At 63.4% G+C, this 57671-nt stretch carries 46 protein-coding genes (2 of these 46 running past the window's edge); 26 read left to right on the forward strand and 20 right to left on the reverse strand.

What is annotated here, in order from left to right; genetic code table 11:
* Window positions 1–823, reverse strand: partial view of an oxidoreductase gene (locus ABIC75_RS01085; protein ID WP_354012014.1) — the 5' portion only. The gene continues 164 nt to the left of window position 1, outside the view; the window shows 823 of its 987 coding nt (coding positions 1–823); its start codon is at window positions 821–823; the stop codon falls past the left edge of the window.
* A 76-nt stretch (window positions 824–899) separates the two neighbouring features.
* On the opposite strand from ABIC75_RS01085, the gene ABIC75_RS01090 reads away from it, so the two are divergent.
* Window positions 900–1883 (forward strand): AraC family transcriptional regulator, encoded by a 984-nt coding sequence (locus tag ABIC75_RS01090; RefSeq protein WP_354012015.1) that lies wholly within the window; start codon window positions 900–902, stop codon window positions 1881–1883.
* A gap of 24 nt (window positions 1884–1907) precedes the next feature.
* Here the strand turns inward: ABIC75_RS01090 and ABIC75_RS01095 are convergent, their stop codons facing one another.
* Window positions 1908–2654, reverse strand: a complete 747-nt coding sequence (locus ABIC75_RS01095; protein ID WP_354012016.1) for a 2OG-Fe dioxygenase family protein — start codon at window positions 2652–2654, stop codon at window positions 1908–1910.
* Between the two features lie 49 nt (window positions 2655–2703).
* On the reverse strand, window positions 2704–3609 hold the full coding sequence (gnd, locus tag ABIC75_RS01100; protein ID WP_354012017.1) for a phosphogluconate dehydrogenase (NAD(+)-dependent, decarboxylating): 906 nt from the start codon (window positions 3607–3609) through the stop codon (window positions 2704–2706).
* A gap of 188 nt (window positions 3610–3797) precedes the next feature.
* Here gnd and ABIC75_RS01105 point away from each other — a divergent pair, with 188 nt between their 5' ends.
* Window positions 3798–5414, forward strand: a complete 1617-nt coding sequence (locus tag ABIC75_RS01105; RefSeq protein WP_354012018.1) for an MFS transporter — start codon at window positions 3798–3800, stop codon at window positions 5412–5414.
* Window positions 5415–5436: 22 nt separating this feature from the next.
* Here the strand turns inward: ABIC75_RS01105 and ABIC75_RS01110 are convergent, their stop codons facing one another.
* The 3 genes from ABIC75_RS01110 to ABIC75_RS01120 form a co-directional block, all read right to left on the reverse strand.
* Window positions 5437–5922, reverse strand: coding sequence for a hypothetical protein (locus tag ABIC75_RS01110; protein ID WP_354012019.1), 486 nt, complete (start codon window positions 5920–5922; stop codon window positions 5437–5439).
* Window positions 5923–6032: 110 nt separating this feature from the next.
* The gene (locus ABIC75_RS01115; protein WP_354012020.1) at window positions 6033–6962 is read right to left on the reverse strand and encodes a SphA family protein; all 930 of its coding nucleotides are present in this window, start codon (window positions 6960–6962) and stop codon (window positions 6033–6035) included.
* A 104-nt stretch (window positions 6963–7066) separates the two neighbouring features.
* Window positions 7067–7909 carry a hypothetical protein gene (locus tag ABIC75_RS01120; protein ID WP_354012021.1) on the reverse strand — a complete coding sequence of 281 codons (843 nt, stop codon included), beginning with the start codon at window positions 7907–7909 and terminating at the stop codon, window positions 7067–7069.
* 389 nt (window positions 7910–8298) lie between these two features.
* Between ABIC75_RS01120 and ABIC75_RS01125 the strand changes: the two genes are divergently transcribed.
* On the forward strand, window positions 8299–8835 hold the full coding sequence (locus tag ABIC75_RS01125; protein WP_354012022.1) for a M15 family metallopeptidase: 537 nt from the start codon (window positions 8299–8301) through the stop codon (window positions 8833–8835).
* Here the strand turns inward: ABIC75_RS01125 and ABIC75_RS01130 are convergent.
* Both ABIC75_RS01130 and ABIC75_RS01135 read right to left on the reverse strand, forming a co-directional pair.
* The gene (locus tag ABIC75_RS01130; protein WP_354012023.1) at window positions 8832–10238 is read right to left on the reverse strand and encodes a heavy metal sensor histidine kinase; all 1407 of its coding nucleotides are present in this window, start codon (window positions 10236–10238) and stop codon (window positions 8832–8834) included. The two genes, ABIC75_RS01125 and ABIC75_RS01130, sit on opposite strands and share 4 nt — an antisense overlap.
* A complete protein-coding gene (locus ABIC75_RS01135; protein ID WP_354012024.1) occupies window positions 10238–10918 on the reverse strand; it encodes a heavy metal response regulator transcription factor in 681 nt (226 codons plus the stop codon). Before ABIC75_RS01135 ends, ABIC75_RS01130 begins: the two co-directional genes overlap by 1 nt.
* A gap of 146 nt (window positions 10919–11064) precedes the next feature.
* Between ABIC75_RS01135 and ABIC75_RS01140 the strand changes: the two genes are divergently transcribed.
* From ABIC75_RS01140 to ABIC75_RS01150, 3 genes are read left to right on the forward strand one after another with little or no spacing between them, the layout of a single operon-like run.
* On the forward strand, window positions 11065–14259 hold the full coding sequence (locus ABIC75_RS01140) for an efflux RND transporter permease subunit (protein ID WP_354012025.1): 3195 nt from the start codon (window positions 11065–11067) through the stop codon (window positions 14257–14259).
* Window positions 14260–14272: 13 nt separating this feature from the next.
* On the forward strand, window positions 14273–15436 hold the full coding sequence (locus ABIC75_RS01145; protein ID WP_354012026.1) for an efflux RND transporter periplasmic adaptor subunit: 1164 nt from the start codon (window positions 14273–14275) through the stop codon (window positions 15434–15436).
* 17 nt (window positions 15437–15453) lie between these two features.
* Window positions 15454–16953: an efflux transporter outer membrane subunit gene (locus ABIC75_RS01150; RefSeq protein ID WP_354012027.1), complete on the forward strand. Its 1500-nt coding sequence runs from the start codon at window positions 15454–15456 to the stop codon at window positions 16951–16953.
* Window positions 16954–17055: 102 nt separating this feature from the next.
* On the opposite strand, the gene ABIC75_RS01155 is transcribed toward ABIC75_RS01150, so the two are convergent.
* From ABIC75_RS01155 to ABIC75_RS01195, 9 genes are all read right to left on the reverse strand, one after another.
* Window positions 17056–17763 carry an acid phosphatase gene (locus ABIC75_RS01155; protein WP_354012028.1) on the reverse strand — a complete coding sequence of 236 codons (708 nt, stop codon included), beginning with the start codon at window positions 17761–17763 and terminating at the stop codon, window positions 17056–17058.
* Window positions 17763–19973 carry a TonB-dependent receptor gene (locus ABIC75_RS01160; protein ID WP_354012029.1) on the reverse strand — a complete coding sequence of 737 codons (2211 nt, stop codon included), beginning with the start codon at window positions 19971–19973 and terminating at the stop codon, window positions 17763–17765. Before ABIC75_RS01160 ends, ABIC75_RS01155 begins: the two co-directional genes overlap by 1 nt.
* 645 nt (window positions 19974–20618) lie before the next feature.
* A complete protein-coding gene (locus tag ABIC75_RS01165) occupies window positions 20619–21239 on the reverse strand; it encodes a phosphatase PAP2 family protein (RefSeq protein ID WP_354012030.1) in 621 nt (206 codons plus the stop codon).
* An 11-nt stretch (window positions 21240–21250) separates the two neighbouring features.
* Window positions 21251–22702 carry an ArnT family glycosyltransferase gene (locus tag ABIC75_RS01170; protein WP_354012031.1) on the reverse strand — a complete coding sequence of 484 codons (1452 nt, stop codon included), beginning with the start codon at window positions 22700–22702 and terminating at the stop codon, window positions 21251–21253.
* A gap of 614 nt (window positions 22703–23316) precedes the next feature.
* The gene (locus ABIC75_RS01175; RefSeq protein WP_354012032.1) at window positions 23317–24981 is read right to left on the reverse strand and encodes an ArnT family glycosyltransferase; all 1665 of its coding nucleotides are present in this window, start codon (window positions 24979–24981) and stop codon (window positions 23317–23319) included.
* A gap of 39 nt (window positions 24982–25020) precedes the next feature.
* Window positions 25021–26847, reverse strand: coding sequence for an ArnT family glycosyltransferase (locus tag ABIC75_RS01180; protein ID WP_354012033.1), 1827 nt, complete (start codon window positions 26845–26847; stop codon window positions 25021–25023).
* Complete coding sequence (locus tag ABIC75_RS01185; protein WP_354012034.1) at window positions 26844–27947, reverse strand: glycosyltransferase family 9 protein; 1104 nt, start codon at window positions 27945–27947, stop codon at window positions 26844–26846. Before ABIC75_RS01185 ends, ABIC75_RS01180 begins: the two co-directional genes overlap by 4 nt.
* Window positions 27948–28240: 293 nt before the next feature.
* The gene (locus tag ABIC75_RS01190; protein WP_354012035.1) at window positions 28241–28738 is read right to left on the reverse strand and encodes a hypothetical protein; all 498 of its coding nucleotides are present in this window, start codon (window positions 28736–28738) and stop codon (window positions 28241–28243) included.
* An 11-nt stretch (window positions 28739–28749) separates the two neighbouring features.
* Window positions 28750–29835 carry a porin gene (locus ABIC75_RS01195; RefSeq protein ID WP_354012036.1) on the reverse strand — a complete coding sequence of 362 codons (1086 nt, stop codon included), beginning with the start codon at window positions 29833–29835 and terminating at the stop codon, window positions 28750–28752.
* Between the two features lie 222 nt (window positions 29836–30057).
* Here ABIC75_RS01195 and ABIC75_RS01200 point away from each other — a divergent pair, with 222 nt between their 5' ends.
* The 4 genes from ABIC75_RS01200 (at window position 30058) to ABIC75_RS01215 (ending at window position 34975) form a co-directional block, all read left to right on the forward strand.
* Window positions 30058–31824 (forward strand): ATP-binding protein, encoded by a 1767-nt coding sequence (locus ABIC75_RS01200; protein WP_354012037.1) that lies wholly within the window; start codon window positions 30058–30060, stop codon window positions 31822–31824.
* Window positions 31821–33182 carry a sigma-54-dependent transcriptional regulator gene (locus ABIC75_RS01205; protein WP_354012038.1) on the forward strand — a complete coding sequence of 454 codons (1362 nt, stop codon included), beginning with the start codon at window positions 31821–31823 and terminating at the stop codon, window positions 33180–33182. Before ABIC75_RS01200 ends, ABIC75_RS01205 begins: the two co-directional genes overlap by 4 nt.
* 112 nt (window positions 33183–33294) lie before the next feature.
* The gene (locus ABIC75_RS01210; RefSeq protein ID WP_354012039.1) at window positions 33295–34227 is read left to right on the forward strand and encodes a cytochrome b/b6 domain-containing protein; all 933 of its coding nucleotides are present in this window, start codon (window positions 33295–33297) and stop codon (window positions 34225–34227) included.
* A complete protein-coding gene (locus ABIC75_RS01215; protein WP_354012040.1) occupies window positions 34220–34975 on the forward strand; it encodes a molybdopterin-binding protein in 756 nt (251 codons plus the stop codon). Before ABIC75_RS01210 ends, ABIC75_RS01215 begins: the two co-directional genes overlap by 8 nt.
* 74 nt (window positions 34976–35049) lie before the next feature.
* On the opposite strand, the gene ABIC75_RS01220 is transcribed toward ABIC75_RS01215, so the two are convergent.
* Window positions 35050–35565 carry a cytochrome P460 family protein gene (locus ABIC75_RS01220; RefSeq protein WP_354012041.1) on the reverse strand — a complete coding sequence of 172 codons (516 nt, stop codon included), beginning with the start codon at window positions 35563–35565 and terminating at the stop codon, window positions 35050–35052.
* A gap of 485 nt (window positions 35566–36050) precedes the next feature.
* Here ABIC75_RS01220 and ABIC75_RS01225 point away from each other — a divergent pair, with 485 nt between their 5' ends.
* The 3 genes from ABIC75_RS01225 to ABIC75_RS01235 are packed head-to-tail and all read left to right on the forward strand — an operon-like array spanning window position 36051 to window position 38876.
* Window positions 36051–36659, forward strand: coding sequence for a ZIP family metal transporter (locus tag ABIC75_RS01225; protein WP_354012042.1), 609 nt, complete (start codon window positions 36051–36053; stop codon window positions 36657–36659).
* A gap of 41 nt (window positions 36660–36700) precedes the next feature.
* Window positions 36701–37594 (forward strand): CDP-diacylglycerol diphosphatase, encoded by an 894-nt coding sequence (locus tag ABIC75_RS01230; protein ID WP_354012043.1) that lies wholly within the window; start codon window positions 36701–36703, stop codon window positions 37592–37594.
* Window positions 37548–38876: a phospholipase D-like domain-containing protein gene (locus tag ABIC75_RS01235; protein ID WP_354012044.1), complete on the forward strand. Its 1329-nt coding sequence runs from the start codon at window positions 37548–37550 to the stop codon at window positions 38874–38876. The genes ABIC75_RS01230 and ABIC75_RS01235 overlap by 47 nt, the downstream gene beginning before the upstream one ends.
* A 20-nt stretch (window positions 38877–38896) precedes the next feature.
* Here ABIC75_RS01235 and ABIC75_RS01240 read toward each other — a convergent pair whose 3' ends face one another.
* Window positions 38897–39673: a TetR/AcrR family transcriptional regulator gene (locus ABIC75_RS01240; protein ID WP_354012045.1), complete on the reverse strand. Its 777-nt coding sequence runs from the start codon at window positions 39671–39673 to the stop codon at window positions 38897–38899.
* 261 nt (window positions 39674–39934) lie between these two features.
* On the opposite strand from ABIC75_RS01240, the gene ABIC75_RS01245 reads away from it, so the two are divergent.
* From ABIC75_RS01245 to ABIC75_RS01295, 11 genes are all read left to right on the forward strand, one after another.
* Entirely contained in the window at window positions 39935–42091 is a 2157-nt protein-coding gene (locus ABIC75_RS01245; RefSeq protein ID WP_354012046.1) for a TonB-dependent receptor, read from the forward strand.
* A 22-nt stretch (window positions 42092–42113) separates the two neighbouring features.
* The gene (locus tag ABIC75_RS01250) at window positions 42114–44360 is read left to right on the forward strand and encodes a GH92 family glycosyl hydrolase (RefSeq protein WP_354012047.1); all 2247 of its coding nucleotides are present in this window, start codon (window positions 42114–42116) and stop codon (window positions 44358–44360) included.
* A gap of 59 nt (window positions 44361–44419) precedes the next feature.
* Window positions 44420–45553: a phosphatidylinositol-specific phospholipase C1-like protein gene (locus tag ABIC75_RS01255; RefSeq protein ID WP_354012048.1), complete on the forward strand. Its 1134-nt coding sequence runs from the start codon at window positions 44420–44422 to the stop codon at window positions 45551–45553.
* A 274-nt stretch (window positions 45554–45827) separates the two neighbouring features.
* Entirely contained in the window at window positions 45828–47474 is a 1647-nt protein-coding gene (gene mdcA / locus ABIC75_RS01260; RefSeq protein ID WP_354012049.1) for a malonate decarboxylase subunit alpha, read from the forward strand.
* An 11-nt stretch (window positions 47475–47485) separates the two neighbouring features.
* Window positions 47486–47803, forward strand: coding sequence for a malonate decarboxylase acyl carrier protein (gene mdcC, locus ABIC75_RS01265; protein ID WP_354012050.1), 318 nt, complete (start codon window positions 47486–47488; stop codon window positions 47801–47803).
* Window positions 47800–48747: a biotin-independent malonate decarboxylase subunit beta gene (locus ABIC75_RS01270; RefSeq protein WP_354012051.1), complete on the forward strand. Its 948-nt coding sequence runs from the start codon at window positions 47800–47802 to the stop codon at window positions 48745–48747. The genes mdcC and ABIC75_RS01270 overlap by 4 nt, the downstream gene beginning before the upstream one ends.
* Window positions 48734–49459, forward strand: a complete 726-nt coding sequence (mdcE, locus tag ABIC75_RS01275) for a biotin-independent malonate decarboxylase subunit gamma (protein ID WP_354012052.1) — start codon at window positions 48734–48736, stop codon at window positions 49457–49459. The genes ABIC75_RS01270 and mdcE overlap by 14 nt, the downstream gene beginning before the upstream one ends.
* A complete protein-coding gene (gene mdcG / locus ABIC75_RS01280) occupies window positions 49434–50108 on the forward strand; it encodes a malonate decarboxylase holo-[acyl-carrier-protein] synthase (protein ID WP_354012053.1) in 675 nt (224 codons plus the stop codon). The genes mdcE and mdcG overlap by 26 nt, the downstream gene beginning before the upstream one ends.
* The gene (mdcB, locus tag ABIC75_RS01285) at window positions 50105–51010 is read left to right on the forward strand and encodes a triphosphoribosyl-dephospho-CoA synthase MdcB (protein WP_354012054.1); all 906 of its coding nucleotides are present in this window, start codon (window positions 50105–50107) and stop codon (window positions 51008–51010) included. The genes mdcG and mdcB overlap by 4 nt, the downstream gene beginning before the upstream one ends.
* 3 nt (window positions 51011–51013) lie before the next feature.
* Window positions 51014–51952 carry a malonate decarboxylase subunit epsilon gene (locus tag ABIC75_RS01290; RefSeq protein ID WP_354012055.1) on the forward strand — a complete coding sequence of 313 codons (939 nt, stop codon included), beginning with the start codon at window positions 51014–51016 and terminating at the stop codon, window positions 51950–51952.
* A gap of 311 nt (window positions 51953–52263) precedes the next feature.
* Complete coding sequence (locus ABIC75_RS01295) at window positions 52264–52998, forward strand: response regulator transcription factor (protein WP_354012056.1); 735 nt, start codon at window positions 52264–52266, stop codon at window positions 52996–52998.
* Here the strand turns inward: ABIC75_RS01295 and ABIC75_RS01300 are convergent.
* Window positions 52977–54806: a hybrid sensor histidine kinase/response regulator gene (locus ABIC75_RS01300; RefSeq protein ID WP_354012057.1), complete on the reverse strand. Its 1830-nt coding sequence runs from the start codon at window positions 54804–54806 to the stop codon at window positions 52977–52979. The genes ABIC75_RS01295 and ABIC75_RS01300 overlap by 22 nt on opposite strands.
* Before the next feature lie 279 nt (window positions 54807–55085).
* On the opposite strand from ABIC75_RS01300, the gene ABIC75_RS01305 reads away from it, so the two are divergent.
* Entirely contained in the window at window positions 55086–57041 is a 1956-nt protein-coding gene (locus ABIC75_RS01305) for a S8 family serine peptidase (protein WP_354012058.1), read from the forward strand.
* Between the two features lie 108 nt (window positions 57042–57149).
* A protein-coding gene (locus tag ABIC75_RS01310) for an ESPR-type extended signal peptide-containing protein (RefSeq protein WP_354012059.1) crosses the window boundary here: on the forward strand, window positions 57150–57671 show its beginning. The gene runs 4326 nt beyond the window's last position; 522 of the gene's 4848 nt are visible here — the first part of the coding sequence; its start codon is at window positions 57150–57152; its stop codon lies off the right edge, out of view.

The raw sequence follows: 57671 nt of genomic DNA on the forward strand, positions 1-57671 counted from the left end.
CGCCGCCGAAGCCATTGAGCTGTGCGCTGGTGGCGGCCCAGACGCTGGTCGCCGCTCCTTGTTGCGGACTCTTCATGCCGCGGGCCAGATCGATCACGGGCTGGCCGTGTTCGTCCACTGCGCCGATCTTCTGCAGTTCTTCCACGCTCATGTGGCGCGCGAGGTCGGTGACGATGCGACCCGGATGCACCGAAAAGGCATGCACGCCGTGCGCCTTGCCGCGCGCTTCCAGCCCCACGGCGAACAGCGCATTGGCCGTCTTGGACTGGCCGTAGGCAATCCAGCGGTCGTACTCGCGCCGTTCGAAATTCGGGTCGTCGAAGTCGACCGATGCGTAGCGATGCCCCAATGACGAAAGCGAAACCACGCGCGCGCCTTGTGCACGGACAAGCGCAGGCCACAGGCGCGCCGCGAGCTGGAAGTGACCGAGATGGTTGGTGGCAAATTGCAGCTCGTAGCCGCGTGCATCGCGCGTCAGCGGACAAGCCATCACGCCTGCGCTGTTGATGAGGATATGCAAGGGCTCGCCGGACGCCACGAACGCTGCCGTGAAGGCATCGATGGAGGAGGGCGACGCCAGGTCCATGGCCGCCAGTTCCACATCCATGCCGTCGAGCGCGGCCTTAGCTTTTTGGGTATCGCGTGCGGGCACGATGACGCGTGCGCCCGCGGCGCGCAGCGCACGTGACGTCTCGGTGCCGATGCCCGAGTAGCCGCCGGTGACGATGGCCGTCTTGCCGGAGAGATCGATGCCGGCGAGCACCTCGCGTGCCGTGCTTGCTGCGCCAAAACCGGAACCAAGGGGAGTCTGCAGGGAAGGCATGGAGAGATTCCTGGGGAAGTTGCGACCAGCCTAAGCTTGCGGCGGCGTACGATGAATACTTGAAAATTCACCATTCATGCTCAATCGTTCAAGCATGGTCAACGACCCTCTCTCCGACATTCTCAAGCTGGCCGACGTGCAGTCGCTGATGTCCGGCGGCTTCGCGGCGTCCGGCGATTGGGCCATCCGCTTTCCGGCGCCCGACAAGATCAAGTTCTTTGCCGCGGTGCGCGGTGAATGTTGGCTTCAGCTGGACGATGAAGCGACACCGATCCGCATGGCGTCGGGCGATGTGGTCCTGCTGTCGGCCCAGCGCAGTTTCGTTTTGGCCAGCAATATCGAATCAACTCCCGTGGAAGCGCATGCGTTGTTCGCGGGGCGTATCGATCCCATCGTCAGCGTGGGCGGTGCGACGCGCGCCGATGCCGAGGTGCTGCAGATCGGCGGCCACGTGCGCCTGCATCCCGATTACGGTGCGTTGCTGGCCGATGTGCTGCCGCCTTTCATCCACGTACAGGGCAGCGCGCCCGAGGCGCACGCCTTGCGCTGGATCCTCGATCAACTGGTGCGCGAGCGCGACGACCTGCCGGGATCGGGGCTGGCGACCATGCAGCTTGGCTATCTGCTTTTCATCCAGGTCTTGCGCGCGCATCTGGCGGCGGGTGGGTCGTGGCGGGCGGGCTGGCTGCGCGCGGCGACCGATGCGCGGTTGGCGCCGGCATTGCGATTGATCCACGGCGAGCCCGGCCGCGCGTGGCGGCTGGATCAGTTGGCGAAGGCGTGCGCCATGTCGCGCACGAGTTTCGCGCTGCACTTCAAGGCCGTGGCTGGTGAAGCGCCGCTCTCCTATCTGGCCCGTTGGCGCATGCGTTTGGCCGAGCACGCCTTGCGCCATGGCGATGCGCCGCTGGCAACGCTAGCCGAGACCTTGGGTTACGCGTCGGAGAGCGCATTCAGTCATGCGTTCAAGCGCATCGTGGGGCTTTCGCCCAGGCATTACAGCGCCACGGCGCGCGCCGCCAACGATGCGGGCGACGCAGCGTCGGAGGATGTGCTGTAGCGCGGGTTTCAGTGCGATCTGCGCTCAGCCGGCCGCGGCGGGCGATGCCCGGAACGTCACCACGAGCACATCGCGGAACGCGTGTTCGTCGGCCACCAGCGGCAGCACCGGAGTGACGCCGTGGAAGACGCTGGGGTCGTGGATCAGTGCGGCATCCAGCGGATGCGTGAGCGTGAAGTCGCCCAGCAGTCGTCCATCCGGCGCATGGATGGTGGTGGTGCCGCTGGCGATGTTGTGGCGGTTCACCAGCAGCACGAGGACATAATCCACGCCGTCGCGATGACTGCCTTCCGGTGTCGGCTCGCCCGCGGTGCCAGCCGTTGCCTCGATGCGAAACTGATGGACTTCGATGTGCCAGCGTTCGACCGATGGTGCCAGCGAGCCGAAGAAGGCGTGGCAGAAATCGAGAATGGTGCGTAGCGAGTTGCCGTGCACAACAGTGTCGACGATGGGTTCGAACCAGCGCTCGATGCCACCCTGCAGCGCGTTGTACTGCAGCGCCTGAAAATGCGGCTGATGGGGCTCCGGCGTCACGTCGCCATGGGCGAGCGCGGAGAACGTCGCATGGCGTCGGCGGCGAAAGCGGCCCTTGGCGGCCAGGTATGGATCGGGCTCCAGCTGATTCCAGCTGTCGGCGAAATCGTTCCAGTCCGACAGCCCGCCCGACGAGGTCAGCAGCGGGCGCATGGTGTCGGCGGGCGCAAAGGCGAATCCATCGCGTCGCACTTCGTTCAGAAGCGGCGACGCAGGCAGGTCAGCGAGATTGGGCATGCGCCCATGATAGCGATCTTGGCCGATCGCCGCTCCGGGCGCGCTGTCCTCATGCCTTCTTGATGGGGTGGCCGCCAAATTCGTTGCGCATGGCCGACAGCAGTTTGTCGGTGAAGGAGTCCTTGTCGCGCGAGCGCAGACGTTCGATCAGTGACTGCGTGATGATCGGCGCCGGCACATTCAATTCGATGGCTTCGTCGACTGTCCATCGACCCTCGCCGGAATCGGCGACATACGGCGCGATGCCCGACATGTCCGGATTCTTCTTCAGTGCGTCGGCGGTGAGATCGAGCAGCCACGAGCGAACCACGCTGCCGTAGCGCCAGATCTCGGCCACCTGCTGCAGGTCCATGTCGAACTCGGCCTTGTGGCGCAGGATGGAAAAGCCTTCCGCATACGCCTGCATCATGCCGTACTCGATGCCGTTGTGAACCATCTTGGCGAAATGGCCTGCGCCTGCCGGCCCCACGCGAGCCCAGCCACGATCCTTGGCAGGTGCCAGCGATTCGAAGATCGGACGCATGCGTTCGACCGCGGCTTCGTCGCCACCGATCATCAGGCTGTAGCCTTCGTCCAGGCCCCAGATGCCGCCGCTGGTGCCGCAGTCGACGTACGCGATATCACGCTCCGCGAAGCGCTTCGCGCGACGCATGCTGTCCTTGTAGAACGAGTTGCCGCCGTCGATGATCGTATCTCCTGCGGCGAGCAGCGGCAGCAGCGCATCCAGGTTGGCGTCGGTGGCTTCGCCGGCCGGCACCATCAGCCACAGCGTTCGCGGCGAGGGCAGGGCGGCAACGAGTGCGGTGAGCGAATCCGCCGTTTGCGCGCCCTTGCCTTCGAGATCCTTCCGCGCGGCCGCTTGCGGATCGAATCCTACGATCTGGTGTCCGCCCTTCATCAGACGCTGAGCCATGTTGGCTCCCATCCGGCCCAGGCCGATCATGCCGAGTTTCATGGTGCTTCCTTCCAGCGAGTATGGTTAATACACAGGGGCGCAAGCGTGCACGGTGAGCGCACGGCAGGCAAGTTCTCGTGAGAGTGGGAGCAAACATGCGTGCTGCATCGATTCGGGCGGGCAACGATTTCTGTATCTCGTGCAAAGCGTTGTAAGCTCTTGCGGAATCCGCTTCCGCAAACGGTGCCATGAGCCAGATCGGAAAGCCTCCCTGCGACAGCGGCGTGATCTTGAGTGCAGCGTCGTCGCAACCGTGTGCGGCGGCATCACAGCGCTGGATCCTGCTCGCCTCCATTCTTGGCACCAGCATGGCCTTCATGGATGGCACGGTGGTCAACGTGGCGTTGCCGTCGATCCAGCGGGAGCTCGGCGCCACCACGGCCGATGCGCAGTGGGTGATGGAATCCTATGCGCTGTTTCTCGCGTCCTTGCTACTGGTGGGCGGCGTGCTGGGAGATCGCTACGGGCGTCGCCGTATTTTCATGATCGGCACGGCGCTGTTCACCGCGGCGTCCATCGCCTGCGCGTATGCCGGCGCAGTGATGCCGTTGATTGTCGCGCGTGCGTTGCAGGGCATCGGCGCAGCATTGCTGGTGCCCGGCAGCCTGGCCTTGATCAGCGCCAACTTCGCGACGTCGCAACGCGGCGCGGCCATTGGCACGTGGTCGGCCTGCAGCGGAATCACCGCGGCCATCGGGCCGGTGATCGGCGGCTTCCTGGTCGATCACTATTCGTGGATATGGGCCTTCCTGGTCAACGCGCCGGTGGGCATCGCGCTGCTGTGGATCTGCGCCAGGAAAGTGCCGGAAAGCCGCGGGCAGGTGGGCAACAAGATCGACGTGCTTGGCGCCACCCTGGTCACGCTGGGCCTGGCGGGCGTGGTGTTCGCGCTTATCGAAGCGCCGTCACAAGGTTGGTCTTCGAGCCTGGTATGGATGGCGGCTGCCATTGGTGTACTCGCGCTGCTGTTGTTTGTTCGCGTGGAGGCACGCAGCGCGGGGCCGATGTTGCCGCTGGCCTTGTTTCGCGAACGCAATTTCGCGGGCGCCAATGTGCTTACCTTGCTGCTCTACGCGGCGTTGGGTGGCAGCCTGTTTTTTCTGCCGCTGAACCTGATCCAGGTGCAAGGGTATGGTGCCACCGAGGCGGGTGCGGCCTTGCTGCCGTTCATCGCGATCATGTTTGCGCTCTCGCGCTGGGCGGGGAGTCTGGTTGATACGTTTGGTTCGCGCCTGCCGCTGATCGTGGGTCCATTGATCGCCGCCGCGGGTTTCGCGCTGTTCGCGTGGCCATCCATCGGGGGCAGCTATTGGGTGGTGTTCTTCCCGGCCATCTGCATCCTCGGCCTGGGCATGAGCATCACTGTTGCGCCGTTGACCACCACTGTGATGAATGCCGTGGGCGAGGAACGGGCAGGGACGGCATCCGGCGTGAACAACGCCGTATCGCGTACCGGCCCCTTGCTGGCCATTGCGCTGTTCGGCATGGTGCTGACCTTGAGTTTCAATGAGACGCTGGGCCAGCGCCTGGGCGATTTGCACGCACCTTCGGTGTTGGTGGAGTCGGTTCTTGCGCAGCGCGAAAAGCTGGCCGGCATCGTCGTGCCGTCCGGTTATCCAGCCGAGTTGACGGCGGCGGTGAAACACGCCATCGGATTGTCTTTCGTCACCGGCTTTCGCTGGGTGATGGGGCTGTCAGCCGTGCTGGCTTTGCTGAGCGGCGTGAGTGCGGTTTTCTTCATACAGCACAAGCCGGCAACCAAGGCGACGGGGGCTGTCGGTGACAAGCGGCACGGCGCGGCCTGAACGTTTGCATGGCGTCGCATGACTAAGCGATGAGGGGAGCGGGAGACGTGCCGCCTTCCTCGGAACGGTGCACCTCGCCCAGTTGCCGCAGCGCGATGCCGAGGCCGATGCGATAGCCGCTGCCGATGTTGCCGTTGATGATCACGGTGGCAAGAGGGGCCTTGTGGGTGCCGACCTCGTGCTCCAGTTCGGCGTCACACGCCTCGTGAACCTCGATGTACGGTGCAGCCAGGCTGTCGAGCGCATCGATCAGGCCCGCCTCGGGGTGTTCACGCACTTGCGATGCGAGTTCGCCGGGGTCGAGCAGGACGAACTCCGTGTCGTCATTCCTGGCGGCGCATACATGGCCAACGAAGGTCCGCAAGTTGCTGCACTCGCGGAGTTCCAGTGTGCGCCCCGCGGCATCGGCTTGTTGCTGAAGTTGTCGGTGCACGTCCTGGGTGAAGGAGCCGCTGGCTGCATGCGGTCCATGAACGATCCATATGCTCACGCTTTCGTTGCCCTTCATCGCTCATCGAGCGGTAGCGACATGCTGCGTCGATGGGGCGTAAAGGTGCTACAACGGACGGGCATTGCGGCGTAAATTTTCTGACAAAGACGAGACCGTGCGCGCTTGCGCTACAGGCGGAACGTGGCCGATGCGATCACCACATCGCCGTGGAAGTGGTCATGGGCATCGAATTCCCTGTAGTAGCGAAGGCCAACGGCCAGGGCATGGCTTCCCATTCGCGTGCCGTAGTTCACGGCCGGCCCCGCGCCCAGCACGCGCCCTTCGAGGCTGCCGAGATTCGCGCCGCGGCCCGTGTCGGCAGTGACTTGTCGATAAGCGTAGCCCGCCAGGCCCACCACCCAATGAGGCGACAATCGCTTGCCGGCGGCAAGTTCGATGTGAGCTTCGTTGCCGCTGCGGTAGTGGGTGATGTCGTTCGGCCCGTTGATGCCGTAACCCACGGCGGCCGAGAGTTCCAGACGCGATGTTGGCGATAGATACGTCATCGCCCAGAGCACGTCGCCTGCCCAGCGGTTGTGACCGATGGATGCGTTGAAGCCCTTGCTGTAATCCCCGGTGGGACACCACACAGTCAACGAAATGGCATGCGAGAAGGAGTCGTTGACCTTCCAGCCCAGGCGTCCATTGACAGCCATGTCACCCAGGTTCGTATTGCTGACTGAGCCGCTCGCCTGGCGTGTTCCGGTGATTTCGCCAGTGAGGCGAAGATACGCGTAGGGTGCCGTCACGGAGATGGCGGCCTGGGCGCCGAGAATCGGCGTGGCCGGCGCATAGAGCAGGTTGACGCCCATGCTGTCGACGCGCTTTTTCAGCGATACCAGTGTCACGCCACCCACGGAGGTGCTGCCCACGGCGCCGCTGTACTGAGCGACCGCGCTCGATACATACCAGCCGGGTGCGGGCGCCAATCCAGCCCCCAGTGCCTGGCTTCCCAAAAGATAGAGGCCGCCGGCGCCTTCCGTTGCATATGCCGAAGTACTGAAGCAGGCCAGCGCTGACATCACCAGTCCCACCGACGCGCACGCCCTCACACGCATACGTTCCCCTGGCTGGTTACGGGCTGGCTATGGCGCGCGGGGTGCGAACCGCTGCCACGCCAATGGGACCTGCTTCAACGTACTTGGCGCGAAGCCACGGCTGATCAGAAGCGAGCCCTGACCAGCAACTGGAATCCCTTGAACCTGAAATTCACATTGCCGTTGAAGTTTGACTTGTTCACGTCCGCATCGATCTTGTTGAACGCGTATTGGGTGGTGATGCCGAAGTGCTCCCACGGATAGAACTCGGCGCCAACGCGTGCGTTGTAAAGCCGTGCATCGATCTGGTTGATGTTGGCCTTGAACGCGCCGGCATCGGCCACGATGCGAACCCAGCTCGCCGCCTGGTAGCGATACGAGACGCCAATGGACGGATCGGGCAGGTTGCTCGATACCCGTGCCGTGCGGCTGCCGCTCGCGGTGGCCGAACCGCTGCCGTTGGCCGCAAAGGCGTTACCCGAGAGCTTGAGGCTGAAGCGGTAGAACTGCAGGCCGCCCGAAACACCGAAGGCGCCGCGCTCGCCGATCCAGGCCCAATACCGATAACCCACCGAGCCCGCGTCCAGCGTGAAGCGGGAATGGAGTTGCGCGCCCACGTCAAGCTGATTGCCGTTGAACTGGAGCGTGCGATTGAGATAGCGAGTGCTGTCGGTGGAGTCGTGGTAATAGGTGAACTCGAACTCATGCCTGTCCCACGGTCGCCATGTCACCGAGAGATACGGCAGCGTCCGCGTGCCGCCCTGGCCAAGGTCGCGCGAGAAATCCAGTCGCGTTCCCGAATTCTTCACGTGGCCGTCGGCGCGCATCGATGCCGAATTGTTGTTGGCGAAACCACCGATGCTCACCGACAGATAGTCGAGCATCGGATGATCGTCCGCACGGACGGTCTGGAACGTCAGGGCCAAGGGCAGGGCAAGTGCCAGATACATACGACTGTTGCGGCGCATACATCCTCCACCAAGGAAGCACTGCTCGACTCCCCGTTGGCGACCGCTCAGCCGTTCCGGGCTGCCGTCCCGGCAACGCCGATGTGCTCGAGCGTTTCTGTTCCCATCGCCACTCGCCGACCACCAGCATACGCACATCAATGTTGAGATCGAGTCATCGCCGTATCAGCGTGCGCCCGGCATGCCGCGGCGGCTACGGTGATTCTACGTAGAGGCCATTCGGTAAATATTCGGAGCCGCCGGATGGGTCGTTTCGGGCGCAAGCCGAAGGGCGTCGGGACGGACAAAACCGACGCAGTACGCCATAGGCCAAGTGGCTTGTTGAGACCAAGGTATGAGTGCGTATGTTCAACTGCGGCGGCCCATTCCGCGAGGCAAGGAGAGCGATCATGGCAGCAGATTTGAGCGTGCTGGTGCAGCCGTTCCGGACGAAGGTCGGCAGTCTTGTCGATGCCTGCGCACGACGCGGTTGCGAGCTGCGGCCATACATGGCGCGACGCGATCCTTTCGAGCAGGCCAGGCTATGGCGACAGTCGCGGTCGATCGAAGAGATAACCAAGAAGATCGATACGCTCAAGGCGGCCGGCGCCCCGTTCCTGGCCAAGTGCATCGACCAGGTTGGCCCGCAATCGGGAAGCCTGGTGACCAATGCGCCGCCGGGGTTCTCCTGGCACCAATGGGACGAGGCCGTCGATTGTTTCTGGGTGGTGCGCGGCGCTGCCGAGTGGTCGACGCGCAGGCTCATCAATGGCCTCAACGGATACCAGGTGCTTGCCGACGAGGCGGAGAAGCTGGGGCTTACCGCGGGCGGTCATTGGAAGTCACTGAAGGACTGGCCTCACGTCCAGCTTCGTCCCGCGGCAGCACCTTCCGACGCGATGTCCGTGAAGGACATCAACACGGCCATGCAGCAGCGCTTCGGCTAGTGGAGTTCCGCTTGGCGGACCGGAAACCAGAGCGTGAAACGGGTCATGCCCTGCAGTTGGCTTTCCGCGCTGACGCGGCCGCCGTGAAGCTCCATGACGCTCTTGACGATGGACAGGCCAAGGCCAGTGGAATTCGCCGAGTCATTGCGGGAGCGATCCACCCGGTAGAAGCGGTCGAAGAGCTTTTCCAGATGCTCGGCCGGAATGCCATCGCCGGGATTCTCCACGGCAATCATCACGGCGGCGTCGGTTTGCTCGGCGCGTAGCGTGATGGTGTCGCCGGTCGGGGTGTAGCGCAGGGCATTGGACAGAAGATTTCCCACCGCGCGTCGGAAGAGGTCGCGATCGGCGTGAACGGTCGCGCGTCCTTGCACCTGGATGTTGACCCCGGCTTCCGAAGCCAGCCCTTCGAAGTATTCGGCGAGGCGCTCCAGCTCCGTGCCGACATCGAGGGATGTTCGCTGAAGCGCAAACTGAGGGTTGTCCGCGCGGGCCAGGAACAGCACGCTTTCGATGGTTCGGCTGACGCGGTCGCACTCCTCGATGTTGGAGCCGAGCAGCGCCTGGTATTCGGCTGACGTGCGCGGATGTGCCAGCGCCACCTCGTTGGTGCCGCGCAGGTTGCCGATGGGCGTGCGCAGATCGTGGGCGAGATCCACCGTGAACTGCCACACGCGCGCGAAGCCGCCTTCGAGGCGGTCGAGCATGTCGTTCAGTGCGCCGGATAGCGCATGCAACTCTGCGGGCGCGTTGCCAACGGTCAGGCGCTTGTGCAGGCTCTGTGCATGGATGGTGGCCGCATCGGTGGCCATGGAGCGCAACGGCCGCAACGCCCGGCGCACCAGCAGGTGGCTGAGCACGATCGCGGCGATCAGGCCGGCCAACAGGCGCAGCGCCATGTCGCGCCGATAGCGCCGCAGCAGTGCTTCGCGATCGGCGAGCGAGCGTGCCACGGTGATGGTCACGTGGGTGCCATCGCGCAGTTGCCCCATCACCGACAGACCTCGAATGGGCAGGCCGCGATCGTCATGCCAGCTGCTCAGCATGGTGGCGAGGACGCGTTGACCCGTGGGCACCGCGGCCTGGACTTCCAGCGGAAAGCCGCTGGGATTGTGATCGGCAATGATCTGCCCCGACGCATCGACGATGCGCAGCGCATTGCTGGGATCGCCCAGCACGCTGACCACCATGCGATCCTGATGCGCCTTCAGGTCGGCGATGGAATCCAGCTCGGCGACAAACCGTCGAAGGTGTCGTGCGGAAAGCACGAGGTTGGTTTCGTCCTGCGCATAGATGCGCTGCTCGGCCGCGCGGTACAAAAGCCATCCCACCAGGATGAAGCACACCGCCGTGATCACCACGAAGGTGGCCGTCAGGCGTGTGCTGAGCGAAAGGCTGCGCATCAGCCGGCCTCGCGTTCTTCGTCGAGCACGTAACCCATGCCGCGAACGGTGTGGATGAGCTTGACGTCGTGGCCGTCGTCGATCTTCACGCGCAGGCGACGGATAGCGACCTCGACCACGTTCGTATCGCTGTCGAAATTCATGTCCCACACGTAGGACGCGATCTGCGTGCGGCTCAGCACCTCGCCGCGCCGTCTCGCCAGAAGTTGCAGCAGCGCGAATTCCTTGGGTGTCAGGTCGATGCGCTGTCCGCTGCGGCGCACCCGGCGGCGCACGGCATCGATCTCCAGGTCGCCGATGTGGACATGCTCGATATCACGCGGCGGGCCGCGGCGGAGCAGGGTGCGGATGCGGGCCAGCAGTTCCACGAAGGCGAACGGCTTCACCAGGTAATCGTCGCCGCCGAGTTCCAGCCCGCGCACGCGCTCTTCCAGCTCGTCGATGGCCGTGAGCAGGAGCACCGGCGTGTCCTTCTTGGCACGCAGGCGGCGCAGCACCTCCCAGCCGTCGATGCCGGGAAGCATGACGTCGAGCACGACGAGGTCATAGCTCTCTTCCAGCGCGTGGTGCAGGCCATCGATGCCGTTGGCGACCACATCCACGGTGAAGCCGGATTCCTCGAGCCCTTTCTTCAGGTACTCGCCGGCCTTTTTCTCGTCTTCGATAACCAGCAGGCGCATGGGAACTCTCGCGTAATGCCTGAACCGATCATACGCGGGGCGCCCGACGGGCGTGATTACAGATTTGTCAGGAAGTCGTCAGGGGTGGGCAAGCAGGGGGAATCTAGCCTGTTGCCTGACCTGATCTGTCCAAGAGGGAGCCTGCTATGTGGATTGTCCAACTGGCGCTGCGGCGACCATACACCTTCATTGTCCTGGCCCTGCTGCTGGCCATCGCCGGCCCGCTCATGGTGTTGCGGACGCCGACCGACATCTTCCCCAACATCAACATTCCCGTGTTGAGCATCGTGTGGTCGTTCAACGGCTTTTCCGCCGACGACATGGCCAACCGCATCACCACGCCCTACGAGCGTGCGCTGACTTCCGACGTGGACAACATCGAGCACGTGGAATCTCAGACGGTCAATGGCGTGGCGGTGATCAAGGTGTATTTCCACGAGGGCGCGGACATCAATCGCGCCATTGCGGAAGCCTCGGCCAATGCGCAGTCGATTCTCAGGGTGCTTCCGTCGGGCACGCTGCCGCCGCTGGTGATTTCGTACAACGCCTCCACCGTGCCGATTCTCCAGTTGGCGCTGTCCAGTCATTCGCTGCCCGAGCAGCAGCTGTACGACCTTGGCAACAACTTCATCCGCACGCAATTGGCTACCGTGCAAGGCGCTGCCATCCCGCTGCCGTTCGGCGGCAAGGTGCGCCAGATCATGGTGGACATCGACCCGAAGGCCTTGCAGGCCCACGGTCTTTCGCCGCTGGATGTGGTCAACGCTGTGAATGCGCAGAACCTGATTCTTCCCGGCGGCACCGCCAAGATCGGCGCGTTCGAGTACAACGTGAACCTCAACGGTAGCCCGACCTCGGTCGATGCGTTGAACCTCATGCCGGTCAAGGCAACGGATGGCGGCGTGACCTATCTGCGCGACGTGGCGACGGTGCGCGATGGTTTTGCGCCGCAAACCAACATCGTGCGTGTGGACGGCACCCGCTCCGCACTGCTGCAGGTGGAGAAATCCGGTGATGCGTCGACGCTCGACATCATCGCCTCGGTCAAGAGTCTGCTGCCGAAGATCGCCGCGGGCCTGCCGAAAGCGCTGGACATCAAGCCGGTGTCGGATCAGTCGGTCTTCGTCAGCTCGGCCGTGGCGGGCGTGGTCCGCGAGGGTCTGGTGGCGGCGGGACTCACCGCCGTGATGATCCTGCTGTTCCTGGGCAGCTGGCGTTCCACGCTGATCATTGCCATTACCATTCCGTTGTCCGTGCTGACCTCGCTCATTGCGCTCTCGGTGCTGGGGCAGACCATCAACATCATGACGCTGGGTGGTCTGGCGCTGGCCGTGGGCATCCTGGTGGACGATGCCACCGTGGAAATCGAGGCGATCAGTCACCATCGCGACATGGGCAAGTCGTTGCACGATGCGATCATCGACGCCTCGGCGCAAATTGCCTTGCCCACGCTGGTCTCGACGCTTTCCATCTGCATCGTGTTCCTGCCCATGTTCCTGCTGTCGGGCGTGGCGCGCTATCTGTTCGTGCCGCTGGCCGAAGCGGTGGTGTTCGCGATGCTGGCCTCGTACTTCTTCTCGCGCGCCCTCATTCCCACCCTGGCCATGTACATGCTCCGCAACGAGCGTGCCGCTGAAGGCAAGGAGAAGGGCCGGGCAGGCGCATTGGGCCGGTTCCAGCAGCGTTTCGAGCGCGGCTTCGAAGGTTTCCATGCCCGTTACCAGGGCGCATTGCGGACGGTGCTTGCACACCCGCGCCGCCTGGCCGTGACGTTTGCCATCGTGTGTGGCGGATCGTTGCTGCTCATCCCGTTCCTTGGACGCGATTTCTTCCCCACCTCGGACACCGGCGAAATCCGCCTGCACATGCGGGCCCACACAGGCACGCGCATCGAGCAGACCGCCCGTCTGGTGGACCTGGTGGAGCAGCGCATTCGCGTGGTCATTCCCCAGCGCGAACTCGGCAGTGTGCTGGACAACATCGGCTTGCCGGTGAGCGGCATCAATATGACCTACGATTCGTCGTTGCCCGTGGGCTCGGCGGATGCGGACATCCTGATCTCGCTCAAGGCCGGTCACCGTCCCACCGAAGAGTACGTCAGCGCGCTGCGCGATCATCTCAACAGCGAGTTTCCGGGCGTGACGTTCTCCTTCCTTCCGGCGGACATCATCAGCCAGACGCTGGACTTCGGCCTGCCGTCGCCCATCGACGTTCAAGTGGTGGGCAACGACAAGGAAGGCAATCGCAAGGTTGCCGAGGAACTGCTGGCCCAGCTGCGTCACGTCGATGGCCTGGTGGATCCGCGTATCCAGCAGCCGAACGATGCGCCGTCGATCAACGTGGACGTGGATCGCGTCAAGGCGATCGAGGCAGGCTTCCAGCAACGCACGATTGCGCAGAACCTGCTCATCGCGCTGTCCGGCAGCTCGCAGACATCGCCCAACTTCTGGCTGAATCCAAAGAATGGCGTGAGCTATCCGCTGATGACGGAAGCGCCGCAGTACACCATCGATTCGCTGCAGGCGCTGGGCAATATTCCGCTGACGACCGGCAATGGCAGCAAGCAGGCCACGCCGCCCATCCTCGCGTCGTTGAGCACGCTGAGCCGTACCGCGCAGGACGCCGTGGTGTCGCACTACAACGTGCAGCCCGTCATCGACATTTTTGCGGGCGTGCAGGGACGTGACCTCGGTGCAGTGGCCGGCGACATCGATCGCCTCGTGGCTGCTGCGCGGGCGCATCTCCCCGCCGGCTCCAGCATCGCCGTGCGTGGCGAAGTGCAGACCATGCAATCGTCGTTCAAGGGATTGCTGCTCGGGCTCGCCTTCGCGGTGCTGCTGGTGTACGCCTTGATGGTGGTGAACTTCCAGTCGTGGACCGATCCCCTGATCATCATCAGCGGACTTCCCGGTGCGCTGGCCGGCATGGCGTGGATGTTGTTCGTGACGCGCACTACCGTCAGCGTACCTGCGCTCACCGGCGCCATCATGTGCATCGGCATTGCCACGGCCAACAGCATCCTGGTGGTCAGCTTTGCGCGCGATCGCATCGATGAAGGCGCCACGCCGCTGCAGGCCGCGTTCGATGCTGGCAGTACGCGCTTCCGCCCGGTGCTCATGACGGCGCTTGCGATGCTCATCGGCATGCTGCCGATGGCGCTTGGCCTCGGCGATGGCGGCGAGCAGAACGCGCCGCTGGGCCGCGCGGTGATCGGCGGCCTGATGTTCGGCACCGTGGCCACGCTGGTGTTCGTGCCGGTGGTGTTCGCCGCCGTGCACGCATGGCTTGGCCGTCGCCAGCCGGCGTTGCCGGCACTTCCTTCCCCTAATCCGATTCCCTGACGGGAGAGTCACCATGAACGCGCTCACTCCAGTTCCGCCATCCTCACGCTCGCGTCTTCTTGTCGTGCTGCCCGTGGCTGCCGTGTGTCTCGCGCTGGCCATCGGCGGGCTGCCGCGGCTGTCCGCACACGCCGCGGTGGTGCGCCAAACCGCAGCGCTCGGCACGCCTACCGTGGCTGTCGTCGCTCCCGGCCGCGAGCCGCTGCAACAGTCGCTGGTGTTGCCAGGTGACGTGCAAGCCTTCCAGGAGGCCAGTATCTATGCACGCACCAGCGGCTATCTCGGTCAGTGGCTGACCGACATCGGCACGCACGTCCACAGCGGCCAGTTGCTGGCCCAGATCGAATCGCCGGAAGTCGATGCACAGCTTGCACAGGCCCGCGCCGATGCGGCGACTGCCTCGGCCAATTATCAGATCGCCAGGGTCACCGCGGATCGCTGGGAGGAAATGCTCAAGAGCAACGCCGTGTCCCAGCAATCGAGCCAGGAAAACGTGAGCACCATGAAGGCCAAGCAGGCCATGCTCGCCGCCGCACAGGCGAACGTGGATCGATTGCAGCAACTGCAGTCCTTCGAAAAGGTCTATGCGCCGTTCGATGGCGTCATCACCGTGCGCAATGTCGATGTGGGTGCGCTTATCGATGCCGGCAACGGCGGCACGCCGGCGGCACTCTTCAAGCTCGCCGAAACGGACAAGCTGCGCGTCTTCGTCAACGTGCCGCAGGATGACGCGGCCGACGTGGCCGTCGGCGCCCGCGCAACGCTGACCTTGCCGCAGTATCCGGGGCGGTCGTTCGTGGGAAGCGTGGCGCGCACCGCCGGCGCGATCGATCCGGCCAGCCGCACGCTGCGCGTGGAAGTGGACATGGACAACGCCGATGGTGCCGTGCCGCCGGGTGCGTATGCCCAGGTCACGCTGATGCTTGCGTCCGCCAAGGCCATGCTGTCGCTGCCTGCCAATACGTTGCTGTTTCGACCGGTGGGCGTGGAGGTGGCCACGGTCGATGCCAAGGGCCTGGTGCGATTGATGCCGGTGACGCTGGGTCGGGACTTCGGCACGCGCGTGGAAATTCGCGCGGGCCTGAAGGGCGACGAGCGTGTGATCGTCAATCCGGGCGATGCCGTCGGCGACGGACAGTCGGTGCGCATCAATGCACGCCCTGCCGACGCGACCTGAGCGAGGAGCACACAGTCATGCGTAACTCATCTCTTCCCCGCGCGGCTTGCGCGCTCGCCATCGCCATCGGAACGACCCTGATGGTGGGGTGTACGCCGGGCCCGGCCTATGTGCGGCCAACGGTCGATGTGCCTCAACAATTCAAGGAGGCGGCCGTGACGGCGCCCGAGGCGCAGCCAGGCTGGGTTCCGGCCGATCCGCGCGACACGGCGCTACGCGGCGATTGGTGGACGCTGTTCAACGACGACACGCTCAACACGCTGGAAGCGCGCGTCGATGCAGGCAACCAGTCCATCGCCAAGGGACTCGCCAACCTGCAGGCCGCGAAGGCCGCGGCCAAGGAGGCGCGTGCTGCGTATTACCCCACCGTCACCGCGGGTGTCGATGCCAGTCGCTATCGCACCTCGCAGAATGTGGTGGGGCGCTCATTGGCTGGGAAAACCGTCTCCGACTATGCCGCGGGACTGGATGTGTCGTGGGAGCCCGATCTGTTCGATCGCATCGGCCATCAGGTCGACGCGGCCACGGCGCGCTACCAGGCCGGCGAAGCGGATCTTGCGTCGATTCGCCTGGCCATGCATGCGGAACTGGCCATCGACTATGTGGACTTGCGTGGCGTCGACGCGGAGACGGCCTTGCTTCAGCAGACCGTGGTCGACTTCACGAAGGCGCGCGATCTGGTGCAGGTGCGCTTCACCGGCGGCATTGCATCGGAATCGGATCTGGCCGAAGCGGAAACACAATTGCAGGTTGCCAGCGCACAACTGGTAGATCTGGGCGAGAGTCGCGCGCGTTACGAACACGCCATTGCCATGCTGATGGGAGTGGCGCCGTCCGAGCTGTCCATTCCCGCGTCCACGGCCGCGATCGCGTTGCCGGCCATCCCTTCGGGCCTGCCTTCGACCTTGCTGCAACGGCGTCCCGACATCGCCGCTGCCGAGCGAAGGGTGGCTGCCGCCAATGCCGATGTCGGTGAAGCGACATCCGCGTTTTTTCCCGATCTGTTGCTCTCTGCATCCGGCGGCGTCGAGGCATCGCGATTCACCCAGTTGGCAACGCTGCCCAGCCGGTTCTGGGCGATCGGGCCGGCACTCGTGGGCACGCTGTTCGACGGTGGTCGCCGCAAGCAGGAGCTGCATCAGGCCGAGGCTCGGGAAAGTGGCGCTGCGGCGGACTATCGGCAGACGGTGCTCTCGGCCTTTCAGGATGTCGAGGACAACCTGTCTTCGCTGCGTGTATTGAGCGACGAGTCCGGCACGCAGCAGCGCGCGGTCGTTGCCTCCGGTCGCGCCGAGCAACTGGCGCTTGCACGCTACAAGGCGGGCGCCACCGACTATCTTGAAGTGGCGACCACGCAGAGCGTGAGCCTCGATCAGCGGCGCGTGTACGTCGAGCTGTCGCGTCGTCAGCTGGAATCGGACATCCGTTTGATCAAGGCCATCGGCGGCGATTGGAGCGCCGATGACCTCTCCAAGGTCTCCACGGGCAGCACGCGGCAAGGCAGGTTGGCGCCGTGAAAGGCGGCGCCGTGATCGTCCTGGCGCAGATCTCGGTGCGACGTACGTGTCTGATATCGAGCGGACGTCAGCACCAGTAACGCTCCGCGCGCCACCCCGGCATCAGGGTGTTGTCGCGGGGAGAACGGGCAAGTGCAGTGCCGTTCGAAGTTCCGCACACGCCGCCTGGTAGTCCGCCTGCCAGTCGGCCTGGTGCAGCAATTGCGCGCCGATCACGGTTCCGGCCAGTCGACCGGCTTCCACGTCGCTTGGGAAATGCACGCCCATTACCACGCGATGCTGTGCGTACAGGTCGGCGCGCGCAAAAATCTCCGCGCGCTTTTCCGGCAGCATGTTGGCCAGCAAGATCGCGGTGGTATAGCCGAAGGTGGCGTGTCCGCTCGGATAGCTCCAGTCGTCCGGCTTTTCCTTGGACAGCGGATGCACCTGGTCGGACATCACCGATGGGCGGGCACGTCGCCAGTAAAGCTTGGCGTCCTTCACCTCGGCCTTGTCCAAGTCGGCGACGCGCTCAAAGAATGCGGCTGTCCTCGGCAACGTCGCCGGTTGCATGGACGGGCCGAGCACGTCCGCAAAGCGGAACACGGAACGTTCCACATCCGCCTTGGCTGCCAACTGTTCGGCGGCCGTGCGCGATCGCTGTGCGGCAAGCACGGCGCGCAGGTCCTCCCTGTCCGCCGCCGAACCTGCTGCCGGCGGAGGCGGCAACAGGTTCGACAGTTCAATGTCCGCATGATTCGGGCTGCCGCCGTCGGCCAGGGCGGACTGGGCGATGAGCAACATCAACGTCAAGAACGCAAGGCGTTTCATCAGAACAGGTCCGCCGAAATGGTGAAGTTGAAGTTGCGTGCCGGAATGGTCCAGTACAGCGGCGTACTATCCGCTGCCGTGACGCCGGCCAGGGCGTTGATGTGGGTGTTGTTGAACAGATTGTTGAGCTGCACGCCCACCTTGATGTCCTTCACATCGGTGATGTGGGGATCGAACTTGTAACTGGCGGCGAAGTTGGTGATCGCATAGCCGCCGATCGGCGTGTCATCTTCGACGTTGGCGGTGTAATAGGTCTTGCCGACGAACTTGTCGAACAGCGATGCGTAGACGGGGCCGTCGCTGTAGACGAAGCCCAGTGCGGCGGTCTTGTGGGGCGTGTTCGCATTCCACTGGTTGTCCGTGGTCTGGATCGCGCGGTTGAGCGAGCCGTTGGCGTAGACGCTGAAGCCGGCGCCGAGCAGGTAGGTGCCTTCCAGTTCGAGGCCTTTGTAGTGCACGCCGCCACCGTTGTAGAACTCGGTGACGCCACCGACCTTCTGGCTCTGGACGAAGTTGTTGAAGTCGATCTTGTACACATCGCCCGATAGCGTCAGGCGATCGTCGGTCCAGGTCGTGCCAAGCTGGATGTTGGTGGTTTTTTCCGGCGCCACGGCGCTGTCGGAAACCGCGGGATTGGGCACGTACAGCAGGTTGAGGTTGGGCGCCAGGTAACCCTTGGCCCACTGCGCATACGCCGTCCAGTTCGCGCTGAAGTTGTAGTGGAAAGAGGCCGAGGGCAGGGTGGCATTCCACTTCTTGGAATAGGTGAGCGGTGTTTCCGTCTTCTGGTTGACCGTAGCGTCCAGGTCGCGCTCGAAGTTGTTGTACTTCACGCCGCCGATGACATACGCATTGTCGGTGATGTTCCACTGGTACTCGACGAATGGCTGGATCGTGACCAGCGTGTCGTTCATGCGCCGATCCGCCGAGGCAAGCGCCAGCGAGGGCGCGCCGGGCGCGATCACCGGATTGAGCTGGTTGATCGTGTCGTCGAATTCATAGAGCCAGCGAATGTCGTCCTGGTGGTCGTACCACACGCCGGCGCGCAATTCGCCTGGGCCGAGTTCCTTGCCCACGCGGAAGATATCGCCCCACGAGCGGTTCGTGTTGCGCATGTGCTGGCCAGGGACATCGGTGGCGCTATAGAACGTGCCGTTCGGTGTTTCGCCATTCGGATCCAGGCCGTTGAAACCGAAGTGGTTGTAGCCGTAGGTGTAGACCTTGTTGTCGATCGTCCAGCCGTCGAACGCCGAATGCAGGCCGATGTAGCCGAGATTGGTATTGATCTCGTCCTTGTTGTAGCGGTAGTAGGCCTGGCTGGTCGGATCGTCGTTCAAGCCATAGTTGACGCCGTGCTGCTCGATCTGCGCCTTGGTGGCACCGAACGGCACATACTGGTTCAACTCGTTCGCCATGGCGACGAAGGTCAGCGTGGTGTTCTCGCCCAACGGTTGGACCACTTTCGCAAACACGGTCTGGCGACGCTGGCCGGCAAAGGTGAGGTAACCGTCCGACGAGCTGTTCTGCAGGTTGATCACCGCGCTGGTACCGCTGCTGGTGAAGACGCCCGTATTGATTGTTGCGCCTTCGATCGCCGTTTCCCAGCTGCCCAGGCTGATGTACGGGTTGATGCCGAACTGCTTCTGTGGATTGAGCGAATCCACCGAAATGGTGCCGCCAAACGTGGCGTTGCCGAGCGTGCCGGCGGTGCCCGGGCCGCGATCCACCGTCACTGAGTTGGTTTGCTGGTTGGTGAAGTACGACGTGGAATGGTGAGTGAAGTCGTTGGAGTCCATCCACGGGATGCCATCGAACGTGACGTTGTACTGGCCATCCTGGAAGCCGCGGATGGAGACGACCGGTGCCTCCATCAGGCCCGAACCGTTTGGCGTCACCGTGTACACGCTCGGCGAGATGGATGCGATGTCGGTGTAATCGCCCGTCGGTGGGACATTTTCCTGGATGTAGATACGGCCGATGATCGATTGCGGCTCGGTGGCCACCATCGACGCTTGCGAAGGCGCGATGTTGGTCACCGTGTCGGTTCCGGTCACCTGCACGGCATCCAGGCTCTTGGCCTGTTGCGGCGTGGCGCTGGTGTCGGCGGCGGTGTTGTCGCCGGCCCATGCGGGGGCGGCGATCGCGGCGGCCAGGCAAAGAGCAAGCGTGGTGCGAGAGCGCCCGAATAGCGCCGAAATATGCCGTGTCATGGTGTGCCCGTTTGTTGATTTTGGGGAAAGGCGACTTGGGCTACACCGTAGTCACGGCGAATGACAGTTTGGCAACAAAATGATTATTCGATAATCTGGAGAATAATCGTATTTATTTTCGCTAAGATAATCATAAGATTTGTGAAATCTATTTACTAAGTTAAATCTAAGATTCGCTAACGCGATTTAATAAGCTGGCTATAAGGCTGGTCGTGCCACGAGATGGTTTCGGCCGGGGTTCAGCGTCCTGGGTCCATTGAGCCGAGGCGCGGTTTTGGTGGCGTAAGCCCAGCGGCGCGCCAGAAGAATATGAGTTTGGTGATGGCAGGAAGTTTCTGCGTGATGGAAAGCGCGGCTATGGTCGCCCGTTGTCCTGGCGGCGCGTTATTGGCCGCTACGCGTCATTGCCATTCTGTGCATGACGATTGATGCGGGCTGCACGGTTTTGTTAGCCGGCCTTATGACACCGATCGCCGGCAAGTCAGACTATGTCGTGCAATGGCCGATGGCCGCGCTTTCGTAGATTATTTTTCTTGCGACGAAATCAGGGCTTGCGCACGGGATGACTCCCGGCGTCAGTAGCGATCTCATTTAAACCTGCCGACTCCGCGCGGACGCGTTCCCGCACTGCGACAGTTCGCGCATTCAATCGAAGTGATGAACGTATCCAACCTGGAAGCCCCCGGGGAGTAGCGAAAGAATCCACGGTGAGTCGCGATGAGATGCCCATAGGCCCACTCCCACGCCGAGGGCGGCGCCAACGAGTACGTCGCTCTGCCAGTGCCCATGCGTTTTCACGCGGGCCACGGCGTCGTAGGCAGGCAGGAGTGCGAGCAGGTAGACCGCCGGATGGTCGCTGCCGTAAGAGACGATGAAGGGCGTGACGGCGGCGGATATGGTCGCTACCTCTCCGCTCGGAAAGCTTTGCGCGTGGAAGCCTTGGAACCACTTGTTGGGGTTGTCGGTTTGCGAGGGGCGTTCACGCTGGAAGGTCCATTTGAGCGCCTGTGCGCTCACGGCGCTCACGGCCATCGAATCCACCGACCGCCAGAAGGTGTCGCCGAGCTTGTTGTCGTCGCCTAGCCAGAGCGCGCCGACTCCCACGGTGAGGATGGAGCCATAGATCAGCGCTTCCTGATGGCTGCGTTTCCAGATGCCGCTGTCGTCGTACGGCACGGTGTGGTCAAGGCCAAGAATGCCGCTGCCAGCCCAGCAGGGGCTGCAGGCGAGCATGAGGACGAAGGCTGCTGATCGTCGACTGAACATACGCCCTCCTATCAAGGTGAAAGACCCTGGGCGAGGAAAAGCATGTTGTTTCGCCAGAGGCCGACGGGCTTGGCGGAGGCGCCACATGCGGTGAGCAGTGCCTGCGCCTTGGCACTGGGGATGTCGCGATCGAGCAGCAGCAGGGATGTCCCTTGCGTTTTGATGGCGGCGCAGATCTGCGCGCCCGCGTCCGGGCTATGCCACCAGACTCCATACACGGGGCGATCGAGATAAAGCCGCAGGCCCCAGAGCGTCTGCTCTTCCACGGCATAGGTGTCCGTGGCTTCTTCCAGAAAGATGAGTGCGTGATAGTCGGACGAGTCCACGGCGGCAGCGATCTCTTTCGCCGCACGGCGGTTGTCCACGGTCGCGCCGTAGCCGTGGGCCGCGATGCCCTTGGTGGCAAGCAGCAGCACGATCCATAGAGCCAACAGGCCAGCGGTCCGCGGTCGACTGATGTCGAACGTGTGTTCCATGCGCGATGCGGCGAGCAGCGCGAGGGGAAGAAACAGCGGCAGGAGATATAGCGGCAGTCGTGACTGCGACAGGCAGAAGATCAGGAAAGGAATGGCGAACCACAGGCCGAGGAACAGTTGTATCGAATGCTCTTTCCGCCAAAGCGCCCAGCGGGAGGGCGTTGCCAGGTCGCGGCACGCTCCAGCGAGGCCGCGCCACCAAGGGGCCGTCCCGAGCAGCAGTACAGGGAGAAACGCCACCGCCCATCCGAAGGCGCCCGCGTGGCGCTTGTGCATGGCGGTGAATATGCGGCCATAGACCTCCTGATGAAGGAAGTAGTGAAGCAAGCCGTGGTAGCGAAGAATGACGATGGCATACCAGGTGAACCCCACCAGCAGAAATATCGCAACACCGACGGGATGCAGCAGGCGAACGACCTCACGCCAGCCGCCACAGATGCTGGTGAACACCGCGACGGAAAGAAGTGGCAGCAGCCCCGGAGGGCCCTTGGTCATAAAGGCCAAGCCAAAGCCGAGCCACATCACGAATAGGCCGTACCGTTGCTCGATGCCGGTTTCAGGCCAGGTGGCCGCGATGAAGCCAGCGATCGCCAGGCCCTCGGTCAGGGTGAGCAACACGTCCGTGCTGATGATGTTTGAACTGAAGAACGTAAACAGGCTGGTGGCGTAGATCAGCGCCGGAAGCCAGGGCTTGCGCGGGCTGGCTCGCCTGCCCATGGCAAAGAGCAGCGCCAACGTGGCCAGGTAGGCGACTGCGTAGGGCAATCTCGCCGCCCAGGTATTGCGTCCGAACACATGAAGCGACGCAGCGATCACCCAATAGGTCAATGGAGGCTTGGAGAAATTGAGTGATGCAGGACTGTAGGCGGGCGCGAGGTAGTTGCCGGAGTCCATCATCTGCAACGCCACGCCCACATAGCGCCCTTCGTCCGGGCTCCACAGTCCTCGCGAGCCCTGAAACGCCAGGCCAAGAAGCAGGCCAAGCAACAACACCCACAGGAATGAGCTTGCGTGGATGCGCGTGCTTGCCCGAACCGATTCGGCAGGCATGCTCAGGTTGCTGTTCATGCGTGCCGGTCCATGGGCTGCGCGAGAGGTGATGCCGCCTTGCCCGCGATTGGGGGCAGGCGGCGGCAAGCAAATGTTGACGCGCGAGCCGCGCGGATGATGCGTGCGTTCCGTGCAGGCATGGCGGTCGTGCTACCCCGCAGGCGCGTGCAGGCGTGTCGTTGTGAAGCGCGTGACGAGGGGCCAACGGGTTGGTCGCTCGGGGCGGCAATCCACCATGGGCTGCTTTGAATGCTCATGCGTTCGCTCCCGGGGTGGAGCAGCGAGTGATGAGGTTGCGTTGCGTGGAACCGATCCGGGGCGGTGCCGGCCATTGCGGGCATGGATGAGGCTCTGCGTTGGCTAGGGTCTGCTTACCCTTTTGCCAATTCCATGCCATATGACTAAGTGGCTGAGTGCGTGCATGTTTCGCAATCCGCCGTGCGTCGGCGGGGCCATGCAAAACCTGCACTCTGCAAATTTCGTTTGCAAAAAATGTAGGAACACATGCGTGGGTTAAAGGCCGCGCTTGTGCGGATATCGCGCGCGCGACGTCACAAGCGTTCCTCCGGGAGCGCCTGCACGAGCGCTTCAGCGGGCCACACCGCCAGCGATATGCCGCGGAACGGCTGGGTATAGATGGCGTGCACGCGATCCGCATCGCCAAGGCGCTTGGGATAGATGACCACCAGGCCATCGGGGTGATGGCTTGCCCACTCTCTCAGGGCGCGAAGACTGTGCAGTTCCGTAATGGGCTGAGTAAGGCGTCCGAGGAAAGTGTATTGGCCGTCGTTCGATTCGAGATTGGCGATGGGGCGCCCCTGTTGTTGCGCATGGGCGAGCAGACGGGCAACCGGAGCGAAGTCGTAAGCGGGCCACAACGTCATGCTGAAAAGACCGTTCGCGGCCACCACGGCCAGCAGGCTCACGACGGCGATGCGCTGCAACTCTCTCTTGCGTGATACGGTGAGCGCCGCTGCCAGAACCAGATACAGGGCGCCAAACGGCTGGCTGTGCGCAGACAGCGATGCAAACATGGGGTCGGCAAGATGCCCATGCGCCAACAGCCAATCCATGGCAATCAGTAGCACGCCGCCAACCGCGAGCAACAGCGCCAGCGGCCACGGGGACAACCAGCGACTGCCGCCCGCATCGCCCTTTGGCAGGCGCGCCAGCGACGCCGCGATCAGCAGGGCAAGGCCTGCGGACTCGGGCAGCAGGTAATACGCCTGTTTGCCGCTGACCATGGACAGCACCACGAGTACGGAACCAAGCCATGCGAACAGAAACTTCACGCCGGGTTCGAGCGGACGACGCCATGTGCCCAGCGCCGCCCAGGCGCGAGGCCATAGCGCGAAGGGAAACACGAGCAACGGCATTATGGGGAGATACCACCACACGGGTTGCGCGTGAGCGAAGGCATCGACGACGCGGCCCGCTGTCTGATGTACGAGAAGCATGTGCCGATAGGTTTCGCCGCCACTCCATGCCGCCAGGAGGGCCCACGCCAGCAGCACGCTGCAGGCAACGAGGCAGGCGATGCCTCCACACACATACCACCGTCGCGCATCGCGCCGGGCGCATTCGCTCCATGACGGGGCGAGCAGCCAGGGCAGGCCAACGTGCAGAAGCATCACCGGCCCCTTGGTCAACAAGCCAAGGCTGAGCGCCAGCGCAAACCCGCCCATGCGGGGCGGTTCTCCATGCGCGGAAGGCGCAAGGCAAAGCAGCGCGGCCAGCACGCAATCGGCCAACAGCACCTCGTACATAACCTGCAGGCCAAACAAAAAGCCATAACTGAAGGCGAGCAGGATCCAGGCGGTGCCGTGTGCGATCCATGCGCTTCGTGGGAACAATCGGCGCGCCAGTCGCCACGCCAGGATCAGCTGCAGTGCACCGAGCATCACTTCGAGCAGGCGTGGCCAGACGTCACCGACGCTCGCAACGGCCCAGCCCAGTTGAATCAGCCACAGCAGCAACGGTGGTTTGTCGCTATAGGGCAGGCCGTTGAGATAGGGCACCAGCAGACTGTGGTGCGTCCACATTTCCCACGCCACCGAGAGGGTTCGCGTGGAGTACATCGGCATGGGGCCGTGCTGGAATATCGCGACAAGCGCTGCCGCGATCCACAACGGCAGCCAGGCCCAGGGCAGGAACGCCGCAAGCCGAACGTGGAACGTGGCGCGAGTGGATGGGTCGTGGGTATCAGGGAAGAACACAGTCGGCTCGGGAGCGTGGCGTCAAAAATTCAGGAGGCATCAACGGCGACTGTCGATGCCTCCCCAGTCCTCGAGCGCACCCGTCGGCACCAGACCATCACGACATGAGGGAGCCACGGCATCGCTGCGGAACAGCCGCCAGTCATGCCCGCTGGTGACGCCCACATCCACCGTCGCTGCGGGGATGATGCATGGCGCCATCACATCGGCCAGCACCAGCACCCATCGTTGCGATGGCGCCTGTGCCTGCCACCGGATGGCCGACGCCAACTGCTGGTGCCATGGCGTGACAAACCCGAAGTCGACGAGAGGTCGCGCAAAGGCCAATGGCAGCTCTTCCTTCCATGCCACCAGGGCGAGTTCGGCGTGTGGGCCGATGGTCCGTTCGACGCGATCGACCAACGCGGCGGGAGAGCTGGCTCGCGCGAGTAAAGGCGCCATGCCAAACCCCCATATCACCCAGACGCCCGCCATGCCGGCGAGCACGGCTGCGCCCGCATGATGGCGACGAAATATCGCGACCTGCAGCAGCAACCAGGCACCTAGCGCGATGCACAGGCTCCACCACAGGGATGTCTGTTTGCCCAATTGACGAGCGGCAGCGAAACGCTCGGCCACGTCAGGGTGAAACCCGAGCGCCGCCACGCCGATGCCAAGTGCCGCGCCGCCGAGTAGCAGCAGAAAGCCCTTGGCCACGCATGACAGCATGCGTTGCCGCAGTGCATCTTCCAGATACGGGCCCGCGCAGAGTGCCAGCATCGGCAGTGCCGGCATGATGTACACATCGCGCTTGGCCCGGGTGAGGCTGAAGAACACGATGACCATGACGATCCAGCCGAGGGGCAGAAGGATGCGTGCATCGTGTGCGCGAAGCCGCTCCATCCATGCCGGCACCAGGCCGGGCAACGCCAGGCTCAGCGGCAGCCACGAGGTGAATATCACCGTGAGATAAAACCACGGTGGCTGGAAGCTGTTCCACGGATGGACGTAGCGGTTGACGGTCTGGTTGAAAAAGAGGTCGTGAAGGTAGGCGCGCGCTTCGTTGCTTTGATGGAGGTGCACGTAGAGCAGTAAAGGCACCATCCACAGCGCGATGGCCATGGCGAAAGCCAGCAGCCCACCGGTCCATTGCGCACCGCTCCCCGTGACCGCCGGCATCCACAGCCATCGACGCCGTACGGCGACAAGCCATGGCAACAGCATCATCAGCGGCAGAAAGCCGACGCCCTTGGTGATGACGCCCAGGCCGGCGGCGAAGCAGCCGAGCCAGAACGCGCGCCAGTGCGGACCCAGCAGCAAATGCCGCAGCAGGCCGGCGTTGGCCAGCGTGATGAAAAAAGTGACGGTTGGGTCGATCTGTCCGCGCTTGGCCTGGAACACGAATTGAACCGTGCAAAGCAAGGCGAGAGCGCCCATCAAGCCCGCACGGTGACCCCACAGCCGTCGCCCCAGGTCATACACGAGCCACAAGGTGCCCAGCGAACTGAGCAACGAGGGCAGCAGGAAAGCGATCGACCAGTTGCCGGTAAGCGTGTACGACCATGCTTGAGCCGCCATGAATAGCGGCGGCTTGTCCGAATACCAATCGCTGCCGCGATGGGGAATCAGCCAGTTCCCCGATGCCACCATGTGATGCGCCACCAGGGCGAAACGTGGTTCATCCGACGGTGTGGGTCCGCGCAGGCCAATGCCGGCTGCGAGCAACAGCAACGCACCCAGCATCAGCAGCCAGCGTTCCAGGCGTTCGCGCGGCCATGCCGGGGCCGCGTCATCGTGCGGTTTGCTTTCCGGGTGATGTCGATTCAACGGCATGGCGTCGGCACGCTCTGCGGCAGGCCTGCCAGGCATGCGATACGGCTCCGTCATGGCGCCCATGCCTGGGAGAGGAACAGATCGCCGCCGCGCATGGACTGCAACTCCTCGACGGACGACGCGGGCACGTGGCGGCCGAGCAGATCAGGATGCGCCGCCACGACGCGGCAGGCCACTTCGCGCGCGGACAGGCCCTGCGTGGGAAGCGGGGAATTGCCGTGGCCATAAGGGGCGTACACCGATGCGTCGGTAACGCTGAACATGCCTACCGTAGCCACGCGTGATGCCACCGCGAGATGCATCACGCCGCAGTCTGCCGTGATCATCAGATCCATGCCGGCCATGACGGCGCCCATGCGGCGAATATCCGATGAGAAGTAGCCGGGCCACTCGGAGCCGAGCATGGAATGGCCATGCATGGGAATGAATTCGAGAATGCTCGCTGTCGGGCACAGCGTCTTGAAGGTGTCGATGAACTCGCGCCACCACTCCATGGGATAGCGCTTGGCGCCCGTGGCATTGGCGAAAACGCCAACGACCGGGGGCGAGCTCGTCTGTCGCGATACCGAAAGCAGCTCTGCAACGACGCGCCGACCGTGAGCCAGTTCGAGATCGGTCAGTCGAATATCCAGCGCAGGATAGCCCAGCTCGTCGGCATGCTCCTGGCAGAGTGCCCAGCGCAGCAAGTTGATCGGGCGCTTGGCCATGTGTTGCATGGCAATGCTTGTGGGGGCCGCATGCGTGAGGCCCGAGTGCTGCGGCGTATCACTGAAGCCCAGCTTATAGGTGGCATGGAGCAGTCGGGTAACGGCGCGACTGAAGCCGGAGCCAAGGCATGGGTCGATGATCAGATCGTAACCACGCCGGCGCACGTCATGGAGCAGGCGCAGGAAGGGCAAGGGGTGCTTGAACCCGCGTCTGGGCAGGCAGAAGACATGCCTCACGCTGAAGAACGTCGCGAATACTTCCTCGGCGATGTCTCCTTCGGAGATCACGTCGATCTCCGCTCCCTTGAAGTGCCGCTCAAGCTCCGTGATCAACGGCGTGAGCAGGATGGTGTTGCCAAGGCGATGGTTGGGACGGCAAACCAGGATACGGAAGATGCCTTTGCGAGGCAGCGGCTCGTTGCAGTGGGGTGTCTTGGTTTCGTTCAAGCTGCACCGATAGGCGTGAGGGGATCATTGGCAATATCCGCTCCGGTGCGTGCTGACCTCTGTGCTGTTCCTTGCCAATACTCGGCGTCCAAGGGTGGGCGCAAGAAGTTGACGAATCAGCAACAGGGCATGGGCGGTTCGCAGCGGGGCAGGTGCCGTGGTGCGAAATCCGTGCCACTTCCGCAAGTGGCTGATGACTCGGTACAAAGACGTTTTCGACGTTGTGCGGGCCATCCGACGCATCCTGCAGAGTGCAAACTTTGTCTGCAACTATTGGCAGGCTGCGCGTTGGCTCAGGGCGCAGGATGTTCCGGGCACGCAGGCAAATCGTCGGCCGCGTGCGCAGGCAACGTGATGGTGAACGCCACGCGCACGCTCGCATCCACCTGGCAGCTGGCCACGTAGCCGATCGCACCCGGCGTGGTTGCCACAAAGCGGACAACGGCGTCGGGCGAGCCGAGCACATACGGTGGACTCACGCCCTGAAAGTATTGTTGATCCCAGTAGTCCTGCAGCTGGACACCGTCCATGTGCAGGACTGCACGCGAAAAGGCCTCGCGCAAGGGCGCGCTGCTGGGAAGATTGACAGGCGTCAGGCGCCGCCCCTGGCCATCCACGAAGATCTTTTTCAAATACACGTTGCGCACCGTGGTCTGATCCAGGGTCAGCTGTGGCCCATCCGGTGACGTGATGATCGCTATTTGCGACTGCGCGGCCACGGACGCACGCGCCAACATCAGCAGTGCGCCGATCAGCAGCAACCTCGCCCATGGCTGGCCGTGTGCGTGCATGGGGGCGATGTTCAGAAGAGCACCGCGACCGAGGCCAGCCAGCCGGTCGGCGCGAGCAACTCATTGTGCGACCCGTCGCGATACTCCAGCTTGAGGACCACGCCTTCAATCGGCTTGAAGTTGAGTGCCGTGGTTCGGATGGTGCTCGTCTGGGCGGGTGTCGACGATCGGTAACGCTCATAACGGCCAATGAAGTACAGCCTCCGCCACAGCGGCACTTCGGCCTGAACGAAGCCGCCGCGCTCATCGGGCTGGTTACCTGTGCTGCTGCGATAAATGCCTTCGCCCGTGAGGCTCACGTAACGGCTTGTCCAACTGAAATCGATGCCGTTGAGCCAGTATTTCTCGCGTGGCGATTCCAGCTCGTAGTTCAACGTGGAGGCGCCGACGCTGAGTGAGTCGCCCATCAGGTGGTAGAGCACCCTGCCGCCGATGCCCTGGCGAAAATTGTTCTGCAGCGTCTCGGTGGTGCCGAAGTTGGTGTATGCGTTGTCCTGGTCGCGGCCGATGTTGAGGTCTTTGCTGTCGTCGGCAAACACCCAGTAGTCCAGATCGTTCCCGCTGACCGGCAATGTGCCGAACATCATGGCGCCGTTGGCATGACGCGCAAAGGCGGCCGAGGTGGACAAGGGGCGCGACACGGTCCAGGTCAGCGGGTCGGCGTGCACCAGATTCCATTCGCCCACGGGCGTGAGGAACTTGCCGAATCGAAACGTGATGGCCTGGTTGGCGTGGTAGTCGGCGTAAAGCCTCTCGATGTCGAGCTCGGCATCGTCATCATCGGTGCGCCCGGTGCTGTTGACGGGGTTGGTGGCCTCGATCTCGGTGAACAGCTGCCAGCGGGTGCCGATGTCCTGGGTGATGAAGAGGCTCAGGTCGCGTACGTTGTAGCTGGTCTTGGTGCCCTGGACGCTGTAGAAATTGAGGTCGGCATAGCCGCCGACCCGCAAGCCCTGGCCCGGGAAATACAGGCCTTGGCCCAGCGTATAAGGGGCCGGCTTCCAGCCGCTGTCACCGTCATCGGCGGCCAGGGCGGGCGAGGCGAGGATCAGTCCAACCAGCAGGGTGGCCAGGCCAGGATGCAGAAGGCGGCGCATGTGCCTGTTCATCGATCATGCCTACCAGCAGGGAATGGAACGAAGCCGGCACGCATGGATCAAAGGCGGCAGGCACATCAAGACGACAGGTTCGCGTGCGAGCATTCCCTCGAAAGGACTCGCCGCTGCTGCGGATTCTGCGACAGTGCAGGGGCGGCCGCAAAGGCACGGCAGCCAACCGAAGCGGCAACGCACTCTTACCTCCAACGGGACGGCACCACCTTGACGACACGATCGGCCCTGTTCCGCCTGCTGTTCCTGACCCTGCTTGGCACGGTCATGGTGGTGGGAGCGTTGTCGTTCTATCAGTTCCGCAGCGCGCTTCGCTCGGAAATTGCGGGCAACCTGCAGTTTGGCGCCAGTACCGTGATGCAGCGCATCGACACGCTGCTCTTTTCGCATATCGAAAACATGCGCGTATGGAGCGGGCTGGAGGTGATGCAGGACATTCGCGTCAACGACGTGGACAAGCGCCTTTCGCATTTCCTTTCCGATCTGCACGCCGGACAGGGCAACGCCTATGCGGCGCTCCTGTGTATCGACGAGCATGGGCGCGTCGTCGCCGCCAGCCAGCCTTCGCTCATCGGAACGGCAGCGCCGGCCTGGGGTGTCTGGCGCGCCATTTCAGGGCCCCGTCTTGGCAGCGTATCCATTGCCCAGGCCTGGGATGCCGATGGCCAGGGCGTCATGTTGCGCACGCCGGTGCCCAATGCCTTCAGCGCGGGGAACATCGGCTATCTCTACGTGGTGCTGGACTGGCGCGCGGTGCAGGCATTGCTGGACGAGGCGGTGGATCATGGTGCGCGAGGTCTCCTGCTGGTGGACGATAGTGGTCACGTGATTGCCGCTTCCGCCGCCCTCCGCGAACGCGCCAACGTAGCGCGCCTGAAACTGGATTGGCCTTTGCCGGCACAGGGCGCCGCATCCTATGTGCGCGATGGCGGCGCACTTGGCTATGGCACCCTGTTGGTGGGTGTCGCCACCTCCGCGGGTTATCAGCAATTCCATGGGCTGGGCTGGCACATCGTCATGATGGAGCCGACCTCGGTATCCTTTGGGCCGATTTGGCGATTGCTGTGGGTCGTGCTGGCCGTGCTGGTGCTGACCTTGCTCGTGGGGCTGTGGATTTCGTCGCGACTGGCCAATCGCATTGCGCTCCCCATCGTGGCGCTGACCGACTTTACGCGCAGCTTCCGCCAGCGCGACGCGGCGCTACCGCATTTGCCGGCCACCAATATCTCCGAGATCCATGAGCTGCACCGCGCTTACGCGGAGATGATCGATGCCCTGGCGCGATCGCGCGAACAGGTGGTGCGCGCGGGCAAGCTTGCGGTCGTCGGCGAGATGGCCGCCATCATGGCGCATGAAGTGCGAACGCCCATGGGTATTTTGCGCAGCTCCGCCCAACTGCTGCAGCGGCAGCCGCACCTGGGCGAACGCGAGCATGAGCTGATCGGTTTCATTTTCAGCGAGACCGAACGACTGAACAGGCTGGTGACGTTGCTGCTTGAGTGCGCACGCCCAACGCCGCCGGATTTTCGCCCGCACGACCTGCATGCCATCATCGACAGCGTACTGGGGCTGCTCGAATCACGGGCCGAAAACGCCGGCGTGGCGCTCAGTCGAAGTTTTGCGGAGCAGGAACTGGTTTTCTCCTGCGATCGCGAGCAGCTCATGCAGGTGCTGCTCAACCTCGTGCTGAACGCACTGGCATTCGTGGGTGAGCACGGACGAGTGCAGGTGCTTACCCGTTCCGATGCCTCTGTGGTGTCGATCAGCGTGGTGGATGACGGGCCTGGCGTGCCTGAAGCCTTGCGTCAGGCGATCTTCGATCCTTTCTTCAGTCGTCGCGAAGGAGGTATCGGTCTGGGGCTCACGATTGTCCAGCAGGTCGTGCATGTACATGGAGGCGAGATCACCGTAGGCGAGAGTGCCTGGGGTGGTGCATCCTTCAACCTTCAATTTGTGGTGGACGGACAGAAGCGATGAACGCCAGGCGGATACTCGTGGTGGACAACGAGGCGAAGATGCGTCGCATCCTCGAGCTATCCCTGAAATCGATGGGGCATGCCGTTCTTGAGGCAGCTGACGGCGTGGAAGCGTTGGCCATCATCGAGAAGCAGGCCATCGACCTGGTGCTCACGGATCTGCGCATGCCCCGGATGGACGGCATGGCACTGCTCGCCGCGCTGCGCGAGCGAAACCAGGATGTGCCGGTCATCGTCATGACGGCCTACGCCACCATCGAGACGGCCGTGGCTGCGATGAAGCTGGGCGCGATCGACTACATCATCCGGCCATTCGAAATGGAGACCGTCGAGATGGCGGTCGCGCGCGCACTCGCCATGCAGGCCGTTCAACGCGAGAACCGTTTTCTGCGTGAAGAGATATCGCGTGGCTGGGGGGAATTCGTCGGCGTCAGCCCGGCCATGCAGGCGCTCTACGACCTGATCCGCCAAGTGGCACCGACGCGCAGCAACGTATTCATCGTCGGAGAAACCGGCACCGGCAAGGAGCTGGTTGCGCGCGCGATCCATGAGGCGTCCGGCCGGCAAGGCCTGTTCGTGCCGATCAATTGCGCTGCCATTCCCACGGAACTGCTCGAGAGCGAACTCTTCGGCCACGTCAAAGGAGCCTTCACGGGCGCCTTGCGCGACCGCGTGGGCAAGTGCGAACTGGCCAGTGGCGGCACCATCTTTCTCGACGAGATCACGGAGATGCCGACGAGCCTGCAGGCAAAGTTGCTGCGTGTCCTGCAGGAGGGGCGCATCGAACGACTCGGTGCCAATGCGTCGATACCGGTGGACCTGCGGGTGGTGGCGGCCACCAATCGTGATCCGCAAGAGGCGCTCGAAGCAGGACTGTTGCGGCGCGACCTCTATTTCCGGCTCAACGTGGTGCGCGTCGACGTGCCGAGGTTGCGCGACCGCGATGGCGACATGGCCATCCTGGCCAATCACTTTCTCAACAAATATTCGCTGGAGCTGGGGCGCGCCACGCCACGGCTCTCGCCGGCTGCCCTTGAACGGCTGGAGGCGTACAGCTGGCCGGGCAATGTGCGAGAACTCGAAAACCTGATGGAACGGGCCGCCGTGCTTTGCCGTGATGGCGAGGTGGATACGAGCCACTTGCCCGCTGAACTTTCCAGGGAAGTACGGGCAGCACCGCAACACGCCGCGCCATCGCTCGACGGACCCCTGGCACTGAAAGATCGGGTCGAGACCCTGGAGCGCCAACTCATCGAGGCCGCGCTGGCGCGGAGCGACAACAACAAGGCTGCCGCTGCGCGTTTGCTTGGCGTCAGTGAGCGCACGCTTTGGTACAAGCTGAAAACCTATCGGATGTAGCGCCACTCGAACGAAACGCCATGGTTGTGCGAGAAGTCGGCGCGCCAGGAGCGGGCGAGAGTAAGCTAACCGGCGTATGGTTCGACTTGTCCTGCCACTCGGGAGTATGGCCATGAGTACGGAAGGTCTTGATGCTGGCGTCTCCGCTCCCATCCCCAGGGCGGCTCCGCCGTCGACCCGGGTGATCTATCGGCATCCGTTGCCGATTCGGATCATGCATTGGACCAACGTTCTTGCGCTGACGCTGATGTTCTTCAGCGGCTTGCAGATATTCAATGCGCACCCGAGCCTGTACTGGGGAAATCGATCGGACAAAGGGACCGAAATCCTGGAGCTCGGCGCCCGCGAGGATGGCGCCGGAAATCTGGTGGGCGTGACGCGCATCGGGCAGCACGAATTCATCACGACCGGGGTTCTGGGCGTCTCGAGCGGAAGAGACGGCAACGCGCAGGTGAGGGGCTTTCCGTCCTGGCTCACCGTGCCTGGCCCGCAATGGCTGTCCATGGGGCGGCGTTGGCACTTCTTCTTTGCGTGGGTATTCGTGTTGAACGGGCTTTGCTATGTCGGCTACGCCATGGCCACGCGACACCTGCAGCGCGACCTGTGGCCAACCCGCGCAGACTGGCGCGGGATAGGGCGGTCGATCATCGATCATGTGCGCTTCAAGCATCCGCATGGCGAAGAGGCGCTGCGCTACAACATCCTGCAACGCCTGGCCTACTTGACCGTCATCTTCGTGTTTGGCGCGGGCATCGTGCTCATGGGGCTGGCCATGTCGCCGCGCATGGATGCCGTGCTTTCGCCCATGGTCGAAGCTGTTGGCGGTCGGCAGTCGGCGCGGACCATTCATTTCATCATCGCCTGGGGCTTCGTCGTTTTTGTGTTGATCCACGTTTTCGAGGTGTTGATCAGCGGGATGTTCAACCAGCTCAGAGGCATGATCACCGGGCGCTACGCGATCGACATGACGCCGGTTGATCCGGACTCCCCAAGTCAGCGTACACACGACGATGCCGTGCCTGCGGAGGAGCGCCCCCATGAGTAACCGTCGATCGTTTCTGCGCATGACCCTGGCGGGTGTTGCGGGCATCCTGGTGGCGGGCTGCGACCAGATTTCGCAGACAGTGTGGGGGCCCAAAGTGCTCGGCAAGGCGGAAGGCTTGAATCGTCGCGTGCAGGCCTTGTTGTCGCCATCAAGCAGCATGGCCAGGGAATACACCGAAGCGGACATATCGCCGGTATTCCATCCCAATGGCACCACCATGCCGGCCACGCCGGCCTATCAGGCCCTGATGGCCAACGAGTTTCGCGATTACAAGCTTCAGGTGGACGGCCTGGTGAGTCGGCCGGCCATGCTTTCGATTGACGACCTCAAGCGCCTCGACACGCGTACGCAAATCACGCGGCATGATTGCGTGGAGGGTTGGAGTGCCATCGGCAAATGGCAGGGAACGGTGCTTTCCGCCGTGCTCGACCATGTGGGCGTGGATCCACGGGCGCGCTTCGTCGTGTTCCATTGCTTCGACGAGATGGACGAAGACACGCCTTACTACGAGAGCATCGATATCGCCGAGGCAAGGCATCCACAGACGCTGTTGGCCTTTGCGTTGAACGACAAGCCGCTACCCGTGCCGAACGGCGCACCTCTGCGCCTGCGCATCGGGCGTCAACTCGGCTACAAACAGGCGAAATACCTGGCACGCATCGAACTGGTCAGTTCATTCGACGATATCGGCGACGGGCAGGGCGGTTATTGGGAAGATCAAGGTTACGAATGGTATGCGGGCATCTGACGCACGGCGCGCCCTGCAAGTCTCATGACCAGGATGGCCGCTCGCGTTATTCGGCGTGACGCAAGCGCAAACCGTCAAGGCGAATAGCGCGTGAAAAGGAAGTCGCGATCCTTGACGGGCACGTGACAGGCAAAGCAGGCCTTGGCGTCCATGTGCGCCGGTTTGCCGTCGTTGAACTGCACGAAACCCCATCCGCCGGTAGAGGCGTACCGCTTCGCGTCCTTGATCATGAACTGGACGTTGGTCGGCTCACCCGCAACGAAGGATTGCGCGCGACCAAATGCCCTGTTGTTCTCCTCGGACGGGATGTATCGCCAGGCGAGCCGGGCAACAATCGCGCCGTCGGGGAACGGCAGCACCCCGTTGCGATACGCGTTGACCGCAATCTCGTTGCCGAGAATGGCGCGAATATCGTTGAGGCTGCCTTCTTCATGCGCCACGGAAATCAGCTTCCAGTCGCGGTAGCCGGCGGGCATGGCTTCGACCGACTCCATCGAGCGGCTGTCGTCGGCGGCTATCGCCGAGAACGGCAGCGTGCCCAGGATCGTTCCCAGTGCGACCAAAAGCAGACCAGCTCTGATGCGTGTCATGGGAATTTCCCTCGTCGATGTCGGCCATCGATTCTATGCTCACTTGGCCGATCGAGGACGGTCATTCGACGCGGATCTTTTCCGCGCATGCAATGGCACTTGGCCTGCATGTCTTCCCGCTAAACAACGGCGTCCACGCCTTCCGCGGGACTATGCGTTTGAGGCTTCCTGCACGAGACCTCATCGCCATTGCCTCGCCAGGTTGTCGTGACTACCGACAGGGCTGCATCCGCCGCATTGACGCGGCACTATTATGTTATAACATAACATCAATAGCTGGCGCCGCCTGAGAAGGCATCGGCGTAACCAGCGTTTATGGATGTCGCCAAGCAGCGGCTCATCGGAACGTATCAGTGCATGCTCGTCTGATCGAAATCGTCTTGGCGTCGCTCGTCCTCGGGGCGACGTCCTTGTTCTCTCGTGTCGTCGTCTGGATGCCGGGCGCCATACGCACTCACTGGCTTCCATGGCTCCAGGCCACGGCCGTGGGCCTGCTCATCGGCGACAGCCTTTTGCATCTCTTGCCGCACGCACTGGGATCGCATGACGACCTGAGCAAGATCATGCTTGCGTTTGTCATTGGCGCGACGTTTCTGGCCTTTGTCGAAAACGCCGTGCGCGTCCACCGCTTCGATGCAAGCGTAGTGGCGCCTGCGGCACGGATGACGCTCGCCAGCGATTTCATCCACCATTCGGTCGACGGGATCATCCTGGCCGGCGCTTTCCTGGCAAGTCGTGCGGCCGGATATGCAGCGCTTGCCGCTATCGCGATCCACGAGATTCCGCGCGAGATCGCCAGCGCCGGCGTGCTGGTTTCCAATGGCTACGATCCGCGGCGCGCCTTCTTTCTGTCGCTCGCCATGGCCATCGCCGTGCCAACAGGGGCGATTGTCGTGGCCGCCACGTTGCCATCGGCGAAGGTGGCCGCGTTGACCGCGGCGTTTGCCGCCGGCTCCATCCTGTACGTGGCTCTGGCGGACATCCTTCCCGCGGCGTGGCTCAAGGCAAGCGGTAGCGCGCGATTGGCGCCCGCCATCGGTATTGCCGCTGGCGTCGTGTCCATGTGGCTGCTGGCGCGAGGCGAGCGGGCATGACCAGCAGGCGCTGCATGCGGGCGGCCGCAAGGCGGCGGGTCATGCGCTCCATGATGGCTCGCGCATCGTGGAAGAGATGGCTGCGCTTCGTTTGCTTCACTCTTGTCATGGCGGGCTTTTCGCAGGAAGCCACTGCCGAAGACCGCGATGCGCTTTGGAAGAAGATGGATCAAGTCTGCGTGCCGGTTGCGGCCCCTGGCGCACATCCACCATCGCCTTGCATCAGAGTTCCAGGGAATGGCGCCCATGGCGGCTACGCCATCTTCAAGGATCAGGCAGGACGCTATCAGTACCTGGTGATTCCTCTTGAGCGCATCAGCGGCGTGGAAGATCCGGCACTGCAGGCGAAACGCACGCCCAACTACTTTGCGCGCGCCTGGGACGCGAGGTCTTATGTGGAGGCGGCATTGCATGGCCGTCGTCCGCGTGACCAGTTGATGCTCGCGGTGAATTCCAGATACGGAAGATCACAGGATCAGCTCCACATCCATATCGATTGCGTGCGGACGGATGTCCACCAGGTTCTGCAGCGCCTGCTTCCCGCCGTGGGCAAGCAGTGGCGAAAGCTGCCTCAGCCGCTGCCTCCGTCTGGGCATGTCTACGACGCCCGCTGGGTGGATGGCGAATCGTTGTCCGTCGACCCGTTCAAGTCCCTGGCGGCAGCACTTCCAGCTGGGGACGCCATGGATCGTCATGGCCTGGCCGTGGTCGGGGCGCGATCGCCGGATGGCCGTCCGGGCTTCATCCTGCTCAGCATCAAGGCGACCTTTGATCATGGCAACCGCGGCAGCGCCGAGGAGTTGGAGGATCACGAATGCGCGATCGCAGCCGAACCCACTCACACCGATACCTTCACTTCGCTTCTCGGGAAGAATCACGAGCCATCGCATGAAACAGTCTCAGACAAAGAAGCCATTCTGTTGGGGCCTCCCTAGGCCGCGAAGCGTTGGATCAGCCACTCTCAAGCTGGCCTGCGCATGCATGGGCTTGGGGTTTTCCGCGATGTCGATCGTTGCGGCAAAGCCTGTTCCGCGTTCACCCGAGGCCGACTTTCAGATCGTTGAAAGCGTGCCGGAGGCAACCTCCTATGGCGAGCCCGGCGTGCCGCGCACGCAGGCCATTTGGCTGCAGATGATACGGTCGGCCCACAAGAGCATCGATGTGGCCGCGTTCTACATTTCCGACAAGCCAGGCGGCGGGGCACTTTCGCCCGTATTGGACGCACTGGCCGAGCGCGCATCGGCAGGTGTCGCCGTGCGCGTGCTGGTGGATCACACGTTCCTCAAGAACAACCAGGAAGGCGTCGACCGCCTGCGCCAAGTCCCTGGCATCACGATCCGCGTGCTTCCCGTGGATGAATTGACGGGTGGCGTGCTGCACGCCAAATACATGGTGATCGACGATGAGGCGGTATTCATTGGCAGCCAGAACTGGGACTGGCGAGCACTTGAACAGATCCACGAGATAGGCGCGCGCATCCGCAATGAGCGTTTTGCCAAGACCGTGGAAGCGTCCTTTGAATTCGACTGGCAATTGGCCGGCCATCCGGATTTGCCCAAGGCGGCCCAGGCAGCCCAGGCGTCGCCCGACTTCACCCCCGTGACCGAAGACAATCCGGTCATTCTCAATGATGGCGGCGCTTCTCCGATCACGGCTTTTCCTGCCTTCAGCCCGTCATCGCTCATGCCTGCGTGGGTCAGCGGCGAAGAGGTTGCATTGATCCATATGATCAACGCGAGTCAGCATGTCATGCGCATACAGGTCATGACGCTTTCGGCGATCAAGCAGTATGGCGCCAAGGGTTGGTGGTCCAATCTGGACACGGCCATTCGCGACGCTGCAGCCCGAGGCGTGGACGTGCGCATCATCGTCGGCGACTGGTCTCTCGGCGAGCCTACGCAGTCCTACCTGAAAAGCCTTGCCTCGCTACCGAACATCACGGTGAAGTTCAGCCGCGTTCCGCCATCGCCAAGTGGATTCATCCCTTATGCGCGAGTCGAGCACGCCAAGTACGCCGTTGCGGACGACGACAAGTCGTTCATCGGCACGGGCAACTGGGAGTGGAGCTATTTCCATACCACCGTGGACGTGTCGGTTCGCGTGAATGGAAGATCGCCGGCAAGCACGCTCACATCGATTTTTGATCGCGACTGGAGCGGTGGTTACGTGACGACGATCGTCCCCGGCGAAAATTACTCCGCGCCGCGAACGCATTGAATGCGGGCGGGCGGGCGCGATCAGCGTCGCCGCGTCTTGCGAGCGGTGGGCGTCGTTTTCGGCTTCGCCTGCTTCTTCGCCGCCGCCCGCTTCTTCAGTGCGCCCGCATACGCTTCTTCGTTCTCCACGAACTTGTCGTAGTAGCGCACGACCATGTCCGCCACTTCGGCATTGATGAGGTCGCCGTCGAGCTGCGGGTTGTCGATGACCATTTCCGTGGCGGCGTACATCACTTCGGTGGACAGGCGCATGGACAGCCGCAGCTCTGCCTCGTCCGCATGGGGATAGCGGCCGCGCAGTGCCGCATAACTGGTCTCGGTGACGGACTCGTGCGAATCCAGGCGGATATGCCGCAGCGTGGGCACCGCACGCAGCGCACGCATGATCCATGCCGCCCCGGGGAAGGCCATGGTGGCGGCATTGATGCGCGATTGCATGTCGCGCAGGCCGCGCGTGCTGGCCTCGCGTGATCCGTCGTAGGCCAGTTGCTGCTCCGCTTCCAGCCACTCGCGATAGGCGCGGTTCTGGCATGCCATCAGGCGCGCACCGAGTTCCTTGAGGATGGCGTACTTGTTGGGAAAGTAGCGATACAGCGCCGGCGGGCTGATGCCTGCTTTTTCGCACACCATGTTGGTGGAAAGACGCTCCACGCCCACGTCGCCGAGCAGCTGCGCGGTGACGTCGAGAATAAGCTCGAACGTTTCCACGGAACGTTGCTGCACCGGTTGCTGTTTGGTGTCGAGGTTGATCTTTGCCGCGCGCTTGGCGGTTTTCTTCGCGGCGTTGCCGGTGCCCATGGGTGGTCCTTGTTGGTCGAGCGCGTGTGGTCGATGACGTGGCGAGCGGCGACATTAGCAGTCTTCGATATTCGTGCGCATGCATCGGCGTGTTCGCGTGCCGGCTGCGTCGCCACATGAGCGTCAACGTGCTGTCATGACCGAACGATAGTTTTCACTACTCTTTTCCATCGTCGCACATGTCAAGGCCTTCGACACGATCCCCGGGCCATCACGGCTCCGTGGCGGGTGGCTGCGTGCCAAAAAAGGAGTCTGTCGTTCATGCGTCAAGCAATCCGTCTCGGCCTGGGCGTGGCAGCCCTCGCTGCCGCCTGTGGCGTGGCCGCGCAGGATGCGCACAATCTGCAAGGTGTTTCGGTGTCTGCCGCCGTCGACGATCCCAACGCGGCGCCGCCGGGCACGGCCTCCGCGCTGGCGCCCTCGCAGGCGAGCCTGTCGGCACTGGAGCCGCAATCCATCCTCAACCGCAACTACATCCAGACCATCGCGTCGCCGAAGGACGATTACCTCGCGCTGCTCGAGCTCACGCCGTCGGCGATCAATGCGTCGCCGAACGGTGCAGGCTTCTCCAGCAAGAGCGGCACGGTGCGCGGTTTCCAGGACGGCGAGTACGACGTCAGCTTCGACGGCATTCCGTTCGGCGATCCGGGTGCGTTCGGCCATGCGACCACCGCGTTCTTTCCCGCGCCGTCGCTCGGTGAGGTGGTGGTGGATCGCGGCCCGGGCACGGCGAGCAATCTAGGCAACGCAACGTTCGGCGGCACGGTGGCGTTGTACTCGGCGCCCACCACGGACAAGCCCTCCGGCCAGCTCTCGACCATGTACGGCAGCGGCAACACCTGGCAGGTGGCGGGCGAGGGCAACACCGGCACGTTCGGCAGCCTCGGCACGCAGGCCTCGGTGAACTACAGCCATCTGGAAACGGACGGCCTGCTCGACAACGCCGGCCTGAAGCAAGACAACGTGCTGTTCAAGATCAAGCAGCCGCTGGGCGAGCACACCACGCTCACCCTCGTTGCCGACTACAACAAGGTCAACTGGAACACTTTCACCGCGCAGCCGCGCAAGCAGACCGATCGCTACGGCATCGATTTCGGCGGTCTCACCCACGATCCGGACACCCAAGGTTTCTACAAGTACAACGTGGACGATCGCCACGCAGACTTCGAATACCTGCAGCTGCATGGCGACTACAACAGCTGGCGCCTGGACAACAAGCTCTACACGTACAGCCTGCGCGACGGCGGCCCCGGCGGCGTGGACCTGCTGGGCAACACACCCAACCAAGCCTTGCTGCCGCACGGTGGCGTACCCGGCGCGATCAACCACAGTGCGTATCGTGCGTGGGGCGACATGTTGCGTGCGGAGAAGGATCTCGGCAGCGGTTGGCTCGACAGCACCTTGCGCGCGGGTATCTGGGCGGAGCATGCGTACCAGAGCCAGCACGAGGTGACGGTGGATCTCTCCACCATGACGCCGCGCACGCTGGCCGGCACGCCGAACGACCAGATCATCGACACCAACGCGCACTCCAACACCACGCAGAGCTACGTGGAAGTGGAGTGGCGCCCGGTGGAAAACCTGAGCGTGGTGCCGGGTCTCAAGCACGTGGACTTCGACCGCACGCTGGACGGTGTCTCCAACTTCCTGCCGGTGGGTGGCAGTGGCCACTTCAGCACCAACCTCGGCGCGGTGGCGGTGAACTATCGCTTCAGCCCCAACCTCGCCGGTTATGCGCAGTGGGCGGAAGGTTTCCAGGCGCCGAAGGTGACCATCCTGCAGGGCGACGGCAGCCAGGTCGAGCCGCAGACCACCGAGAACTATCAGGCCGGCCTGGTGTGGAAGACGCCGGAGACGGTCGCCGATATCGACGTGTACTACATCGACTTCGGCAACCTGGTGAACAGCGTGGAGGAACCGATTGGCCCAGGCGGTTCGCTGATCAGCGTGTACTTCAACCAGGGCGGCGTGATCTACAAGGGCATCGAGGCCGAACTCACGCGTGTGCTGGGCCATTCGGGCTTCAGCTTCACTGCCAACGGCAGCATCAACAGCGCGTATTCGAAAACCACGGGGCTGCAGATTGCCAATGCGCCAAGTTCCACCGCCGACGTTGGCTTCATCTACGACCGCGGCCAGTTCTATGGTTCGTTCCTGACCAAGTACGTGGGTGCACGCTACACGGCCACCGGCGAAACCAGCGGTGCCAACTACAACCCCAATGCGCGGCTGCCGGCATACAACTATACGAACCTGAATCTCGGTTACCGATTCCTGCCTGATCTAAGACTGCAACTTTCGTTGAATAACCTGTTCGACCATCGCAGCGTCATCCAGGGCAACGGCGCGGCGAGCAACCCCACGTTCTATTACCTGTCCGGACGCAACTACACGCTCCAGGCGACTTATACGTTCTGAAGAAGAGAGTCGAATGATCTCGATGAAACGCTATCCACAGCTGCGCAACATCTTGCGCGTGGCCGCCTTTAGCATCGCCACCTTCGTTCCCGCGCTTCCCGCGATGGCCGCCGATCATGCAGCTGACGTCGATCCGCTCATCGGCGAAGACTGGTTCGGCGAAGTGTTCGTCGGTGCCACCACGCCGTTCGGCATGGTCAAGCTCGGCCCCGACATTCACGGCTTCGGCGCGCGTAAGGGCTTCCAGAGCGAAGGCGATATCCGCGGCTTCAGCCATCTGCACTTGAGCGGCGGTTCCGGCAAGTACGACAACATCCGCGTCGCACCGGTGACAGGCGCGCTCGATCCCAGGGACATCCATTCGCCACGTAGCGGCGAGCAGGCGAGTGCGGGTTATTACGCGGTCAACCTGGATCGCTACGGCGTGAAAGCCGAACTCACCGCCACGCGTCGCGTCGGCATGCATCGCTATACCTTCGAGCAGGCCGGCGACGCGCACATCACGCTGGATCTGGATCTGCTGGTGAAGGGAACGGGAGCGGAAACACAGCGCTTCCTCGGCGGCGACGTGTCGGCGGTGTCGCCGAACGAGATCGTCGGCGTGGGCCGCTACATTGGTGGCTGGAACGAAGGCGGCGAGTACGAGGTGTATTTCGACCTGATCACTGACACGCCCTCGCAAGGCGCGCAGACGTGGCTGGGCGACACCTTGAGCGCCACGCCGAAGGCCAGCACCGACACCGATCGCCCGCTGGGCGCATCGCTCGACTATCGCGTCACGGCAGGGCAGGCGATCCAGGCGAAGGTCGGCATTTCCTTCGTCAGCGCGCAGCAGGCGCATCGCAATGCGATCGAGGAAGTGCGCGACTGGCGTTTCGATGACGTGCGTGCCGCCGCCGTGGCGCAGTGGAACAAGGCACTGGGCCGCATCGAGATCGGTGGCGCGACGGCGTCGCAGCGCCGCCAGTTCTATACCGCGCTGTACCACACCATGATGATGCCGTCGGATCACACCGGCGAGAATCCCAAGTGGTCCTCGAAGGAGCCGTATTACGACGACTTCCAGGCGATCTGGGACACCTTTCGCAGCGATGCGCCGCTGCTGATCCTGATTGCGCCGGATCGCCAGCGCGACATCCTGCGTTCGCTGATCGACACCTATCGCCACGCCGGTTACATGCCCGATGCGCGCGTGGGCAACGACAACGGTCGCACGCAGGGCGGCAGCAATGCCGATGTGCTGGTGGCCGATGCCTATGTGAAGGGGCTGACCGGCATTGATTACGCCACGGCGCTGAAGGCGATGGAGAAGGATGCGCAGGTGCCGCCCGCCGATGCGCGCAAGGAAGGTCGCGGCGGCCTGGAGTCGTACAACAAGCTCGGCTACATCGCGCAGCCCACCGAACGCGCCGGCTCGCGCACCGTCGAATATGCCCATGACGATTTCGGCATCGCCGAAGTGGCCTGCGGGCTCGGTCATGCGAAGGACGCCGAGCTATACAAGGCGCATGCCGGCAACTGGGCGAACCTGTGGGATGCCTCGTGGCAGCAGGAGGGCGTGAGTGGTTTCCTGCGTCCGCGCAACGCCGATGGAAGCTGGGCGCCGCAATACCTGGTGCGTCGCGGCACCTGGCCGGACTTCTACTACGAAGGCGACCTGTGGACGTATTCGATCTACGCACCGCAGGACGTGCGCAAGCTGGTGCAGCTGTCCGGTGGCAACGAGGCCTTCGTGAAGCGGCTGGACGCGTTGTTCGACGGCCTGCATTTCGACATCACCAACGAACCGGGTTTCCTGATACCCGATCTCTACCTGTGGGCCGGTCGGCCGGATCGCACGGCGGACCGCCTGCTCACTTATCTGCACAAGGCCTTCAAGGATTCGCGTGACGGCATTCCGGGCAACGACGATTCCGGTGCGATGTCCAGCTGGTATGCGTTCCAGTCGATGGGCTTCTATCCGAACGCGGGGCAGGACGTGTACCTGATCGGCACGCCGTCGTATCCGCGCGTGGACATCGATCTGGGCGGCGGCCACACCTTCACCATCATCGCGGACAACCTCGACGGGCGCAGTGTGAATCGCTACATCCAGTCGGCCACGCTCAATGGGCAGCCGCTGGACAATGCGTGGTTCCGTCATGGCCAGATCGCCAAGGGCGGTACGCTGCATCTGGTGATGGGGCCGACGCCGTCACGATGGGGCACCACCACGCCGCCGCCGTCGCTGTCCGATCCGGGCTTTGCGCTCTGCACGGCCAAGCGTTGATTCCCTGTATCGCGCCGGCGAGTCCGGCGCGGTCTCCACACGATTCCAGGATGTTCGCCATGCTTCTCCGTCATACCATTTCATGGTCGCTGTTCGCGCTCACCGCCGTGGCGCTGGTGTCGCCGGCGGTGGCCGACGATGCGCTGCGCATCAACCAGATCCAGGTCATCGGCACGCACAACAGCTATCACATGGGTTTTGCGCCCAGCGCCACGCGCCTGATGCAACTGGAAGCGCCGCAGGCGCTCGCCGCCATCGACTACAGCCATCCCGCGTTGACCAAGCAGCTCGACGATGGCGTGCGCCAGATCGAGCTGGACGTGTTCGCCGACCCCAAGGGCGGCAAGTACGCGCATCCGTCCATCTCGCACATGATCGACCTGGCCGGCCTGCCGGACGATCCGCCGCTGGCAGCGCCGGGCGTGTTCGATCAACCGGGCTTCAAGGTGATGCACATCCAGGACATCGACCAGCGCAGCACCTGCCAGCCGTTCACCGCCTGTCTCACTGAAGTGCGCACGTGGTCGAAGGCGCATCCGGGGCATGTGCCGATCTTCATCCTGATCGAGACGAAAGAGGGCGCATTGCAGGCGAAGATCCCCAGCGTGACGCCCGATCCGTTCACGCCTGCCGTATTCGATGCGCTGGACAAGGAGATCGCCTCCGTGTTCTCCGCTGACGAGATCATCACGCCCGACCAGGTGCGCGGTAGCCATGCCACGCTCGACGAGGCCGTGCGCGACGGCGGCTGGCCGACGCTGGCCAAGGCGCGCGGCAAGGTGGTGTTCCTGCTCGATCAGCGCAAGGCGGAACCCGTCTACCTCGAAGGACATGCGGTGTTGAAGGATCGGCTGATCTTCACCAACGCCACGCCGGGTGCGCCGGATGCGGCCTTCACCGAATGTAACGAGTGCAGCGCAGAGCAGATCAACGAACTGGTGCATCGCGGCTATCTGGTGCGCACGCGTTCGGATGATCCGGAGCAAGGGCAGGGCAAGCGCAATGACGGCACGCGTCGCGACGCCATCATCAACAGCGGCGCGCAGATGATCAGCACCGACTACCCCGCGGGTGAGCCGTCCGATCACGGCTATCAGGTGGGCTTGCCCGGCAGCGTGGCGGCGCGCTGCAACCCGGTGCTTGCGCCGGATGCCTGCAAGGGCAAGGCGCTGGAAAAGCTCGCCAGGCACTGAGTTTCTTGCGAGATGGCCCGTTGCCGAGTCGACGGGCCATCTGGTGGCGCAGCCCTATTGAGGCTGCATCCTGTCACTTGATGCGCGTTGGCTGGCGCACGCTCATCGGAAATCCCTCTTAATCCTCTCTAGTAACTTCATAAATCCAAACGGGACAGTGAGTTAGCATCCTTGCATCGAGCGCGATGCGTGGCGGAGCGGATCTTCTCGCCGTGATTCCAAACGCCTCCGCTTTCGGCAGAAAGGTCTGACTGAAATACGCGGAGGACGTCGTATGACCGTTTGGAACAGCGCGCAGCGTCTGCGCGATGAGAGGTTACGTGCAGGCGCGCCGTACGCGCAGGGCAAACGCGTCGCAAAGGCGGATGCCACGGCCTTGCTGGAGGCAGTCATTCGGCCCGGCGATCGCGTATGCCTTGAAGGTGACAACCAGAAACAGGCGGACCTTCTGGCGAGCGCTCTTGCGGCGGCCGACAAGAACAAAATCCATGACCTGCACATGGTGCAATCGGGCGTGGTGCTTCCCGAGCATCTGGATGTCTTCGAGCTGGGCATCGCCAAGCGCCTCGACTATGCGTATTCGGGGCCGCAGTCCCAGCGCATTGCCAAGCTGCTCTTCGGCGGCAAGATCGAACTTGGCGCAGTACATACCTACCTTGAGCTTTTCGCACGTTATTACGTTGACCTCACTCCCCAGGTGGCCTTGATTGCTGCCGTCAGCGCCGACCGCGAAGGCAATCTCTACACGGGACCCAACACCGAGGACACGCCGGCCATCGTCGAGGCCACGGCATTCAAGGACGGCATCGTCATTGCGCAGGTCAACGAGATTGTCGACAAGCTGCCGCGTGTCGATATCCCGGGCGACTGGGTGAATTTCGTCATCGAAAGCGGAAAGCCGTTCTACGTCGAGCCGCTGTTCACGCGGGATCCCGGCGCCATCACCGAGACGCAGATCCTTACCGCCATGCTGGCGATCAAGGGCATCTACGCGCCTTATGGCGTGCAACGCCTCAACCATGGCATCGGCTTCAACACGGCGGCCATCGAGCTGTTGCTTCCCACCTACGGCGAACGCCTGGGGCTGAAAGGGAAAGTGGCAAGCCACTGGGCACTCAATCCGCACCCCACGTTGATTCCCGCGATCGAGTCGGGCTGGGTGAAGCAGATCCACAGCTTCGGTTCGGAAGTGGGTATGGATGCCTATATCGAGGCGCGACCCGACGTCTTCTTCACCGGCCCCGATGGATCCTTGCGCTCCAATCGCGCCATGAGCCAGACCGCCGGCCTTTATGCGTGCGACATGTTCATCGGCTCCACGTTGCAGATCGATCTGCAGGGTAATTCATCCACCATCACGGCCGATCGAGTGGCGGGCTTTGGCGGTGCACCCAACATGGGCAGCGACGCGCGCGGCCGGCGCCATCCCAGCCAGCCGTGGCTGCTGGCGGGCAAGGAGGCGGACCCCGATAGTCCTGCGCCGCTGCGTCGTGGTCGAAAACTGGTGGTGCAGATTGGCGAGACGTTTGGCGAGAAGAACGCACCGATGTTCGTGGAGCAGCTGGATGCCTTGAAGCTGGCGGCGAAGCTCGACCTGGAACTGGCGCCGGTGATGGTCTATGGCGACGACGTCACCCACATCGTCACCGAAGAAGGCATAGCCAACCTCCTGCTGTGCCGAAGCCATGACGAGCGGGAACACGCCATTCGCGGCGTCGCGGGCTACACCGAGGTAGGACGAGCGCGCGACAAGAAAATGGTGCAGCAGCTGCGGGAGCGTGGCGTGATCCGACGGCCGGAAGATCTGGGCATCGATCCGCTGGACGCCGATCGTCGTTTGCTGGCAGCGCGGTCCATCAAGGACCTCGTGCAGTGGTCCGGCCAGTTGTACGCGCCGCCGTCCAAATTCAGAAATTGGTGAGGAGCCCCATCATGGAAACACTCAATTACCGCAACAAGGCGCAGCAGCGCGCAAAGGGCACGAGGCGCCAGGCCATTGTCGGCGTGGTGGCTTCCGGAAATCTGGAGGTGCTGGCCGAACGCATCCTTCCTGACGGTGAGTGCGAAGTGGACATCCGCACGGCCGCCGAAGGCTTCGGCGACGTGTGGCAGGCGGTGGTCTCCGATTTCGTCGAACGCCGCTCGCCCGGAGGGCTGAAACTCTCCATCAACGATGGCGGCGCGCGACCCGACACCGTCGCACTTCGATTGGCGCAAGCCGTGAGTGCCATGGAAGGAGAGCGCTCATGAACGCGGCCGCCTTGGACAACGCGCAGGGCGAACGCCTGCCGCTCGCATCCACCGACAGCTGGTACGAAGCTTCGGCCAGGCAGCGCGTAGACGGCCTTCTGGATGCGAACAGCTTCGTGGAATTCCTGGGTCCGGAATTGCGCGAGACGAGTCCGCACCTGTCGCTATTCAACCTGCCGGAGCAGTTTGACGACGGCATGATCGTAGGGCGCGGTACGATCGATGGTGCGCCGGTGCTGATTGCCGCGCAGGAAGGCCGCTTCATGGGCGGCGCTTTTGGCGAAGTGCATGGCGCCAAATTGACGGGACTATTGCGCGCTGCCCGCGACATCGCGTCGATGCCGGTGCTCATCCTGTTCGACACCGGCGGCGTGCGTCTGCAGGAAGCGAATGCCGGCGAACTGGCGATTGCCGAGATCATGCGTGCCCTGTTGGATGCGCGCTTCGCTGGCGTGCCAGTGGTGGGACTGGTGGGCGGGCGTTCGGGATGCTACGGCGGCGGCGGACTGATTGCTGGCTGCTGTTCGGCCCTGGCGGTGTCGGAACAGGGGCGAATCAGCGTGTCCGGACCTGAGGTCATTGAAACCAATCGCGGCGTCGAGGAGTTCGATTCCAAGGATCGTGCCCTGGTATGGCGCACCATGGGCGGCAAGCATCGACGCCTGATCGGCGGCGCGGAAGTGTTCGCCGACGACAGCATCGAAAGTTTCCGGGACGCAGCTCGCTATCTGGTCGAACTTGTACCAGCACTGACGCTCGACACTCTGGAAGCAGAGCAGGCTCGTCTTGCACAGCGCATCAACGACTTTGGCGCGTGCGCGGATGCGCTCGACGTCTGGCGCCTGCTGGGTGCGACCGAGCCGGAACGCATTCCCGCCATGCCCTACGAGGAATTCGTCGTGCTGGCCAATCGACTTCAGGAGCCTCGTCATGACGCTCGATAAAATTCTTGCATCACTGTTTCCCACGGGCCACAACGTAGTGTGCGAGAGTGGCTTGATCTCCGGGCGCGGTCGCTTGCCGGATGGCAGGTCGATGGCCGTGATCGGCGTCGAAGGCCAAACGCCGGTCGGTGTGGAGGAGGCTGCCAGCCTCGCCAGCGATGTGATTGACGTGATCAAATCGGGCGGCAACGAGCCCATTCTGGTGTTGATCGACAGCGGCAGCCAGCGCATGAGCAAGCGCGACGAGTTGCTCGGCATCAACGAATTTCTGGCTCATCTGGCGAAGTGCCTGATGCTCGCTGACAAGCTTGGCCATCGCACGGTCGGCTTGCTCTATGGTCATACGGCTGCGGGTGCATTCATCGCCACGGCGCTGGCAACGCGCACATTGTTCGCGCTGCCGGGTGCCGAGCCGGCGGTGATGGATCTTCCATCCATGTCACGCGTGACCAAACTGTCCATCGACGTGCTTGAGGAGAAGGCCAAGTCCACGCCGGTCTTTGCACCTGGCCTGGATAACCTGTTCCAGACCGGCGCCGTGGCCATCACGCTGGACCCGGCCGCGTCGCTCGCCGATCAACTGCAGGCGCAACTGTCGCGACCGATCGGTCGCGATGACAACCGCGACCAGCTCGGCGCAGAACGCAATGGTCGTCCCAAGGCTGCCGACGTGGCGAGGCGTGTCCATGAACTTGCATGCGCCTCAGCCTGACCGGCTGCTGCAACGACACCAGCTGGTTCGTGTTCGTCCGGACGCGTGGAGCGCATGGCTCGCGTCGCGCAGCGATCTGGCGAACGAACCGTTGCTGCCCGGCTGGATGGATCGCGGCTGGCCGCTCATCGTGCGTCGCCCCGCGCCGGGCGATGGCAGCGGCTTGCCGCTTGGCCTTCCGCTGCCACCGTCGGCGGGCAAACGACGCATCGCCATACAGATGGCGGCCGGCGACATCATTTCCACGACTCCGCTTCCCACCTTGGTCGAGTGCGTCGATACGGCACCGGCCGCCTGGCGGCTGAGCCTGCGGGAACTGGCGACCCACGCAAGCGCGTATGGCGTGGAGGCTCGTGTGTTCGGTAGCTTGGCATGGCAGCGGTTGACCGGCCTGGCGTATCTGAGTCCGGGCTCCGATCTCGATATCGTTTGGACGTTTCCGCAGCGCAATCGGCTCAACTGGTTCCTGTCGGATCTGGTCGACATCGAATCGCGCGCCCCGATACGAATCGATGGTGAACTTCTACGTGCCGATGGCGCCGGCGTGAACTGGCGGGAACTGCACTCAGGTGTGCCTGAACTGGTCCTCAAAACGGCTGCTGACGTGATCCTGTGTCAGCGTGAATCGTTGATTGGAATGTCATCATGAATGCACGCATGTCCGCCGCGCCGATTTCCCCGGTTGCCAGCTCGTCGCCCGAGTGTTCGTTCCCGGACCGCGTGGCGACATGGGCGGAGCGCAGCTTGATGCTGGAAATCGAAACCTGGCCCAAGCCCGGCCTGGTGAGTCACGTCGATACTGGAAGCCACACCGATATGGACGCCGACACCTTCAGGCGCAGCGCAATAGCGCTGCGGCCTTACTTTGCCGCGTTGGTCGCTGCAGGCATGCGCAATGCATCCATGACCGTGCTTCGCAAGATCGGCCTGCGCGCCGAACGCGCCATGCTCTCGGCCACCGGCGGCGTGAATACGCACCGCGGCGCCATCTTTGGCGTCGGCCTGTTTTGCGCGGCGGCTGGTCTGCGCGAAGCAGGTCTTGTCGATGCGCGCGGAACATTGGGTGCCGTGGTGCGGCGTCGATGGGGCAGGGAGATTCTCGCCGGCCCGCGACTTCCCGACAGTCATGGCGAAATGGCCGGCACGCGCTACGGTGCGGGTGGTGCACGCCAGGAAGCCGCGCAAGGTTTTCCCAGTGTCTATGCGATCGGATTGCCCGCGCTGCGCGATGCGCAAAGCCTGGCGCCGGGCCATGATGAGGCGGCGCGCGTGCAGGCGTGCTTTACCCTGATCGCCACTGTCGAAGACACGAACCTGTTGCATCGCGGCGGCGCGGAAGGTTTGCGCTTTGCGCAGCAGGCGGCGCAAGCCTTTCTCGACAACGGAGGCGTTGGGGATCCGGCATGGGAACAATGTGCCGGGCGTATTCACCAGGCGTTTGTTAGGCGTCGGCTCAGCCCGGGCGGTTCGGCAGACCTTCTTGCCATGAGCGTGTTCGCCATGGAACTGGAGCGGTGGCCGTCCGATGGTTCCACCGTTGAGGTGGAATAGATCATGGCGCTCGCCATTCTTTGCTCAGGGCAGGGAAACCAGCATGCCGGCATGTTCGACCTGACGGGCGACGCACCTGAAGCCGCGTCGCTATTTGCATATGTCTCGAGGCAACTCGGCGGCGATCCGCGCGTCCTGGTGAGGCAGGCCGATCCGGATGTGCTCCACGGCAATCGCACGGCTCAACTGCTGTGCACGCTGCAGGCGTTGGCCGCCGCGGCGCTGTTCGATAGCGCGCTTCCAGGCCGTCGCTGCCTGGCAGGTTATAGCGTGGGCGAAGTGGCGGCCTGGGGCGTGGCGGGTTTGATAGGGGCCACTGAAACACTCGACCTTGTCGACAAACGCGCCCGCTTGATGGATGCGGAAAGTCATGGTGACGAGGGCATGCTGTTCATTCGCGGACTGGACAGGGCGAGCATCGACCAATTATGCGAAGGCCGGGAAGCCGCCATCGCCATTTGCAACCCCGCAAACGCCTGGGTACTCGGCGGCCGAAAAGTCGCGCTGGACATGATTGCCCAGGAGGCCGCCAAATGTGGCGCGCTGCGTGTTTCGTCGATTCCCGTGAAGGTGCCTTCGCATACCTATCTGCTTGCCGACGCCTCCTCCGCCTTTGGAGGTGCGTTGGCGGACATCCGCCTGCAAACGGGACGGCAGCCACGGGCTCGCCTCTTCAGTGGCATCGATGGCGATCCCGTGCTGGACGCGAGCCGCGATCTCAACAAACTCGCTCTGCAGATATCGCACCCCATCCAATGGGATAAATGCCTCGCGGGTTGCGTGGAGGCGGGCGCCACGGTCTTTCTGGAACTGGGCCCCGGTCGCGCGCTCGCCGAGATGGCCGCGGGCGCCTATCCCGAGATTCCAGCGCGAAGCCTTGATGATTTTCGTTCGATCCGCGGCGTGCTCGATTGGTTGACTCGAATCACTGGATCGGCGTGAGTGCGCGAGGCGCGTTCGGTGCCTCCCGGCATCGTGAATGCGGTGATGCGCCTTTCCTGTCTTGCCGAACGACCCTGCCTCCGTCGTGAGAGGTAGGCTTGCCTTGCGCTTGCCAACCATACGTCACCGAAGGGTGTGCGGCGGACCGATGACAGTCGTGGGCACGCGAGACAGTCGAGTTTTTCCGTGCGGGCTTGCCCGAATATTGATCCTATAGACGGCGCGCAAGATTTTGCCTTAGGTTGTAAGAACGCACGGCGCTGATGTTGCTGTGCCTCTCGCCTACCAAACCTTGGGGTCGCTCGATGTACTTGTCGAATCAGGCCAGTTCGCCCCTGACGGAGTCCGCTTCGGTGCATGTCGTCGTGCTGGAGGACGACGACGTATTGCGCGATCAGATCCTCGCGCCCAATTTGCGCCGATTTGGGTTTGATGTGGTGGCCATTGGCCACCCGCGTGAGCTGGGGAGCGCTTTCGCCGGGCGGCGCCCGGACATCGTGGTACTCGATGTTGGCCTGCCGGAGCGTGATGGGTACTCGGTGAGTCGCGAATTGAGGGCAACCCAGGGCGGCATTGGCATTGTCATGCTGACCGGCAGAGGCGACAGCGTGGACCGCGTGCGTGGATTGGGTGAGGGCGCGGATGCCTATCTCACCAAGCCCGTGGACGTCGATGTGCTGGGAGCGACGCTGCACAGCCTGGCCCGGCGACTGCGCATGCCGCCGGTTACCGCCACAGCACCCGTGACGTCACGGCGTGAGTGGACACTCGACAATGGCGGCTGGGCCCTTCGCTCACCAAGGGGTAGCTCGGCATCGCTCACCAAGACCGAATCGCGCCTGTTGTCCGCGCTGCTGCGATCACCGAACAACGTCGTGCCCCGGGAAGACTTGATCGGGCTGCTGACGGATAACGTGTTCGAGTTCGATCCGCACCGGCTTGATTCCATCGTCCATCGCCTCCGCAGGAAAATAAGGGGCGCGCTGGGCGAGCCATTGCCCTTGACCGCGGTGCATGGCGAAGGCTACGTGTTCGTCACTTCCTGACGCTCGCGCCGGGCCTTGCATTGCTTGACCAGTTCCCTGATGCGCACCAGCAGGTCGTCAGGGCTGAAGGGTTTGGGCATGCGGACAACCCAAGGTTCGAAAGGCTCGTCGTAGCCATCCAGAAAAGCCGAGATCAGGATGGTGGGCATCTGGGGCCAGTGCGGGCGAAGGGCGGCCAGGAGCATGGTTCCGTCCATGTCGGGCATGCGGTTGTCGCAGATCAGCACATGCGGTGGAGGGCCGTCGATCATGCGCAACGCCTCCGTGGCCGACGCGGCCACGTCCACGTGACATCCGCCCTGGCGCAACGCGTGCGCCAGCAACTCCCGCAGTTCGTCGTCGTCATCGACGAGCAGTACACGCAAGGGTTGCTTGGCGCAGGCATCCTTCGAGACGTCATCGCTGGTGCTGTTTTCGCTGCCCGTCGAGGCCAGTGGCAGGCGGATGTCGAAGCGGGAGCCGGCGCCGGGCGCGCTGTCCACTTCGATCGTGCCGCCCGCGTCGTCGATCAAGGCATAGACAACCGACAAGCCGAGCCCTGTTCCCTGTGTGCTTGGCTTGGTGGTGAAGAACGGCTCGAAGATGCGCTCGCTGATGGCGGGCGCCATGCCGGTGCCGGTGTCCTCGATGCGCAACCGGGCATGGGTATCGCCATGAAGCTCGGTCGCCAGGGTGACGCGTCCCCCATCAGGCATCGCGTCGCGTGCATTCGACGCCATGTTGAGCAGGGCGAGTTCAAACTGGCTGCGATCAAAACGGATCGGCAAGGGAGTGTCGGCAAGCTCCAGGTGAACGACGAACGGGGCCGGCAACAGTTGCCGCAGCATCGGCATCAATTCGCGAAGGCTGTGCCCAAGATCGAACGTTTCGCGGTGCGCCGGGTCCTGCCGGACGAAGTTGAGCAGCTTGCGCGTGATCGCCGCGCCTCGTCGTGCCGCCGTGTCCACGCCGCCCAAGGCGTGCGCCATGGCTTGCGCGTCTTCGTTGTTGGCAATGCGCGGCTCGGCGATCCGATACCGTTCCCGCGCGAATCCAAGGATGATTCCAAGAATGTTGTTGAAGTCGTGCGCAATGCCGCTGGCGAGTTTGCCGACCGCATCCATCTTGCGCGACTGCATCAGCTGCTCTTGCGCCCGCTCCCGCATGAGCATTTCCTCCTGCAGCTGGCTTCTGTGCCGGTTGGCCTCGCCCAGGCTTTCGCGCAACGCACTGGTGGCCCGGTCCAGGATCAGCACGATCAGCAGATAGCCGAACGCGCGCGATGGCAGGTCGACGAATGCATTGGGCAGGGTTCCGCCGTGCTGGGTTGCCTGCAGGGCGGCCCCGCGCCGTAGCAGGTCGGCCGTCATGCCGGCGATGAATTCGAGCATCACGGTGCCGTAGATCAGCCATAGCGCGCGCCGGCTGAGCATCAACCCGCCCAGGGCGATGGCCATGATGGGAATCAGGTCGCCGAACACGGCCCAGTAGCCAAAGGTGACATACGCCAGCAGCGCTGAAACCAGCACCACGCTGAGGAACTGGATGATGGCCGCGTGGAATCGTCCGCGCCGGATCAGCAGCAGGCCGTACCAGGCGGCGGCAGCCATCGCCAGGTCGGTAAGCAGGTCCACCAGGATGGCGACCTTCAGTCCATGTTCGCCCATCAAATGCTGATAGCCGGCGCTATAGACCAGCACATAGAGCTTGTTCAAGGGCAGCGCGACGCCCAGGAACAGGAAAAGCATCTGCACGAACGACGCGTTGCGGCGCTCCACCGGATCGACCACCGGAGCGGCCTGCAACCAACGCGAGAAACCTGACCACATGGTGATGCCTGCTCCCTTGCGCCGATGATGACGGCGGCCTTGATCAAACGGGTCGATGTCTCTGCAGCGTATCCGTGTCGTCTTTATTTCGCGACATTTTGCGAGGATAGCTGAGAAATCGTGCGTGACGGAAAATTGGCGCCGGACTAGTTTTTGGCCCATCAGGTGCGCCCCGCTGGGGAGCGGTCGCTGCCTGTACTTGCTTGCCCGCGCAAGGCGACACGGTGACGTGTCGTCACGGGTACCTGTTGCCATTCATCAGTCTGGGGAGACTCAATCATGCGATTCACATTGCACAAGCGGCTGCTCGGTGCGGCCATCCTTGCCACGTTTTCCGGCGTGCTCCTGACGGCGCCCGCGTCCACCCATGCGGCGGACACGTCACGCCTCAACGCCAGCGGCCTTGCCGCAAACCAGAGGTACGACCGGTTCATCGTGAGCTATCGGCCGGGCACGACGGACGCCGCAACGCGCACGGCCCTGCTGCAGAGCGTGAGTGGCGCCATCGGCAAGGCGGGCCTGTCCCGCGTGGCAACGTCCAATGCCGCGATCGGCAGCAGCGGCGTGGCGTACGTGCGCAAACTGGCCACGGGTGCGCATGTCGTGCGCACCAGCAAGCTGAGCCAGACGCAGGCAACGGCGCTGATGCAGCAGATCGCCGCCGATCCGTCGGTGACCCACGTCGAGCCGGATATCCGCGTTCGCGCCATCGGCGATTTCCGCGGCTCCACGGTCAAGATCAGCAACTTCACGCCCAACGATCCGTACTACGCCTCCTACCAATGGCATTTCCAGTCGGGCGACGGCACCATGCAGACCGTCGGCGCCGATACCAGCAGCTACGCCAATCGCGGCGGCGCGGATATCGCCAAGGCCTGGGATCTGGCCGATGGCCTGGGCGTCACCGTTGCCGTGCTGGACACGGGTCTCACGCATCATCCGGATATCGATACCTCGCTGGGCGATGCAGGCTACGACTTCATCAGCGACGCTTTTATTTCAGGTCGCGCCACCGATGAGCGCGTGCCCGGCGGCTGGGACCAGGGCGACTGGACGACCGAGGATCCGTGGCTGAGCGAGTGCACCGATTCCGGCAATCCGCCGGAGGACAGCTCCTGGCACGGCACGCACGTATCCGGAACGATTGCCGAGCTGACCAACAACGGCAAGGGTCTGGCCGGTTCCGCGCATGCTGCAAAAGTGTTGCCGGTGCGCGTGCTGGGCCATTGCGGCGGCTACATGTCCGACATCGCCGATGGCATCGAATGGGCGTCCGGCGGTCACGTGGACGGCGTGGCGGACAATGCCAATCCGGCGCAGGTCATCAGCATGAGCCTTGGCGGCGGCGGCATCTGCGTCGCATCGGACGTTGCAGGCGTCGCCATCAGCGACGCCATCAGTCGCGGCGCCACGGTGGTGGTGGCGGCCGGCAACAGTTCCGATGATGCAGCCAACTACACGCCGGCCAGTTGCCCCGGCGTCATTTCCGTGTCTTCCGTGGGCATCTCGGGCAAGCGCGCGTTTTACTCCAACTTTGGCAACACGGTCACCATCGCGGCGCCCGGTGGCGGCATTTACGCCAACGATGCATCGAGCGGCTCGGTGGTGTCGGCCGGCCTGGTGTGGTCGACGGTGAACGGTAGTGCGACCGCACCCGACGAGAACGACTACGTGTACGGCTCGATGGCGGGTACATCGCAAGCCACGCCGCACGTGTCGGGCACGGTGGCCTTGGTCATCGGTGCGTTGAACGCCGCGGGTCTGCCTGCGATGTCGCCTGCTTCCATCAAGTCGCTGCTCACCTCCACGGCGCGCTCGTTCCCCACGGTTCCCGATCAGCCGATTGGCGCGGGCATCGTGGATGCGGCGGCAGCGGTGAACCAGGCCATTGGCGGCAACAATGGCGGCGGCGGTGAGGCCACGGTGCTGAACAACGGCGACACCTTGAACGGGATCTCCGGCGGCGTGGGCGACACGAAGCTCTACCAGGTGACCGTACCGGCCAATACCAGCGCACTGGTGCTGCGTACTTACGGCGGCACCGGCGATGTGTCGCTGTACGTCAAGCGCGATGCCATTCCCACCACCAGCGTCTATGACCGCTCGTCCGTGCATGCGGGCAATAACGAGTCGGTGACGATCACGCGGCCGACGGCCGGCACGTATTACCTGCTGGTCTCCGGCGTGAAGGCATTCGGCGGCTTGTCGGTGCAGGCGAGCTATCCCGCTCCGTAACGCATGCGTCGGCCCGGCGATCCCCGCCGGGCCGACTGCTCCAGCCCTTCGGTCATTCCGTCCATTTTTCATCCGTGTCTGGCGCAACGCGCCGGATGGGAGGCGCTTGTGAACAAGATTTTCAGTCGTGTTTGGAATATATCGCTCGGCATGCTGGTGGTTGCATCCGAACTGGCGCGAACGCGCGGCAAGGCAGGGCGCACACATCGTGGTGCTCTCGTGGCAGCGAGCGCGACCGCCGTCATCGGCATGGCGCTGGCGCCGAATCTTGCCGAGGCCGCGGGTGCGCCGGAGCAGGCTGCTTCCGCCATGCAGTCAACGGTGACGAGCGGCACTACGCAACACCGCGATACCGCCGGGACCACGGTCAAGAAGTCCAAGAAAACCACTGCCGCAACCCAGCGCCAGCGTCTTGCAACGCTTGATGCCGACACCGCGGGCACGGTGACCGCGGCCGACGACACATCCGCATCGCATTACGTCTCGGTCACTGGCGCTGCCGACGGCAGCGACGATGCCGTTGCCGTCGGCGATCAGAGTGTGGCGGTTGGGCCGAATGCACTGGCCGCGGGCGATGAGAGCTCGGCCTACGGTGCTGGCGCTGTGGCGTTCGACGCCAATACGACGGCG

The sequence above is a fragment of the Dyella japonica genome (genome assembly GCF_040545895.1).
Taxonomy (GTDB): domain Bacteria; phylum Pseudomonadota; class Gammaproteobacteria; order Xanthomonadales; family Rhodanobacteraceae; genus Dyella; species Dyella japonica_D.

Coding starts and splice junctions, on each gene's coding strand:
- ABIC75_RS01090 (WP_354012015.1), top strand. CDS start 900: ATGCTCAATCGTTCAAGCATGGTCAACGACCCTCTCTCCGACATTCTC.
- ABIC75_RS01095 (WP_354012016.1), bottom strand. CDS start 2,654: ATGCCCAATCTCGCTGACCTGCCTGCGTCGCCGCTTCTGAACGAAGTG.
- gnd (WP_354012017.1), bottom strand. CDS start 3,609: ATGAAACTCGGCATGATCGGCCTGGGCCGGATGGGAGCCAACATGGCT.
- ABIC75_RS01105 (WP_354012018.1), top strand. CDS start 3,798: ATGAGCCAGATCGGAAAGCCTCCCTGCGACAGCGGCGTGATCTTGAGT.
- ABIC75_RS01110 (WP_354012019.1), bottom strand. CDS start 5,922: ATGAAGGGCAACGAAAGCGTGAGCATATGGATCGTTCATGGACCGCAT.
- ABIC75_RS01115 (WP_354012020.1), bottom strand. CDS start 6,962: ATGCGTGTGAGGGCGTGCGCGTCGGTGGGACTGGTGATGTCAGCGCTG.
- ABIC75_RS01120 (WP_354012021.1), bottom strand. CDS start 7,909: ATGCGCCGCAACAGTCGTATGTATCTGGCACTTGCCCTGCCCTTGGCC.
- ABIC75_RS01125 (WP_354012022.1), top strand. CDS start 8,299: ATGGCAGCAGATTTGAGCGTGCTGGTGCAGCCGTTCCGGACGAAGGTC.
- ABIC75_RS01130 (WP_354012023.1), bottom strand. CDS start 10,238: ATGCGCAGCCTTTCGCTCAGCACACGCCTGACGGCCACCTTCGTGGTG.
- ABIC75_RS01135 (WP_354012024.1), bottom strand. CDS start 10,918: ATGCGCCTGCTGGTTATCGAAGACGAGAAAAAGGCCGGCGAGTACCTG.
- ABIC75_RS01140 (WP_354012025.1), top strand. CDS start 11,065: ATGTGGATTGTCCAACTGGCGCTGCGGCGACCATACACCTTCATTGTC.
- ABIC75_RS01145 (WP_354012026.1), top strand. CDS start 14,273: ATGAACGCGCTCACTCCAGTTCCGCCATCCTCACGCTCGCGTCTTCTT.
- ABIC75_RS01150 (WP_354012027.1), top strand. CDS start 15,454: ATGCGTAACTCATCTCTTCCCCGCGCGGCTTGCGCGCTCGCCATCGCC.
- ABIC75_RS01155 (WP_354012028.1), bottom strand. CDS start 17,763: ATGAAACGCCTTGCGTTCTTGACGTTGATGTTGCTCATCGCCCAGTCC.
- ABIC75_RS01160 (WP_354012029.1), bottom strand. CDS start 19,973: ATGACACGGCATATTTCGGCGCTATTCGGGCGCTCTCGCACCACGCTT.
- ABIC75_RS01165 (WP_354012030.1), bottom strand. CDS start 21,239: ATGTTCAGTCGACGATCAGCAGCCTTCGTCCTCATGCTCGCCTGCAGC.
- ABIC75_RS01180 (WP_354012033.1), bottom strand. CDS start 26,847: ATGACGGAGCCGTATCGCATGCCTGGCAGGCCTGCCGCAGAGCGTGCC.
- ABIC75_RS01190 (WP_354012035.1), bottom strand. CDS start 28,738: ATGCACGCACACGGCCAGCCATGGGCGAGGTTGCTGCTGATCGGCGCA.
- ABIC75_RS01195 (WP_354012036.1), bottom strand. CDS start 29,835: ATGCGCCGCCTTCTGCATCCTGGCCTGGCCACCCTGCTGGTTGGACTG.
- ABIC75_RS01205 (WP_354012038.1), top strand. CDS start 31,821: ATGAACGCCAGGCGGATACTCGTGGTGGACAACGAGGCGAAGATGCGT.
- ABIC75_RS01210 (WP_354012039.1), top strand. CDS start 33,295: ATGAGTACGGAAGGTCTTGATGCTGGCGTCTCCGCTCCCATCCCCAGG.
- ABIC75_RS01215 (WP_354012040.1), top strand. CDS start 34,220: ATGAGTAACCGTCGATCGTTTCTGCGCATGACCCTGGCGGGTGTTGCG.
- ABIC75_RS01220 (WP_354012041.1), bottom strand. CDS start 35,565: ATGACACGCATCAGAGCTGGTCTGCTTTTGGTCGCACTGGGAACGATC.
- ABIC75_RS01230 (WP_354012043.1), top strand. CDS start 36,701: ATGCGCTCCATGATGGCTCGCGCATCGTGGAAGAGATGGCTGCGCTTC.
- ABIC75_RS01235 (WP_354012044.1), top strand. CDS start 37,548: ATGAAACAGTCTCAGACAAAGAAGCCATTCTGTTGGGGCCTCCCTAGG.
- ABIC75_RS01240 (WP_354012045.1), bottom strand. CDS start 39,673: ATGGGCACCGGCAACGCCGCGAAGAAAACCGCCAAGCGCGCGGCAAAG.
- ABIC75_RS01245 (WP_354012046.1), top strand. CDS start 39,935: ATGCGTCAAGCAATCCGTCTCGGCCTGGGCGTGGCAGCCCTCGCTGCC.
- ABIC75_RS01250 (WP_354012047.1), top strand. CDS start 42,114: ATGAAACGCTATCCACAGCTGCGCAACATCTTGCGCGTGGCCGCCTTT.
- ABIC75_RS01255 (WP_354012048.1), top strand. CDS start 44,420: ATGCTTCTCCGTCATACCATTTCATGGTCGCTGTTCGCGCTCACCGCC.
- mdcA (WP_354012049.1), top strand. CDS start 45,828: ATGACCGTTTGGAACAGCGCGCAGCGTCTGCGCGATGAGAGGTTACGT.
- mdcC (WP_354012050.1), top strand. CDS start 47,486: ATGGAAACACTCAATTACCGCAACAAGGCGCAGCAGCGCGCAAAGGGC.
- ABIC75_RS01270 (WP_354012051.1), top strand. CDS start 47,800: ATGAACGCGGCCGCCTTGGACAACGCGCAGGGCGAACGCCTGCCGCTC.
- mdcE (WP_354012052.1), top strand. CDS start 48,734: ATGACGCTCGATAAAATTCTTGCATCACTGTTTCCCACGGGCCACAAC.
- mdcG (WP_354012053.1), top strand. CDS start 49,434: ATGAACTTGCATGCGCCTCAGCCTGACCGGCTGCTGCAACGACACCAG.
- mdcB (WP_354012054.1), top strand. CDS start 50,105: ATGAATGCACGCATGTCCGCCGCGCCGATTTCCCCGGTTGCCAGCTCG.
- ABIC75_RS01290 (WP_354012055.1), top strand. CDS start 51,014: ATGGCGCTCGCCATTCTTTGCTCAGGGCAGGGAAACCAGCATGCCGGC.
- ABIC75_RS01300 (WP_354012057.1), bottom strand. CDS start 54,806: ATGTGGTCAGGTTTCTCGCGTTGGTTGCAGGCCGCTCCGGTGGTCGAT.
- ABIC75_RS01305 (WP_354012058.1), top strand. CDS start 55,086: ATGCGATTCACATTGCACAAGCGGCTGCTCGGTGCGGCCATCCTTGCC.